Here is a 41475-nt window from a genome sequence, read left to right as displayed (position 1 = left end):
ACGGCGACCGAGACTCGTTCCCCTTCACCGTGACGCCCGGCCGACACGGTGCCGACCGGCGTGTCGACGCGACCGCCGCGAACCTGCGCATTGAACACATTGATTTCCGAGAAGAAACCAGCCGCGAAGAGGTTTTTCGGGTGGCGGTAGAGTTCGTCTGCCGTCCCCACTTGGACAAGCCGCCCATCCTGCAGAAGCGCAATTCGGTCGGCCATGCGCATCGCTTCTTCAGCATCGTGGGTAACGACGATCGCCGTTGCCCGGGTCTCCCGGAGGATGGCGAGCGTATCGGCGCGGATCGAATCCTTTAGGCGCGAGTCGAGGCCCGAAAACGGTTCATCCATCAAAAGTACGGCGGGTCGCGGTGCAAGGGCGCGCGCAAGTGCCACACGCTGCTGCTCGCCGCCGGAGAGCACATGCGGGTACAGATCAGCGTAATGGGAGAGGCCCACCCGCTCGAGCGCCGCGTCCGCCTGGTTCAACGCTTCCTTCTTTGGCAGCGCCGTCAGACCGAAGCGGACGTTGTCGCGAATGGACATATGCGGGAACAGCGCGAAATCCTGAAACATCAGGCCGACGCCGCGTTTTTCGGGCGGCAGGAAGACAGACGGGCCAGAGATTTCCTGACCGTTGAGCAGTAGGCGTCCCGCGCTCTGCTTCTCGATCCCTGCGGCGATACGCAGCAGGGTGGTCTTTCCGGACCCGGACGGACCGAGCAGGCAAAGAACCTCGCCGGCTTTCGCCGCCAGGCTGACGCCCTTGATCGTTTCCTTGGCGTGGTAGCTATGATGAATATCTTCGAAGCTCAGGCTCGCCGCGAAGGATACACCCGCTGTCCGTCGCGTTGTCATGACGGGAGCGTCCTGCGGATCTGAAACCATGCTTGCATTCCTTGACACCAGTCGCACCCGCTGAAACTGCCGGCGCCTAGGGAAAGCCGATATCCCCATTCAGGTTTTAATCGGCTTCTTCGCCCTTCGGTGTCAAGAGCCCCAGTTCTTCAAGGTCGAGCTGGGTGATTGGGTCTTCGTTCTCGGCAAGCTCATCTTCGCCCACGGGAACGGGAATATTGAGGTTCGACGGCACGCGGCCGGAAAGCAGCCCTGCCCCCTTCAGCTCCTCGATACCCGGCAGGTCGCGCAGTTCCTCGAGACCGAAGTGATCGAGAAAATCGCGGGTGGTGCCGAAGGTAACGGGACGGCCCGGCGTGCGCCGACGCCCGCGGAAGCGAACCCAGCCGGCCTCCATCAGCACGTCAAGCGTACCCTTCGACGTCTGCACGCCGCGAATATCCTCGATCTCCGCCCTGGTCACCGGCTGATGGTACGCAATGATGGCAAGCACTTCGAGCGCAGCGCGCGAGAGCTTGCGGACTTCTTGCTCATCGGTCTGCACGACGAAAGAGAGATCGGCGGCCGTGCGGAAAGCCCAATGGTCGGCGACCTGAACAAGATTGACTCCCCGCGTCGCGTAGAGCGCCTTCAGGCGCATCATGATCCGGGCGACATCGGCGCCACGCGGCAAGCGGCTTTCGATGTAAGCCTCCGACACTGGCTGCGCCGACGCGAAGACCAGGGCTTCGGCAATCCGCTCGGCCTCCTGCTCCAACCGAGGGTCAAGCGATGACGTCGCGTCGATCTCATCGTCCTCGTCGGGAGCTTCCGGCATGTATTTTTGGGCTTCAGCCACGGGCTGCCTCCATTTCGGCAAGCGTCTCCGCATCGATCGGGTTCGGTCCACGCCGGAGATAGATCGGCGCAAACGCCTCTTCCTGACGGATCTCCAACCGGCCCTCGCGGACCATTTCGAGCGAGGCGGCAAAGGAACTGGCGATCGCGGTTGCCCGTTCCTTCGGCGTCGTCATGTAGCGGATCAGAAAATGGTCGAGCGCGGTCCAATCGTCGAGACCGCCGATCATGCGTGCCAGGATCAGGCGCGCATCGGCAAGAGACCACACGTGGCGCTTCTCGATCGTCACCTGCGTGATTGCCTGACGCTGGCGCAAGCTCGCATAGGCGCTCAACAGATCGTAGAGCGAAGCGTCGAAACCTGACTTCTTTTCGGTGACGATATGCTCCGGCGCACCACGAACGAACACATCCCGGCCGAGCCGGTTCCTGTTGATCAGCCGCGTTGCCGCCTCACGCATCGCCTCCAGGCGCTTCAGCCGGAAGGCCAGAGCCGAGGCCATTTCCTCACCCGTCGGGCCATCGTCCTTGGCCTGTTGCGGGATCAGCAGGCGCGACTTCAGGTAAGCAAGCCAAGCCGCCATGACGAGATAGTCGGCGGCAAGCTCGATGCGGATGCTGCGCGCCCGCTCGACGAAAGCGATGTACTGTTCTGCCAGCGCAAGCACAGAGATGCGCGAAAGATCGACGCGTTGGCTACGGGCGAGATGCAGCAGGAGATCGAGTGGGCCTTCGAACCCGGCAAGATCCACCACCAGCGCTTCTTCATGCAAGCCGCGCTCTTCGCTCTCTTCCTGCCACAGGGGCTCCATCGGCGCCTTCGACGCAGGCTTGCCTTGTCTTTCGCCCGCATTGCTCACTGACAGCCCGATCCTTCCTGCTGGCTACGTCTGTCCTACACCGTCGCGAACAGGCCGTTGAACTCGGTCCGCAAATCGCTTTCGTTCGCATCGTCAGGCGCCCGGAAAGCCGCCTCGGCCACCTTTACGCGCCGCAGGCTTTCGCCAGCGAGAACCGGCACGACGTCAGCGACGGCCTTCATTTCTTCCATTATGCCATGACAATGCAAGACGAGATCAAGCCCTGCGGCAATGATGTTGCGCGCGCGCGTCGACATATCGCCCGCAAGCGCGTTCATCGAGACGTCGTCAGACATCAAGAGGCCATCGAAACCGATGTGACCGCGGATGACCTCGCGGACGACCTTCGCGGAGGTCGTCGCAGGATTATCCGGATCGATGGTCGTGAAGACCATGTGCGCCGACATAGCCATAACCTCGTCCTTCATCGCGACGAAGGGCAGGAAATCACTGGCGGCGAGTTCATCGAAAATGGCGCTGACCACGGGCAGATTGTGATGCGAGTCGACAAAGGTGCGGCCGTGGCCGGGCATGTGCTTCATGACCGGCAGCATGCCGCCAGCCTTCAGTCCCTCGCCCATCGCCCGACCGATCGCCGTCACGCTCTCTGGATCATGGCCGTAGGCACGGTTGCCGATGACATCGTGGCTGCCGGGAACCGGCACGTCCAGCACCGGCAGGCAATCAACGGTGATCCCGAAGCGCATCAGGTCGAACGCATGTAGGCGTCCCATGAGCCAGGCTGCGCGCAGGCCGAGCTCACGGTCCCGGCGGTAGATTTCGCCGATCGCCGCGCCATTCGGGTATTGCTGGACGAGCGGTGGTCGAATGCGCTGCACGCGCCCACCTTCCTGATCGATGAGCACAGGCGCATTCGGATTGCCAATGCTGTCGCGAAGCGCCGCCACCAGATCGGAGATCTGCTGCTCCTCCCCGATGTTGCGCCCGAACAGGATGAAGCCCCATGGCCGCTCGCCGGCAAAGAACTGGCGTTCGTCTTCGTTGAGAGACAGGCCCTTGCAGCCCGAGATAAATGCTTTTGATTCGCTCATTGAAAGAGCATAGAGCGGGTACCGCCCGACGCGAAGCCACAAAGACGAGGGGCTGTCGCTCATGCACAGGGCCATGTGGAGGTCAAAGTCCTGAAAATACGAAGGGCGCGACCCATGAGCCGCGCCCTCCTCAACTCTATCCGTTTGCCCGGCTTACTTGGTGACCAGGCAGCTTCCGCCAGCACCCTTGTACTTGGAGCACAGGGCGTTTGCCTCTTCCTTGGAGCCGGCCGGGATGCGGACGCGATAGTAAGTACCCTTGCCGGCGATCTCCGCCTTGCGGATATCGACCCCGCGGCCACCAATGACGTTGCCGAACTTGCTGGAAAGGCTGTTGTAGGATTTCTGCGCCTCAGCTTCGGACGGCAGGGACGCGACCTGGATGAAGTACCCGCCAGCCGGAACCGATGCCGTTGCAACCTGCTGCGCTGGCTGCGCTTCTGCCGCCGCAGCAACCGCCTGCTCGTCGACCGGACGAACATTGTCGCGATCTGCGGGCGCCGCGGCCGCGTTGGCCTGCTCGGCCGGACGCGTCTGTGGCTTCGGCGCCTTGTCGCCGGTTGCCGTCGTCGTCACGTTGCGGACCGGAACCTGTTCTATGTTGGCATTGCCCGTTGCGGCGAGCGCCACCTGGTCGACACTAGCCGATGCCTGACCGGCCGCGGTCACATCAGCCGACGCGACTTCCTTCGACGGCGCATCCGGCAGTGGCTGCGCCGTGCCCGCGACATCGGTCGCCGGTGCGGCAACAGGCTCTTCACGAGCAACCAGCGTACCATCCGGCTTGACGATCATGGTGCGCACCTTGCGCGGTGCGACGGCCGGTGCCTTGTCTTCTTCCTGAGCGGCAGTCTGGGCGCCACCGTCCGGCAGCAGACGAGCGCCATCCTCGTCGTCAGCCGGCAGGTTTGCCTGCAGGCCATCCGAGTCGTCGCTGCCCTCGAGCGGTAGCGTTTCCGGCGTCAGCGTCTTCTGAACGACGTCCATCGGCTCTTCAGTCGAAGAAACCAATGCATCCTGCTGCGGCGCACCGGCCTGTGCGCCAGCGACGCGATCGTAAACCGCCTTGTCCTGGTTCGGCACGGTCTTGCCGCCCTTTTCTTCCGGCACGACCTTTACCGGTCCCTTGTCGGCGAGAATGATCTTGGGGCCTTCAGCAGTGGTTGCCGCATCGCTGCCGCCCATCCAGGCGTAAACAGCCGCGCCGCCGAGAATGATGACGCCGGCAACACTTGCTGCAAGCAGAATCGTACGCTGCGACCGCCGACCTGAGCCATAGTCGCGATAGTCGCCTGCATCTTCCTCGCGCTGCCCTGCGGAAACCCGCTCGGCATCACGCACCGGGGACTGGCGCTCGGTCATGGAGCGACGGAAATCCTCCTCCATCGCTTTTTCAAAAGCGTCGAAATCGTCGAGACCGCCGGTGCCAAATGAAGGATTTGCGCTTGCCGCCGGAGCCGGACGAGCTGCCTCGACCTTTTCAGCCGCAACCGGGCGGACATCCTTGGCAGCCGGAGCAGGCGTACCGAACAGCTGCGCCATCTCCGCGTCGATATCGAGATCGTAATCTGCCGGATAGACGACCGGCTTTTCCGTTTCGATGACCGGCAATTGCGGCACGTCCATATCGGCGATCGGCGCCACTCCGTTCTCTGCTTCTGCGATCATCGAGGGATCGAAGGGCAGCGTGCTTTCCGGCTGTGCGTCCTGTTGCTCCACCGGGGCCTCAGCCACGAAGGTTTCGACAGAACGTTCCGGTTCGCGCTGCGGAGCGACCGCCTCCATGACGGGCGCCTCAATGACCGGCTGCGCGACCGCTTGCGGCACGACGGCAGGCGCGACGGCAACCGGTTCGGTCGGGCCGAGGTCGGCAAGATCGAGCTTCAGCGCGGCGTCGGAGAGCTCCATTTCGAAGTTCTCGATGTCGAAGCCCGGCTCATTTTCCGGTTCCGCAACGACCTGGGCCGCTTGAACCGGCTGGGCAGCCTCGACCACCGGCGTAGCGGCCGGTGTGACGACTGCTGCGATGACAGGTGCGGCGACCGGAGCGGCCTGCGACACAAGCGGACCGGCAAAGGCGCGCTGTTGGCTGGCGCCCGTAGCCGACGCAACGGGTGTCGCCCGGCTGAAGGTCGGCGTAAAGGGATAGGGGCTTTTCTTCAGCGGCGCCGCAACCGTATTGACCGGGGCGGCGGCGGGAGCAACGACGAGCTGTTCCGTCGCATGAAGCGCCGGATGCGACTGTACGGCAGCGGCAACTACGGCAGCCACCGGCGGAACCGGGAACCGCTCGACATCCGCTAGAAGATCGTCGCCAGCGGCCTCATGTTCAGCACCGCCTTCCGCGACTGTCTCGTTCGCATATGCTGCATCATCCGCACGCTCTTCGGGAGCAACGTCGAAGACCGGCTCGGCATAGTCTGGCGTGGGCTCGACGTAAACCGGGGCCGGTTCGACGTGAACCACCGGAGCCGGTTCGGCGTAGACCGGGGTCGGCTCGACAACAGGAGCAGGCTCGGCCCAAGCCGTAATCGGCTCTTCCACCGGGGCCCGCCAGTCCTCGACGACCTCTTCTCTTACCTCGGATGCCGGCTCGTCTTCGAACGGCAGCAGATCGGCTTCGCCGAGCGACAGTTCGAGCTCGCGTTCCAGATCGAATGCCGGCTCATCGGCGGCGAATTCGGTGCTATCAGTCTCTACAAGCTGAGGAGCGGGCGTGAACGACTGCACCTCAACGACCGGTTCCGACTCGTCTTCGACGACGGCGGCCGGCGCTGCGACCGGCTCAGGCTGACGGAAGATCGGAGCTTCATACTCTTCCGCGAGCTCTGCTACCGGCTCGATCCGAGCCTCTTCGGCCGGCTGCGGCGCAGAAACCGGCTCGACCGCAGGCTGCTCCGCCGCGCGGGGCGCATCGTAGCTATCGAAAGCGCGAAGGAGTTCGTCTTCGAGATCGAAGGCGGGATCCTGACGGACCGCCTCCTGATGTCGTTGCAACTCTTGCAATTGCTGTACGGCCGGCCGGGCATCGTAACCGACGATCCGGGCGAGTTCGGCCAACGGATCATCGTCTGCCAATACATCGAATTCAGCCGGCCCGCTTCGTGCGAATTGTTTGTCTGCCATGCTCTCCACTCACAATTGCCTGTATTTATGTGCCAGTGCATTGTGGGAAAATGGTGACAATACTTATCGCATTTCCTCCGGTGCGGAGGTGCCTGTAATAGACAGGCCGGACTTCAATACCGAAGCGACAGCATGCACCAGCCCGAGTCTGGCAGTACTTAATTCTCTATTTTTATCGTTAACAAAACGTAATTCCGGATTCTCTTTACCTTTGTTCCAATGTCCGTGGAAGGCAGCGGCAAGATCATACAGGTAAAACGCGATGCGATGCGGCTCTTGAGCCAGTGCCGCAGCCTCGATCACACGCGGATATTCTGCGAGCTTGGCGACCAGCTGAAGCTCTGTCGGATCGACGATCTGCCCCTGAATGGCACCGGCGAAATCAAGCGATTCGATGTCCAGGTCGGGGAAAGCTTCTGCCGCCTGACGGAACACCGACCGGCAACGTGCATGGGCATATTGCACGTAAAAGACCGGATTATCCTTGGACTGTTCTGTAACCTTGGCAAAGTCGAAGTCGAGCGGTTCGGAATTCTTCCGATAGATCATCATGAAACGAACCGGATCGCGGCCGACTTCGTCGACGACGTCGCGCAGCGTCACGAAATCGCCGGAGCGTTTCGACATCTTGACCGGTTCGCCGTCACGGAAGAGCTTGACCAACTGGCACAACAGAACTGTAAGCTTCGACGAACCGCCGGATACGGCGCGCGCCAGAGCCTCGAGCCGCTTGACGTAACCGCCATGGTCGGCACCCAGCACATATATCATCTCGTCGAAGCCGCGGTCGAACTTGTCCTTGAAGTAGGCAACGTCGGCGGCGAAATAGGTGTAGCTTCCGTCCGACTTGATCAGCGGACGGTCGATATCGTCACCGACCTCCGTCGAGCGGAACAGCGTCTGCTCGCGATCTTCCCAATCCTCCGGAAGCTGCCCCTTCGGCGGCGGCAACGTGCCCTTGTAGACGTGCCCCTTGAAGGTCAGGTCGTTGATGGCGGTACGAATCGCCGCTGCACCGTTGGCGTGAAGCGTGCGTTCGGAGAAGAAGACATCATGGTTGACGTTCAACGCCGCGAGATCTTCGCGGATCATCACCATCATCGCATCGATCGTCCGATCCTTGACGAGCGGCATCCACTTGTCTTCAGGCATCAGGCGCAGGCTCGTGCCGAATTCGTCAGCAAGCGCCTCGCCAACCGGAACGAGGTAATCACCCGGATAGAGACCCGCCGGGATTTCGCCGATCTCTTCACCCAGCGCCTGGCGATAGCGCAGGAAGGCGGAGCGCGCGAGAACGTCGATCTGCGACCCTGCATCGTTGATGTAGTATTCCTTGGTCACCTGATAACCGGCAAAAGCCAGCAGGTTGGCAAGCGCGTCGCCGACAACGGCGCCGCGGCAATGACCGACGTGCATCGGTCCGGTCGGGTTGGCCGAGACATACTCGACGTTGACCTTGCGGCCAGAACCGACGGTGCTGCGGCCATAGTCGAGGCCGGAGCGCACCATGTTCGACAGCAGCTTTTGCCAATAGGATACCGAAAGCCGGACGTTGATGAAGCCCGGGCCGGCAACAGTCACTTCGGTGACTTCCGGATCCTGCTTCAGTTTTTCAACGATAAGTTCGGCAAGCGCCCGCGGGTTCATGCCAAGCGGCTTCGCCAGCACCATGGCGGCGTTGGTCGCGACATCGCCGTGGCTCGGATCGCGCGGCGGTTCGACATTGACACGGCCGAAGTCAAGTTCGGATCGCTTTTCTCGAACGCTATCAAGCGTTTCGAGAATGTCCTTAATTCTTGATTCGAAGTCCGTGAAGAGATTCATCTGATCCGTCCGCTTTTCCCGACCAACATGTGGTCGGCGCAAAACTCAAAAAGGAGGCCCGGTTCGATTGAACCGCAAGCCTCCGGGCGGGGCGTCCCTACCGCAAATCCGGCGTATGGTCAAACAAGCGCTTGTGCACGCTGATCGCGAAGGTATCGGTCATGCCGGCGAGGTAATCGCCGACGTGACGGGCCCGTGCCGGTTCGGCCATGCCGGCAATCTGGTCGATCCAATAGTGCTCCCGCATCAACTGCGGGTCATCCATGAAGGCGTGATAGAGATCGCAGACGATCGATGCTGCCCCCTCCCGCACCCGCATCACTTCAGGATGACGGTAGATGCGAGTCATCAGCAGACGCTTGATCTGCTTGTCGGTCTCGCTCATTTCCTCGGAGAACGTCGCCATGACCGTACCCGCCTGGCGTACGTCGGCCGCGCTCTCAGGGCGAATGTCCGCGATACATTGCTGGGCGACGCCGATGACGTCCTCGACCATCGCCGTGATCTGACGGCGCATGATTTCGTGCGTGAAGCGGCTGCTTTCAAGACCGGGATAGCGGTCGTGAACTTCGCGCATCAGACGGGCAAGGAACGGCACGTCCTCCAGCATCTCGAATGTCAGATAGCCAGCCCGCAGACCATCGTCGATATCGTGTGTGTTGTAGGCGATGTCGTCCGCGATGGCGGCGACCTGCGCTTCCATGCTCGCGAAAGTCGCCAGTTCCAGATCATGAACGGCACAATAGTCCAGGATTGGCTGCGGCACCGGTCCACGCGTGCCCTTTCCATCAGGCGTCAGCAGCGGCCCATTGTGCTTGACCAACCCCTCCAGGCTCTCCCAGGTCAGGTTGAGCCCGTCGAACTCGGCGTAGCGCCGCTCGAGCTTGGTGACGATGCGCAGCGACTGGGCATTATGATCGAAGCCCCCATACGGCTTCAACATTTCGTGCAGGGCGTCCTCGCCCGTGTGCCCGAATGGCGTGTGGCCGAAATCGTGAACCAGCGCGACCCCTTCTGCGAGATCCTCGTCGAGCTTGAGGGCGCGCGCCAGCGCGCGGGCGATCTGCGCCACCTCGATCGTGTGCGTCAGCCGCGTCCGGTAGTGATCGCCGTCGGCGGCGATGAAGACCTGCGTCTTGTGTTTCAGCCGGCGAAAGGCAGTCGTGTGGACGATACGGTCGCGGTCGCGCTGGAAATCCGAACGTGTTGCGCTCGAAGCTTCCAGATAGAGCCTGCCACGCGTGGCCCAGGGATTCGACGCGAACGGAGCGTGTTCACCAGCACCGAAGCCCAGCGCATTTTTGTCGAATGTCATTTTCCACCCAAATCGTCATCCCATTGACGGGACATTGAAGCCTTCATACCTATAGTGAAAGCCACGGAAACGCATCGCGCAAGCATCGACCGATTCCGCAAGCGAAAGCAACGGCTTGGCCAGGGAGGCTAAAACGGCCTTCGACGTTGGCCGAGACGATGCTGCAACAACAACCAAATCTCTCCGGTTCTTGACCCCGGCAGGAGGCAGATATGACGCAAGAAACCGTGACCCTTTCGGACGCCGCTGCAAAGCGGATCGCCACGATCCTTCGTTCGGACAGTCACAACAATGCGATGCGGGTGTCCGTCGAAGGCGGCGGCTGCTCGGGATTCTCCTATAAGTTCGACTTGGTCGACAGTGCCAATGACGACGATCTGGTACTGGAGAAGAACGAGGCCAAGGTTTTGATCGACAGCCTGTCGCTCGTCTACATGGGTGGCTCGGAGATCGACTTCGTCGACAACCTGCTCGGCCAGTCGTTTCAGATCAAGAATCCGAATGCGGTCGCAAGCTGCGGATGTGGAACGAGTTTTTCCATCTGACACGGCCAGAAGGCCCGACCCAGGTCGCCGTCAAAGATACGGCGACCCCAGCCAGAGCACACGGTTCGCCAGCCGGTCGAAGAGCGGCTTGGCACGCAGGGCCTCGAGCGTGACCGGTTCGGCCGAGGCCAGGACATCCGATATCATGCCGCTGATCGTATGGGCGAAACCATCGTCCAGCACTTCGAGGTCGAACTCGAAATTGAGCCGCAAGGAGCGCGGATCGAGGTTGGTCGATCCGACATAGGCCCAGCGCTCGTCCACGACCAGAAGCTTCGAGTGGTTGAACGCACCCTCCGCACGCCAGACCCGACAATGCCCCTTCAACACCTGATCGAACTGCGCGGTCATTGCGCGATCGACCAGAAGCAGGTTGTTGACCGCGGGCACGATGATGTCGACCTCGACGCCCCGGCGCGCTGCCGTCACCAACGCGCTGATCAACTCACGGTCCGGAAGGAAATAGGGCGACATCACGCGGATGTTCTTGCGCGCCACCGAAAACGCGCCCATCAGCATCTTGTGATTGGTTTCGTTCGTCGCGTCCGGCCCTGAGGGTATTGCGCGCATCAGCACGGACGGCATTTCTGCCGGCAGCGTCATTTCTTCGAGCGCCCAGGCGGCGCCCACCAGCATCTCACCGCTGGAAAACTGCCAGTCTTCGGCCGCGACCTGAAAGATGTCGGCGACAACCGGCCCTGTTACCCGAAAGTGGGTGTCGAGGGACGGCTCCTCGCCGGGGATTTCACTCGTAAAGCCGGCGCGGATATTCATGCCGCCTGCGAAGGCGACGCTGCCATCGACCACGAGGATCTTCCGGTGCGTGCGGAGATTGGCATAGGGCAACCTCAACCCCATGATGATATTGCCGTTGAAGACCGCCGTCGGAATGCCGGCCGTTTTCAGGTGACCGACAATGCTGGGGACGGAATAGCGTGCCCCGACTGCGTCAATCAGCACGCGCACTTCGACGCCCCGTGCGACCGCGGCAATCAGGGCATCCGCGAAACGCAGGCCGATCACGTCGCGATCGAAGATATAGCTCTCGATCAGGATGCTGCGCTGCGCTGCGGCGATGGCGGCCAGCATGGCCGCATAGGCAGCGTCCCCGCCTGCCAGTACATCGATGCTGTTGCCAGAGCACATGCGATGCCTGGAAACGCGGTCCCCGAGTATCTTCATCGCGGCGAAACGATTGCCGAAACGTCCGCTGATGTCCGTTTCGGAGATATCGAATCGGCCGAACTGATCGGGGCCGTGCCCGCGCAGCAGCGCGCGCTGCGAGCCGATTGAGGAGCGGCGGATACGGTTGATGCCGGCAACGGCATACAGCAGCGCCCCGACGATCGGCGAGAGCAGAACAACACCGACCCAGCCGGCGGCAGCGCGTACGTCGTCTTTGGTCATGGCTGCGTGAATGGCGGCCGGGATACCGAGCACGAAGGACAGCAGCGCCAGGATATGCGGCCAGTAGTTCTGCAAGAGATCGATCATGCGCCGGACTATAGCCGGCCATGGACCGGAATCAATTCGAGCGTCCGCACCTATACCGTATAAACCGCGCGCGGCGCCGCACGCCGTCGTTGCAGTTCAGCCATAAGGCCGATTGCCCGCAGGTATCAGATTTGTCAAAAGAATCTGGAGCAGCTAGAAGAGTCCGGCCGCAAGGACTCACCTGTATGGAAGGGCGTTTCGAGCCATGAAGATTGCCACCTGGAACATCAATGGCGTCAAGGCGCGAATCGACAGCCTCCTGGCATGGCTCAGGGAAGCCAATCCGGACATCGTCTGCCTCCAGGAGATCAAGTCCGTCGACGACGGATTTCCGCGTCTCGAGATCGAGGCGCTCGGCTATCATGTCGAGACCCACGGCCAGAAGGGCTTCAACGGCGTCGCCCTCCTCTCCAAGCTGCGCCCGGACGAAGTCAACCGTGGCCTGCCCGGAGACGATTCGGACGAACAGTCGCGCTTCATCGAAGGCGTGTTCTCTGTTGCCGGTGGCGTAATCCGCGTCTGCTCGCTCTACTTGCCGAACGGCAATCCCGTCGATAGCGAGAAGTACCCCTACAAGCTCGCCTGGATGCGCCGGCTTACCGCCTACGCCGAGCAGCGCCTTCTGCTCGAAGAGCCCTTCATCCTGGCCGGCGACTACAACGTCATCCCGGAGGAGCACGACTGCTGGGACATCAAGGTCTGGCAGAACGACGCTCTCTTCCTGCCGGAGACCCGCGCCGCATTTCGGCGCCTGCGCAATCTCGGCTTCATCGATGCTGTCCGGGCGACCTCGGACGCGGTCCCGCTCTATACGTTCTGGGATTATCAGGCCGGCTGCTGGCCCAAGAATTTCGGCATTCGCATCGATCATCTGATGCTTTCGCCGGAAGCGGCCGATCGTCTGGTTTCGACGTCGATCGACAAGCATGTCCGCGCCTGGGAAAAGCCCTCGGACCACGTTCCTGTTATCGGTGAATTTGCCTTCGCCGCGGCCTGAGGCGCGGAACTGCAGCTTGTCGCTTGTCCTGGCCGCGTTGGCTTAAGGCTTATCGCGCGCAGGTCTCAGTCGTCATCGCCTTGCATGTGCAGATTTTGCGACAGAGCGATTGCCGTGCGCCGGTCGTCCTCGCTCGCCAGCGAGAATGCCTGCTCCTGCATCGACTGCATCCAGGGCCGATCCTTCGGCGAACACTGGTCGAGAGCGGCCGTCATAAAGGCGAGACCGCGAATGGTCTGGCCTTCCTGGAAAATTACGTTGCCGAAGACACCCATGGCGCCGGCATGTCCGCTTTTGCGGGCTCGGTTCAACCACTTCTTTGCCTGCTGAACGTTGACACTGCCGCCCTCGCCCGAGAGCAGCATGCGCGCGAGCTGGAACTGCGCCTCAGCAACGCCAAAGGTCGACGCCGCCTGGAAATAGAGTTGCCGCGCCTGGGCCATATCCGACTTGATCGGGCTGTCGGGAATGCCTCGCCGGTAGTAGCCGGCAAGAGAAATCAACGCGTTGACGAAATAGCCGGTATCTTCGGAGCCCGGCTCCACACCCTGCTGGGCGATCTCGCTGTAGATCTTGAAGGCTTCGAGGTCGTTTTCGGCGACTCCGTCGCCATAGGCATACATATTGGCCAGAGCCCAGCGGGAGCCGGTATGCCCCTTCTCCGCTGCGTATTTGTAGGCTTCAATGGCCTCGTCCTTGCGGCCGTTCTTGTAGGCCGAGAAGCCGAATTTGAAGAGCGCAAAAGGACCGGATTCTTTCGAGACGCCCGCCCCCGGATCAAAGGCATGGGCCGGCATGGCGATGGTCCCGCAGACCGCCAGCGACACGCCGAGTATCGCAACCTTCAGTGACTTTAGTTCACCCGCAAGCATCACAGTCTAATTCTTCCGTTCCAGCCGGCCACGCCGAACTCATCACCGCTGCAAACACAACCGCCCGGACGACCCGCCGTCGTCCAAAACTTCACCAATTCCGCCGACGACATCGACGCACCCATTCCAAAACGAAACTTCGACAACTGCGCCGAAAAGACCATTTCATTCGACCACTTGCACAAGGGTGCCGGAGGCCACATCTGACACGGACATCGACAGTCCAAGTTTCACTTCACACCAAACACCGCAGGTTTCGTTTTCACGGTTGCAGGTCTGTCCCTACTATCGCTGCTCCCTGTTTGTGGCGGGAAATGGACATAGCCGGGACGAGTCCGATGCTAGCAAACTCTAGCATTAAATGTGTTGCTGAATCGTCACATTGGCGAACGGTGCAGGCGCTTGGTTAAATGGCTCCACACCAAAAGAAAGGCCCGGCTGAAACCGGGCCCCTTTACAGTCGGATCAACGAAGGATCAGAACTTAACCTTGAGCGAAGTCGAGATCGCTCCGACAAAATCGTCACCGAAATCGTAGGAGACGTCGTCGCCAATGACGTCACCTTGAAAATTAACTGCGCCCGAACTGCCGCCTGTCAGAATGCCAACGGCGCCAGCAAGACGGAACTCGACATGCTCGGTCGGTGTGTAGGATACGCCGGTGCCCAGCATCCATGTGTCGGTTTGCGTTCCGTAACCGTGACTAGTACCGCGATCCCAGGTCAGGCTGACGGCACCGCTCCATTGATCATTGAATTTGTGACCGATACCGCCGCTGATGGTCCAGCCATCGCGATAGAGCAGATCAAGACTTGTGCACGGTGTGGTGCGCGATACAGTTGCCGGGCAGAACTTCAAAACCTGAAGCTGGCTCCAGTCCGTCCACTTGATCGAGCCGAATGCCGCCCAGTCCGGAGCGATGCCGCTCTGGAGCTTGAGTTCCAGCGAATCCGGCATCGAGGCCGAACCATTTACATCGTACTTCGTGCCGGTCACAACGCCTACGCCTGGAACGACGAAGCCCAACTGACGGAGGTCGATAAAACCGGAAAGGTTGTCGAGGTCTACGGAGCTGTTGTAAACGAGGCTGGCCCGAACGGCATACTCAGGAATTTCGTAGGCAGCACCCGCGCGCCAACCCCAGCCATTTCCTTCGAGCTCAAGCCTGCCGATACCTGAAAATACGCCCGCAAACGGGGTACCCGTATAATCTTGTACCAGCCGCTCCTTGAAACCGCTGACCTCCTGGTAGAAAACACCACCGATAATGCGGAACTGGCCCGGACCCATGTCCCATTTGTAGGAGCAAGTAGCAGCGTAGTTGTCGCTATCCACCTTCGTTTCGATGTTGTTGTTAGCGCCGGCCCAGTTCTGGCCGGGATTAGTATGCGCGCCCCACGGCTGAGAATAGTCCGCCATACAGTCAAAGGCGTCGCCGAGCGATGCCTTGATACCGACGCGAGGCACCCAATAGCCCTCCGTGTCGTCGGCCGAGTTCGGACGGTAATTCAAGTTGCCGCCGCCAAACGTTCCGCCAATGATGTCGGTGTTTGCGGTGTCTGTATCGCGGACGTTCTTCAACTCTCGCTGCGGATTGACATAGGTTGCCGAAGCTTCACCAGCATAGTCCGACGGGTCGAACAGCAGGTCGATGTTGTAACCACCGCGCTCAAGACCGCCGGCGTGGGCCGCTGACGCAAGCAGCAAACCAGCCGCCACGGTCAGGACACCACGCTTAAAATTCATGTGAGCCATTAAGCTCCTCCCCTGCACTGCAATCTGCGGCATTCCACCTCATGCCGCGTGTGGCGAAAGTATTCTCACGAACATGTGAAATCGCAAATGCCAGGGGCAGAGGTGGTGCGGCACTATGCGTCACTTAATTTACGTAAGATTCTCATGATTTAGACACATTCGCACATTTCCGAAATGATATTTCGGCAAATAGGTAAATAAGCCAATAAAATAGGATAAACTTCCAACACTCGCGAAAGCTGTGTCGCGGAGACAACAATATTGGTTTTTGCTGGAGATCAACAAAAATGGCCGTTGAAACTCCGCTTGCGCATGCCAAGCGATTTCATGAGTGGCCAACAGTATCCAGCGCAGCGATTCGATCACCAGGTTCGCGCACGCAAGTATATCCAATAATTCTAAAATATAAAATCCGCGACATTGCTGTCGCGGATTTTTGATTTCCTTGGCCGTTCAAGCCCTGCGCGGTTGCACCCTTAGCGTGCTTCCTAGCCCGCTTCCGCCACGCGGGTAAGAGCAACGCCGAGCGATTCTTTCTGAAGATCGAGTTCCACCAGGCGCTCGCGCTCGGCTTCCACCAGCTCCGGCTTGGCGTTCGCGACAAACTTTTCATTGGCCAGCTTGCCAAGAATACGCTCGCGCTCCGCATCCACCTTGGCGATCGCCTTCTCCAGGCGCGACTTCTCGGCGGAGAGGTCGATCAGGTTGCCAAGCGGCAGGCAGGCGGTCGCCTCGCCCACGACGATCTGGGCGCTGCCGCGCGGAGCGACAGTCGAATAGTCGATGTGTTCGACACGGGCCAGGCGCGCGATTGCCGGAGCATGCTGCTGCAGGCGTTCGCGTGTCAGGTTGTTCGCCCCGACGACGATCAGCGGCGCGGTCGCGGCCGGCGGAACGTTCATCTCGGAACGAACGGAGCGGATGCCCGACACGAGATCGATCAGCCAGTTGATCTCGTCTGCCGCCGCGTCATCGGCATAGGAAGCCGCCGGCCATTCGGCGTGGCATAACAGCGTGTCACGCTCGCGGCCCTCGCCGGCTGTCTGCGCCCAGAGCTCTTCGGTCATGAACGGCATGAACGGATGCAACAGCTTGTAGATCTCATCGAGAACATAGGCGACACAGGCCTGCGACTCGCGCTTGGCCGCCTCGTCCTCGCCGCTAAAGACCGGCTTCAGCAGCTCAAGGTACCAGTCGCAGAACTGATTCCAGACGAAGCGGTAGAGGCTGCCGGCCGCCTCGTTGAAACGGTAGGCCTCGATCGCCTCGGTGACGTCACGGATGGTGCGCGAGAGTTCCGTCAGGATCCAGCGATTGATGGTGAGCGAAGCGGCCTCCGGGATGAAGCCTTCGCTGTCGACCACGCCGTTCATCTGGGCAAAACGCGTCGCGTTCCAGAGCTTCGTGCCGAAGTTGCGGTAGCCGGCGATACGAGCGGGGTCGAGCTTCACGTCGCGGCCCTGGGCAGCCATGATCGCCAGCGTGAAGCGCAGCGCGTCAGCTCCATACTCGTCGATGAGTTCGAGCGGGTCGATGACGTTGCCCTTCGACTTCGACATCTTCTGGCCGTTCTTGTCGCGAACGAGCGCGTGGACGTAGACCGTATGGAACGGCTCGACCGGGGTGCCGTCGGCATCCTTCATGAAGTGCAGGCCCATCATCATCATGCGGGCGACCCAAAAGAAGATGATGTCGAAGCCGGTCACCAGAACGTCGGTCTGATAGTACTTCTCCAGCTCCGGCGTCTCGTTCGGCCAGCCGAGCGTGGAGAACGGCCAGAGTGCCGACGAGAACCAGGTGTCGAGCACGTCTTCGTCGCGCGTCAGGATTTCGCCCGGCTTGAAGTTCTCAAGCAGGTCCTCGACATAGGCCTTCATCGGGCCTTCATGGGCGATATAGTGTTGGATCGCCGCGTGCAGCGCCTCTTCCTCGGTCTTCTCGACGAAGACCTGACCGTCCGGGCCGTACCAGGCCGGGATCTGGTGCCCCCACCAGAGCTGACGCGAGACGCACCAGGGCTGGATGTTTTCCATCCATTCGAAGTAGGTCTTCTCCCAGTTCTTCGGAACGAAGTTCGTGCGGCCTTCCTTGACCGCGGCAATCGCGGGCTTCGCGAGCGTCTTGGCGTCGACGTACCATTGTTCCGTCAGGCGCGGCTCGATCGGCACGCCGCCACGGTCCCCATGCGGGACCATGTGCCTGTGCGGCTCGATCTTGTCCAGCAGGCCAGCCTCTTCGAAGATCCTGACAATGATCTTGCGCGCCTCGAACCGGTCCTTGCCGTCGAGCTCGTCCCACGCACCATGGAGAGCAGCGGGGTCGGAAAGCCCTTCAAGGAATTCCTCGTTGTCCTTGATGGTGACGCGTCCGTCGATCGTCATGATGTTGATCGCGCGCAGGCCTGCACGCTTGCCAACCTCGAAGTCGTTGAAGTCGTGTGCAGGCGTGATCTTGACCGCACCGGTGCCGGCCGTCGGATCCGCATAGCTGTCGGCGACAACGGGTATGCGCCGGCCAACGATCGGCAGGATGATATGCTTGCCGACGAGCGGCTTGTAGCGCTCGTCGTCCGGGTTGACGGCAATACCACTGTCTCCGAGCATCGTTTCCGGACGGGTGGTCGCGACGACCAGATAGTCGCGCTTCTCCCATTCGGTCGCCTTGCCTTCCTCATCGAAGGCGACCGGATGTTCATAGGTAACACCCGGCTCGAGCGGATAGCGCAGATACCAGAGATTGCCGTTGATCTCGTGCTGCTCGACCTCGAGGTCGGAGATCGCCGTCAAGAGCTTCGGGTCCCAGTTGACCAGGCGCTTGTCCTTGTAGATCAGCCCTTCCTTGTAGAGCGAGACAAAGACCTCCAGGACGGCTTCCGAAAGGCCGTCGTCCATGGTGAAGCGCTCACGCGACCAGTCGCAGGATGCGCCAAGCCGCTTCAACTGGTTGAAGATCAGACCGCCGGATTCGGCCTTCCACTCCCAGACCTTCTCAATGAAGGCCTCGCGACCCATCTGCCGACGGTGCTGCTGGGTTTCCATCAGCCTGCGCTCGACGACCATCTGGGTCGCGATACCGGCATGGTCCATGCCCGGCTGCCACAGCACGTCCTTGCCGCGCATGCGTTCGAAGCGAACCATGACGTCCTGAAGCGTGTTGTTGAGCGCGTGGCCCATGTGCAGCGAACCGGTCACGTTCGGCGGCGGGATCACGATGCAGAAGCTATCGGCGCCGGGCTTGGCACCCGCGCCTGCACGAAACGCGTTTTCTTCGTCCCACTTCTTGGCGATACGTGGGTCGACGGATGCGGAATCGTAGGTCTTATCAAGCATTTTGGAGCCAATTTTGGAGAGTGATGTCTGTGTCTTGTAAACCGGAACGGCCGGTGCAAGTCAACACGAACGCAAAAAGCCGCGACGTTCGCCGCGGCCTCCTGCATCAAAAGACCAGAATTTCAGCGACGCGGCCCGCGGGCAACGCGCTCGATTTCCTCGCGAACCAGCCGTTCGACGAGTGTCGGCAGATTGTCGTCCAGCCATTCCTGCAACATCGGCCGCAACATTTCCTGAGCAATTTCGTCAAACGAACGCCTCGCACCCTGATCGACCGCGACAGCGAGATTGTCGAAGGACTGCGCGACCTTCCGGCCGACTTCCGGAGAAACGATGGCGGCGATCGCCTTCTCGGGCACCACCGTTTCGATCACCGGTACCGCGGCCGGCGCGGGCGATTCGACGCTGTCGCGGATCTCCACCGGCTCGGGGGCAGCGGCGGCTTCCACCGCCTCGTGTACTTCGGCGGCCAGGACGGGCTGCGCGGCCGGAGCCTTGGGCGCAGAGACGGCGGCCATGCGCGATGTGACAACCGGACTGTCCTGAATCGCAGGCGCCGGTGTAACCGGCTGGCCCTCACGCGGGGCAAAGCCCGTGGAGTGCCGCTCCGAAGCCGCGCGAACGCGTGCTGCGACATCGGCAAGCGAAAGCGGCGGCTGCGCCGCCACCGTGCTCGTCTCGGATGAAACGATGGAAAGTTCTACGGCCGGCGCCGCCGGAGTAGGCCTCGATGTTTCGATCGGCTCTTCGCGCTGGGCGAAGGCGAGTGTCTCGATCTCGCTGTCGATCGTCAGCTCGATCTCGTCTCCCGATTCGTCCTCGAAATGCTCCTGCGGCGATAGCCCGGCCTGGCCAGGCTCATTGCTCTCGATGATCTTGCGAATGGATGCCAGGATCTCATCCATCGAAGGTTCACGCGCGACATTGAGCTGTGCCATTTCTATCCCCGTTTGACGCGGCCGGCATGTGTTTCAAAACAGGACATGCGCCGATTTCCGAGAAACCTTATGTGAGTTCGCGGACGAAACATACGCCACGAATCAGCCACTCAGATTCTTGCACAGATTTGTTTTCAGGGCCAAAAATAGAAAAGCCCCGGGGAGACCGGGGCGTTTTCTTTAGCGACCGTCGACGGTTCGAAGGCCGAACCATTTGTCCTTGACCGCATCGTAGTGTTCCTCGGCGCGGTATTCCGCAACCTGCAAGCCCTGGCTCTTCACCGTAAGGTTCGCGGCGGCCGCAAGCAGCGTGTAGCTGGCGACGACGGCGTCGCGCTGAGCAAGAGCGAGCAGTTCCTGCGCCTGAAGCACGTCCTGCTGCGAATCGAGAACGTCGAGGGTCGTGCGCTGGCCAACCTTGCGCTCTTCGATAACGCCATCCAAGGCCAGCTTGGCGGCGGAGATCTGTGCCTTGTTCGCCGAAATGCGCGCAATCGCGGCTTCGAGCTGCGCATAGGCCGAAACGATGGTCTGCTGGACGGCTGCGCGTGCCGAGTCGACCAGGATGCGCTGCTGTCCCAGACGTTCCTTCGCCTGGCGGATCTGGCCGTACTCGGCGCCGCCCTGATAGATCGGAACTTCCAGGCGCGCCGTTATGCTCGAGGTGTTGTTGTCGAGGCCGTTGGTGCTGGCGTTACCGGTTGTGCGGCTGACCTCGCCCTGAAGCCTTACGCCAGGCAGCATGGTGCCTTCCGCGGACTTCACCTGGAAACCTGCCGAATCGACCGAGTACTGCGCCGCCAGAATTGTCGGATGCTCACGCAGGCCCGTTGCGACAGCCTGATCGAGTGTGCGCGGCAGACCCTTCGAGGCCGGAGAGGCCTGCTTGATGCCCTTGGGGGCGTCGCCGACGATCTGCACATAGGTCGCTTCGCTCTGCTTCAGCTGGGCGACAGCGACGATGAGCTGCGACTGTGCGTTGGCGAGCGATGCTTCGGCCAGGCTCACGTCCGTGCGCGTACCTTCACCCACGTCCAGGCGCGCCTTGGCGGCGTTCACTTGCTCCTGCAGGAAGGTGATGTTCTGCTTACGGATGGCCACCAGCTGCTGGTCGCGGGCGATGTTGGAATAGATGGTCGCGGCCGATAGCAGGATCTGCATTTCGTTGGCGCGCAGCGATTCGCGAGTCGCGAAGACGTTCGATTCGGCCGCGCGAACATTGTTCAGCGTCTGAAAGCCGTCGAAGACCATCTGCGTTACGGAGACACCGACCTGCCCCTGATGAAAGTCCTGTGACCTGGTCTTCTCTCGTTCGACAGACGTAAGCGTTCCCGATGCGAAAGCAGCGACTTGGGGGCGAAAGCCAGACTTGGCGATCGGCACGCTCTCGTCGGTTGCGCGCAGGCCCGCACGTGCAGCGTTCAGATCCGGGTTGTTTGCGTAGGCTTTGGCCATTGCACCGAAGATCGTCTCGGCCAGTACTGCGTGCGGGGCAACCAGTACACTCGTCGAAACGGCGGCCCACAGGGCAGCTTTGCGGACAATCGACACCATTACTTCTCTCTCCGATCGGGGCGGCAGAGCCTGCCCTCTATTTCCCGCAGCGCTGTCCTCGTTACAAAACGGCGCTGCCTAGACACGGCGATGAAGCGCTCACACCGCCCACAGGTGAGCAAATCACTACCACAGCACTCTTTGAAACCCGGATTCCAGATTCCGACAACTGCGCAACCCCACTCTGCGCAGGCATTTCAAAAAGAAACAAGTACCCCGTTGCGAATTGGCAACATTGTTATTTTAGCAGTGCATTTAAATGTTGATATCCCTCAATAAGCGGGACCTCAAAAAACAAATTCCTGCTCGCGGCGGAAACCGGGAAGCGGTTTCACCGCGGTGTTGAAGTCGGCACGCTCGGAGGTTTTTCCGTGCTCGTGCACATAGAGTTTAGCGCGAGAAGCGTTGCCAAATCCTTCGACCACGACGAGACGGCCTCCGTCGCGCAATTGCTGGAAAAGACCCGCAGGCAAGACCTCCACTGCACCATGAATGAAGATGACGTCGTAAGGCGCTTCGGCGGCGTAACCCTTCTCGAGTTCGCCGGTGACAACCGCGATATTGTCATAGCCGAGACGCGCCAGCGTTTCGGTCGCGGTGGCGGCAAGACCCTCGTCGCTGTCGAGCGCGACGACCGAGCCGGCGACCAGCGACAGGATCGCCGAGGCGTAACCGGTGCCGCAGCCGATCTCGAGCACGACGTCGGACTTGGCGATCTCGGCCAGCTGCAGCAGCTTGGCGAGCGGCGACGGTTCCATCAGGAAGCGCGGCGATCCGCCGTTCGCGCCGTCAAGCGCGATGTCGGTGTCGATATAGGCGAGATCCTTCATCTTCGCGGGCACGAATTCCTCGCGCGGCACGGTGAGGAAGGCGGACAAGACCGAGTGGGACGTCACATCCGTCGTCCGGATCTGGTTGTCCACCATCTTGGTGCGCGCTGCTTCGAAATTCATGCTAGTGCCCTCGTATCCGGATAGGCGCGGCGCCGCTTTTCGGAGAAGCCCGCGCGATCGTCTTGTGGCTCTCAACGGAAAGCCTTTGACGTAAGCTCTTAAATCGCCGCCCCGCGGGATTCAAGCGACAGCGGCAAATTGCGCCGGAAAAACGGGGAAGAAGAGCCTTGATCGATCAGGGCGGCCGCGCGGGGTCCCGGCGCGACGCATTGTGGAGACATGGACCGCGGGCGACGTCAGCGCGCGGGCGCGCCTTCCAGGCCCACGAGGGCGATCTTGGTGTAGCCGGCATTCTGGATGAGGTTCATGACCGTCATCAGCTCGCCGTAGTCCACGGCCTTGTCGGCCCGAAGCAGAACGCGCGTCTCGGTGGCGCCCTCGGTCAAGCGCTTCAGTTCGTCAGCGAAGGCCTCCCGGGCCGTTTCTTCATTGCCGATCGCCAGTGCGAGGTCGGCCTTCAAGGTCACGAAGACCGGCTTGTCGTCGCGCGGTGCAGGTTTTGCCGCCGATTGCGGCAGGTCCACTTTCATATCCACCGTGGCGAGCGGCGCCGCCACCATGAAGATGATCAGCAGTACGAGCATGACGTCGATGAAGGGTGTGACGTTGATTTCACTGTTCTCGTCGAGATCGCCGCCGCCTTGGCTGACTTTTCCGGCCATGGGTCACCCGATCCTTGCGATGGTCGTTTCCGCATGGACGAAGCCTTCCTGTCGGCGGGGCTGCGCCTTGCGGACCAGACGATGGTCGAGGTCACGGCTGACGAGCCGTTCCACGGCGGCGGCAGCGTCGGCGAGGACCACCTTGTAGCCACCCACGGCGCGGGCAAAGTAGTTGTAGATGATGACCGCAGGAATGGCCGCCACGAGGCCGATGGCGGTTGCCAGCAGCGCTTCGGCAATACCGGGCGCGACGATCGCGAGATTCGTCGTCTGCGCCTTGCTGATGCCGATGAAGGAATTCATGATCCCCCATACCGTGCCGAACAGGCCCACGAACGGACCGACCGAACCGATCGAGGCCAGAATGCCGGTGCCACCAGTCATGCGCTTTCCGGCGCGGACCTCGATACGGGTCAGCAGCGAAGAGACGCGTTCCTTGATGCCGCTTGCAGGCGCATGGTCGACGACGGCCTCCGAACGTACCATTTCGTCGATCGCCGCAGCCACCATCTCCGGTGCCGGGCCCGACTTCCCGTCGAATGCGTTCTTGACGTCAGCAAGACCGTTGGCAGCGGACAGAAGGCGAACCGCCCGCGTGAGGCGCGCCTTGGCACCAAGGAGTTCTAGCGCCTTCACCAGGAAGATCGCCCAGGTGGCAATGGACGCCAATGCAAGGCCAACCATCACGCTTTTGACCACCAGGTCGGCCGCCATGAACATGCCGATCGGCGACAGTTCGTGCGGCAGCACCGGGTTCGCCGTACCGTCGGTCGCAACGGAAGCGCCGTCGACAGAAACGGGGGTGGCCACAGGAGAGGCTGTCTGTGTTGCGGGCTGCACCTGCGTGATCGGGGGCTCCTGGTTTACCGGTGCGCTGCCGGCCGTCTGGCCTTCTGCGACCGGCGCCGGCGATCCTGTGAACGTACTCTGAGTGCCACTCGTGACAGGGGCTGACGACGCGCCTTCACTCGCGGACTGAGCGAACGCAACCGCAGGCAATGCAGCCGATGACAGGCCCAGCATTGCAGCGGCCAGCAGATTGATCGTCGATCGGGCTCGGTTCGGCATCGTCTTCCTCACGTACTGGTCCGTTTCGTCAATTCAGAGCGAAGGGATTTGTCGTCACCCACCACATCCCTTGCGTGCTTTTTCGGCTGTTTACGCAAAGGGGAGCGCAATGACAAGGAATTGTGGAGTTTATCAATCAAGAATTATTTCGCAACCGTCTACGCCGGGGAAGACGCGCCGCGACCGCGTCAAAGGGCTGGCTGACCTTCGGCGAAACTACCGGTCCGCCAGTCATAGGTGCGGTGGCGTTCCCAAGGACGGGAAAGCGCGGTGAATGAGGTGCGAAATTGCATTCCAGCCGACGTTTGCCCCGCACCCGGCTGCGCTCGAACTTCGATTGCACCGGTGCGACGCAACGTCTGCGCGTTCACGATACGGGCGCGAGCGGTCGGGCATTTCGCGCTGTCGACCCGGGCTGCGGTCACCACGAGATCGGCCTGGTCACACAAGGCCGGAAAAAGGCGCGGGTTCTCGAGCGCAACGATCGTCCAGCCGTAAGCATTACGCGCCGCACACCATTGTTTTTCCCGGCAGATGAAGATCCCCGCAGCGGTCGCCTCGATCGCCGAGGACAGATCCGCACGGATCGCAGTCACTTTTTCCTGGTCGAGCGGCGGAGCACTCTTCCCGGCCCGCTCCGTAGCCGGATAAGGGTCACCTGCCTCCGGCAGCGGAAGCATCGCCGGCTTGAGGTGGTTTTCCAACGCGAGAGCCCGCTGCCATTGCGAGAACAAAAAGTCCGACGGGCGCACCCTGTTGGTCGCGATCGCGTCGTTCACGACGAGACCGATGAGGCGGCCATCCTCCGAAATCACAACGTCGGGCAGACGGTCGCGCTCCAGCGGGAGGCTGACGAGGCCTACGAAGATCAGGACGGCGCCCGACAGGGCCAGCCAACTCCGCAATACACAGATGAGGACACCACCTGCGGCAATCAGCACGAAGCCAATATGCCCGATACGACCCGTGACAATCTCGCCATCGAGAGTGACCACGAAACGGGCGATGTCGAGCATCCGGTCGAGGCCCCACGCCATGGCCAACAACGGATAATGTTCAAGCCCGAAGGGCATCAGGAGCATTGCGAACAGGCCGAACGGCATGATCACGATGCTGATCACCGGCATGGTGAGAACGTTGGCGAGCAGACCGTAAGCCGGCAACCGGTGGAAATAGGCGATCGAATAGACCGACGTCGCCAAACCACCGATCAGCGAGGTGATGACGACGCCGGCGATCACGCCGGTGACCAGGCCCCTTCCCTTGCGCTGCCTCTCCGCCGCCGGCATCGCTGTCTCCCGTCGTTCGCGCCAGCGCGCATAGCCGGCAACGAGCGCAAGGGTCGCCGCGAACGACATCTGGAAACCCGGCCCGGCAACAGCAGACGGTGTTGTGGCGACGATGACGATCGCCGCCAGTGCGACGTTGCGCAAGCTGATCGACATACGATCGAAAAGCATGGCCATGAGCATGATGGAAATCATGATCCAGGCGCGCAATGCCGACACGGCTCCACCGGAGATAAGAATGTACGTGCAGACCATCAGCAGCGCGCCGGTCGCCGCGACCTTCTTGATCGCCACACGATGCGCCAGGCCAGGGATCATACTGAGCACAGTGCGCGCGCCGATCAGGAAGGTTCCGGCGGCAAGCGCCATGTTGAGGCCGGAGATCGCCAGCACATGCGCCAGCCCGGACTGCCGCAATACCTCGACGGTCTCACGGCTGATGGCTCGCTCTTCCGCGGTGACCAGCGCAGCTGCAAGCGCTCCGGTGTCGCCGCCGATCGCGGCACGGATGCGCTCTCCGACGGCCTCGCGCATCGCGGCGATCCTGGTTGCCAAGGATGAGGGAGAACTCGCCTCCGTCTTCCCTGTCGCGAGGGCTTCCCCGCCCCTCGGCGCGCCGTAGAAGAACCCGACTGCACCGATACCTTTGAAGTAGCTGTCAAACGCGAAGTCATTCAAACCCGGTAGCGCCGGACCGGACGGCGGCGACAGCCGCGCCCGGCCCTCAATAGTCGAGCCTATCGGCAGCGGATCTTCGCGCCCCCGCGCCACCAGCGTGACCTTCGTCGGCTGCCGGCGCAAGCGCGGCTCGGTCGTCTGTTGAACGTCAACCCCGTAGCGCCATTGACCTTTCTCGTCCTGTTCGCGCGAGAACACCACGCCGCGCACGTTTGTCGTCACCGGTGCATCAAGAACGACCGTGTCGGTGCGGGCAGTGTCTACCGCGATCAGCAGCATTCCTGCGACAAACAGTGCCGCCGCGATCAACGGCGCCCGTAGCCGTGCAAATTTTCCGATACATAGCACTGCCGCTATGCTGAAAATGCAAAGCAGCAGTGCAAGTTTGACAATTCCGACATCAAATGGGAGCGACAGCCAGGTAAGGACCCCGAAGATCAGCAGCACCGGGATCAACACAAATCCGTGACCATATGCGCGTTCTTCTTCGATTGCCGAGGCGACCGATGCCTTGATGGCGCGCGGGCTGAGATGCGCCGAGAGCCTGAAGACACCGCGGCGCACCTGTGTCGAAATCAGGCGGCGCGGCACATTGGGAGCAAAGACCGCAACGGCGGTGGCGGCATCGGAGCCCGGCAACATGAAGCTGCCGCGCTCCGCGTCGTGCGAAGCCTGCCGCGTATCAGTCTCGCTCATTGCGTCAGCGCTCTTTCCCCTGAATACGCGCTCGATCATGCAACCAAAGGCACATTACCGCAACCGAGGCGCTATCTGCTGAAAAAAGCGGCAATCCTATATAGAATGGTACCGCACCATCATCCGACGAGATTGTTGATCTCCTTGGACTTATTGCCGTAACATGCCATTGTTGCGTCGCCATATGCACATTTTCGCATCGCACAATTTGCCTTTCGTACAGCTTGGCAGTCGAAAATAAATCATATAGCAAATTCGCAACGTTCATTTTCGTGGCACGTTTCGGTGCCACGTTGCCATAAGACGGAGGGTCCGATGACTGAAAAAACCGCGGTTGTAACACTCGATGGAAAGTCTGCGGATCTTCCGGTGCGATCGGGGTCCATCGGCCCTGACGTTGTGGACATCGGCTCGCTGTACAAGCAGACGAAGATGTTCACCTACGACCCGGGCTTCACGTCCACGGCGTCGTGCGAATCCAAGATCACCTATATCGACGGCGACGAAGGCGTGCTGCTCCACCGCGGCTATCCGATCGAACAGCTCGCCGAGCACGGCGACTTCCTCGAAGTCTGCTATCTGCTGCTCTACGGCGAACTGCCGACGAAGGCACAGAAGGCCGACTTCGACTATCGCGTCACGCACCACACCATGGTGCACGAGCAGATGTCGCGCTTCTTCACCGGCTTCCGTCGGGACGCGCACCCGATGGCCGTCATGTGCGGCTGCGTCGGCGCGCTTTCGGCCTTCTACCACGACTCGACCGACATCACCGATCCGCACCAGCGCATGGTTGCCTCGCTGCGCATGATCGCCAAGATGCCGACGATCGCGGCGATGGCCTACAAGTACCACATCGGCCAGCCCTTCGTTTACCCTAAGAACGACCTCGACTACGCGTCGAACTTCCTGCGCATGTGCTTCGCCGTTCCTTGCGAAGAATATGTCGTCAACCCGGTTCTGTCGCGCGCCATGGACCGTATCTTCATCCTACACGCCGACCACGAGCAGAACGCGTCGACCTCGACGGTTCGCCTCGCCGGCTCCTCGGGCGCCAACCCGTTCGCCTGCATCGCGGCCGGCATCGCCTGCCTCTGGGGCCCGGCGCACGGTGGCGCAAACGAAGCGGCGCTCAACATGCTCGCCGAAATCGGCACGGCTGATCGCATCCCGGAATTCATCGCCCGCGCAAAGGACAAGAACGATCCGTTCCGCCTGATGGGCTTCGGTCACCGCGTCTACAAGAACTACGACCCGCGCGCCAAGATCATGCAGAAGACCACGCATGAAGTGCTTGCGGAACTCGGCCACAAGGACGATCCGCTCCTCGAAGTGGCGATGGAACTCGAGCGTATCGCGCTCACCGACGAGTACTTCATCGAGAAGAAGCTCTACCCGAACATCGACTTCTACTCCGGCATCACGCTGAAGGCTCTCGGCTTCCCCACCACCATGTTCACCGTTCTCTTCGCGCTCGCCCGCACCGTCGGCTGGATCGCCCAGTGGAACGAGATGATCGAAGATCCGGAACAGCGCATCGGCCGGCCGCGCCAGCTCTATGTCGGCGCCCCGCAGCGCGACTACGTACCGGTCTCCAAGCGCTGATCGGTATTAACGGAAACAAATAAGCCCGGTCAGAAATGGCCGGGCTTTTTTCGTAGCAAAGGCAGATCGATCGTGATGTTGCGTGGTCAAGCGGGCGCATTCGCGCGGTGCAAAGTCTCCACGCGCATCGCGGCGACATCAGAGATTGAAGGATAGCGTGACCGCTCGGTGGCGGGCCTTACGCCTTCTTGTTTTCGAGATAGCCAAGGACGATCTCGGCTGCCATGTCGCCTGGCGGACGGCTTGTCGCCATGCGCTGTTGCACCAGCGTGTAGCCATCGAGCATCGATGCGCGCTGCGCCGTCGCAGCCGATAGGCGCTCCACCCAGCGCGTAAGCGCGCCGGGGCGAATTGATTCGCCGAAGTATTCGGGAACGATCGGAAAATCTGCGATCAGGTTCGGCAGCGCGCCGCTCCAGATGCGAATGCGTTTATGCAGAAGCTTGACCAGGAAGTCTGGATCATAGGTCGAAACGACGGGAACGCCCGCCAAGGCGAGTTCCAATATCACAGTACCCGAAGCGGCGATCGCTGCGTCGGCGCGGTCGAAAGCCGCCCACTTCTCAGCGGTTCCCACGGTAATCTCCGGCTGGACGCGCCAAGATGCGGTGATCTCCCGCACCAACTTCTCCTGCCGCGGGACTGTCGGTAGCAGGAAGCGGATGCCCGGGTGACGGCTTGAAAGTTCCTCAACCATCGCCGCGAAAATCGGCAACAGCCGGCCAACCTCGCTCGATCGGGAACCCGGCAGAAGGAGGCATGTCGATACCCGGCCATCCGTCGTTCCGGCAAGGCGCTGCTGTCGGCTCGCATGAACCGCCAGCAGATTCGCATCGCTTGCAAGGCGGTGGCCGACATAGGTCGTCGGAGGGCCCTGCAGTCGCTCCATCGCCTGTGGTTCGAACGGCAAGACGGCAAGCACGTGATCGACGTAGCCGCGCATGCGCGGCGCACGCTCCGGCTTCCAGGCCCAAACGCTCGGGCAGACGTAGTTGATCACAGGCACATCCGGCAGCGCCGCACGGACCTTCCGCGCCACACGGTGGGTAAAGTCCGGGCTGTCGATGATCAGAAGCGCATCGGGGCGCGCGGCGATGATCGCCTTTGCAGTCTGGCGAATGCGCATGATCAGTTTCGGAAGGCGCGCCAGCACCTGGGTGAACCCCATGATCGATAGCTCGGAATAATCGAACAACGACCGGAGACCCTCGGCCTCCAGCGCTTCGCCGCCGACGCCGACGAGCTCGATCGTGCTGCCGCTTTGCGCCCGAAGCGCCCGGACGAGATCGGCGCCCAGAAGATCGCCGGAAACTTCGCCTGCAATGACTGCGAGCTTGTAGCTCGGCGCGCTCATCGTTCGGCTCCCTTGGCCGAGCGCTCCACCCCGGCAACAAACAGCCCGGCGCGATTGGCGACCTCGATCACGTCGGCACGCTCCAGGACCAAGGCCCTGCCCGCCTCGACCGCGACTCCGGCCAGGCCGGCCCTTTCTGCAAGCGCGACGGTCGACGGCCCGATCGACGGCAGGTCGGCGCGAAGATCCTGACCGGGTTTGCACAGCTTGACGAGAACGCCCCGCCGGCGAGATGAGACGCGCCCTTCCGCCTTCAACGCGACGACACGCTCCAGCATCGCGTCGGTGCCTTCGGCACCCTCCAGCGCCACGACACGTCCGCCGACGGCTACGGCACCCTGCCCCACATCCAGCGCGCCGAGCGCGTTGGCGGCGGCGATACCCGCCTCGATGTCGCGGCGGTCGTCTGCATCGGGCGCGACCGCGCCAATCGGCCCTGGATCCGCCAGGAGATTGGGTACCACTTCATGGACGCCAATCACGTGGGCGCCGCTTGCTTCGATCAGGGCCATGGCCATGCGCAGCACGGCGTCGTCTCCACCGGATACCAGCGTCTTCAGAACAGCCGGGATCTTTGCGAGCGTTCTCAACGTCGGGCGAATGTCACGCCATTCCGGCCGGCGGCGAACCCAGCCCGACAGAACGACGCGGTCAATCCCCTCTTCTTTGAAGGTACGGCTGATACTGGCGAAATCGCCGATCCCGAGGACGGAATGATCGAAGCCGACCCAATCGGCTTCTTCCGCCTCTCGGGACAATGCGATGATGAAAGGATCTTCGCCGCGCGCCCTGACGGCTTCGGCCACGTGATGCGGCAGCGCGCCACCGCCAGCAATGATTGCGAGCCGGCCGCCGGTCGCTGCGTGGCCCGCAGCAGCCGACATCACGCTCACGCCTTGCCGCGAGACGGCGACGATAGTGCCCGGTCGCTTTCGGCCGCGATGAAATCGAGGATTTCCACGACCGGTGCGCAGTCGGCATATTCTTCGCGAATCGCCGCCGCATTGGCACGAATCGACTCCGGCCCTTCAAAGATCTGCTTGTAGGCGCGGCGAACGACGTGGATCGTTGCGCGGTCGATCCCGGCTCTCGTCATGCCGACGACGTTCAGGCCACTAAGGATGCCTGGATTGCCGTTGAGCATGCCGTACGGGATGACATCGTAGCTGACGGCCGACAGGCCGCCGACGAACGCCTGACGGCCGACACGGGTAAACTGATGCACGGCGCAGCCGCCGCCGAGAATGGCGCGGTCCTCAACCGTGACATGGCCCGCCAGCATCACGTTGTTTGACAGGATGATGTGATCGCCGAGGCGGCAATCGTGCGCCACATGCGAATAGGCCAGGAAGAGATTGTTGTTGCCGACGACCGTCTGCCCGCCATGCTCGACGGTGCCCGTGTTCATCGTCACGCCTTCGCGGATCGTGCAGTTCGTGCCGATCAGCAGTTCGGTGTCGACGGCGCTGTGATGAACGCTCTGCGAATCGGCGCCGATGACGGCCTGCGGGAAGATCTTGGTTCCCTTGCCGATCGTCGTGCGGCCGGTGACCACGACATGACTGTGAAGCTCGATATCATCCCCGAGAACGACTTTCGGCCCTACGTGGCAAAAGGGGCCGATCTTGACGTTTTCGCCGATCACAGCGCCGTCTTCGATGACCGAGGACGGGTGAATCTTCGCTGTTGCTGCAATCATGTTCAGGCGTCTTCCTTGCTGACGATCATCGCGCCGATATCAGCTTCTGCGACCAGTTGCCCGTCAACTTTTGCATCACAGTGAAATTTCCAGATATTGCCGCGCTGCTTCTGCTTCACGACATGGAATTCGACGCGATCGCCGGGCACGACCGGCTTGCGGAAGCGCGCATTGTCGATGGTCATGAAATAGACGAGGTTCGTTCCGGTACCCACCTTGCGGGCACAGATCGCACCGGCCGTCTGAGCCATACCTTCAACCAGCAGCACGCCCGGCATGATCGGCTGCTCCGGGAAGTGGCCGGTGAAATGCGGCTCGTTCGCCGAAACGTTCTTGATGCCGATCGCCGAATTGTCGCCGTCGATCTCAATGATGCGATCGACGAGCAGAAATGGGTAGCGATGGGGCAGCAGTTTCAGGATTTCCTGAATATCAGCCGTACCGAGAACCGTTGCTGCTTCACTCATTCGCGCCACCCTTCTTCTTTTTCTGTCTTTCCTCTGCCCGCATGGCCATTTCCGCGACGTCCCGCAGGAAATCACGCATCGGGCGCGCCGGAATACCACCGTAGCGTTCGCCGGCGGGAACATCGGCCGCCACGCCGCTCATGGCGGCGATCTGGACGCCATCACCGACCGTGATGTGGCCGTTGACGCCGCTGCCGCCGCCAATCATGACGCCATCGCCGATCTTCGTGCTACCGGCAATGCCGACCCCACTGACAATGCCGCAATAACGACCGACACGGACGTTGTGACCGATCTGAACGAGATTGTCGATCTTGGTGCCCTCGCCGATCACAGTGTCGTCCATGGTGCCACGATCGATCGTCGTATTCGCGCCGATCTCGACGTGATCCTGAATGATCACACGTCCGACCTGAACGATCTTGATCATCCCGCCCTTGGGCCCGGGTGCGTAGCCGAAGCCGTCCTGCCCGATACGGGCGCCGGGGTGAATGATCACGCTGTTACCGACGAGAGCGCAGAGCACGCTCGCGCCCGCGGCAATCGTGCAGCCGCGGCCGATGCGCACACCCGGCCCGATAACGGCGCCAGCGGCGATGCGGGTACCGCTTCCGATTTCCGCACCGGCTCCCACGACCGCCATCGGCTCGACTTCGACATCGTCTTCAAGACGTGCGGTCGGATCCACGAAGGCACCAGGCGACACGCCGCTAAGGCTGGTGTTGCGCGCAGGTCGCATCGCGATCTCGTGCAACAACGTGCCGGCAAGTGCAAAGGCAGTGTGCGGCCGAGCTGTCAACAGCACGGGGATATGCGCAGGCACCAGGCTGGAAATCGTCTTGTCGCAGATGATCGCGGACGCCTGACACGTATCAAGCTCCGCACGGCTCTTGCGAGACAGCATGTAGCAAACGTCGCCAGGCTTGGCCCGATAGACCGGCGCTACAGATTTGATGGCACGATCGGCGACCGCACCATCATTCAACTCCGCCCCAATATGATCCGCCAGGTCACCCAGGCGAATCCCATCATGGGGCGGAAAAAACCAGTTCTGTTCCATGGACACTCCAGAACGATCTTTTCTGGCAGTTCTGGACTGCTTCTTATCAGAACGACGAGGAAATACCGAACTTCAGGTTCTGTACCCGGTCGAAATCTTCCTTGGCAACCGGCCAGGCGTAGTCGACACGCAGCGGACCGAACGGCGAAGCCCAGATCAAGCCAACACCGACCGAGGCGCGCAGAGACGAGTCGTTGCCCTGTACCGTTTCGCCCGGAGCCATCGTCACCTTGCTGCTGTAGAGCGTACCGGCATCGGCGAAGACCGCACCACGGAAGCCGCTGTCACGCGGAATGCCCGGAAGCGGGAACGTCGCTTCAGCCGAAGCCGTGAAGTAGGTCGTGCCGCCGAGCGCATCGCCCGTAGCCTTGTCGCGCGGGCCGATACCGTTACGTTCGAAGCCACGGATATCGTTGGAACCAAGCTGGAACTGGTCGAAGACCTGCAGATCACTACCGGTTTCGAAGACATGACCGGCGCTACCACCGAGCGACGCGATGATGTCCGCCTCGTCGTTGACCGTGTAGTACCACTTGGCCTTACCGGTCATCTTGTAGAAGTCGGAGTCGCCACCAAGGCCTGCAAACTCGTGCGTGAAGGTCGCCAGGATGCCGTCATGCGGCAGCTGGGCATCGTCGAGCGTGTTGTAGGTGATCGACTGCGAGACCGACGAACGGACCCAGTTGCCACCCTCAACCGCGCGAACGTAAGGTGACGACAGCTTCGCGACGTTACCGCTATAGTCGAACTGCGTGAAGTTGTAACGCAGCGTGGTCGACAGGTTTTCGGTGATCGGCGCCGTTACGCGCAGGCTGAAGCCCTGATCTTCGTAGCTGTAGTTGTCGTCGTCGAAGTCGTTCTCGTTCTTGAAGACGTCAAAGCCGGCGGCCAGACGATAGCCAAGGAAGTACGGCTCGGTGAACGAGACGTTGTAGGTCCGGCTCTCGTCACCCCGACCGGCGGCAACGCGGATATACTGGCCACGACCCAGGAAGTTCTTTTCTTCGATCGAAGCTTCGACGAGGAAGCCGCCGCCGCTACCGGCCGAGTAACCAGCACCGATACCGAACGAACCGGTCGACTGATCCTGCACGTCGACGATGACGACGACGCGGTCGGCAGCACTGCCCGGCGCAGTCGAGATATTGACGGCGGAGAAGTAGCCGAGAGCTTCGAGGCGACGCTTGGCACGGGCGACCATTTCCTGGTTGAAGGCGTCGCCTTCACCCATGTCGAATTCGCGACGGATAACGTAGTCACGCGTGCGGGTGTTGCCGCGAATCTCGATGCGCTCGACGTAGGCACGCTCGCCCTGGTCGACGAGGTAGTCGACCGCGATCGTGTGATTGGCGAGGTCGCGGTTACCGCGCGGCGTTACGCGCGCAAAGGGATAACCGGCCGAAGCGACACGCTTCGAAATCTCGCTCATCGTCGCCTGAACGTCCTTGGCCTTATAGACCGAACCCTCGCGGCTCAGCACGAGCCCCTTCAGCTCTTCGGCATTAACGCCCTCGACCGTCGATTCGACATTGACCGAACCGAAGTCATAACGTGGACCTTCTTCGACGGTGATCGTCACCGTATACTCATTGGTCGCCTCGTTGAGCGTCGCGTCCGAAGAAACGACCTGGAAGTCCGCATAACCTCGGTTGTAGTAGAACTGGCGCAACAGCTCTTCATCGGCGCGAAGCTTGTCCGGGTTGTAGACGTCCTTGCGCGTAATGAACGAGAAGATGCCCGATTCCTTCGTCGCGATGACCGACTGAAGGCGACCGTCGCTATAGGCCTCGTTGCCAACGAAGTTGATCTGCGAAATCTTGGTGCGCTCACCTTCATTGATCACGAAGGCAAGGTTGACACGCCCTTCGGCAACCGGGACGACCTGGGTCGTCACCGTGATGTCGCTACGACCGATGGCGGCATAGGCGTCCTTGATGGACTGAATATCGGATTCGACCGTTGCTTCGGTGTACGGACCGAGCGGCTGCGTGCGAACGACGCCCTGCAGCTTGTCGTCCTTGATCTTGCGGTTGCCGTTGAAGACGACCTGGTTGACCAGCTGGTTCTCGCTCACGCTTACGACGAGCGTACCGCCAGCGATATTGATGCTGACGTCTGAGAAGTAGCCGGTAGCATAGAGGCGCTTCACGGAAGCGTCGATGTCGCTGTTGCTGAAGGCCTTGCCCGGAACGATCGTGATGTTCGCGCGAACCGTCTCAGCGCTGACGCGCGTTGCCCCGCGCACTTCGACACGATTGATGACCGCAGCTTCTGCGACAGACGTGCCTGCGAGCAACCCAACACCAGCGCCGGAAACAACAATACTTGTTGACAGCGCAGCCGCCGACACCGCGTTCAAAAACCTTGAACCAGCTTTCATGTTCAAATCTTACCTTTTCCAAACGTCGCGCGGCAGTTTCGTGCCGACTCCGGTCACGGTTGCCGTTTTAACCGCTTTTCCCATACAAGCAAGCCAGCTCGTTAATTTCTGTTTACTTCAATTCGAACCGTGGCTTAACGGCCACTACAGCCTCGAGTTATCGTAAACAAAACCTTTCTTCGCAAGCCGTTGAAAACCAATCGTTCACAGTATCCGCCGAATTCCCCTCGCCGTTTCCCCGACCGAACGCTAGCCGAAGAACATCGATATGTCGTTCCAGGTGGCAAAGACCATGAGCATCAGCACCATGGCAAAGCCGATCCGATAGGCGACATCCTGCGCGGCAGGGCCGACCGGCTTCCCGCGCAACGCCTCAACCGCATAGAACATCAGATGGCCGCCATCAAGCACCGGTACGGGCATGAGGTTAAGCAATCCTATGGAAACTGACAGGATCGCGGCGATATTCAGCAGGAATGGAATTCCGAGCGCAGCCATCTGCCCCGAGACCTTCGCGACGCGGATCGGCCCGCCGATCTGGTCCGCCTTCATCCGCCCGGTCAACACGTTGCCAAGATAATCGAACGTGCCCGTGATCACGTGCCAGCTCTGCAATACGCCCTGCCCCACGGCCTCGACCGGACCATAGGTGACCGTGCGGAAATTGCCGGCTTCCTGGTCTGTCAGGATGCCGATGACGCCGATCTCCATTTTGTTGCCGAACTGATCGGTGAGCTCCGTCCGCTGCGGCACCATCGGCAAATCAAGGATCGCGCCGCCACGTTCGAGCCGAATCGTGATTTTCAGCTCAGGCCGCACGCTGACATAGCGGCGAACGTCGTCGAAGGTTGTCACCGGCTCGCCATCGATCGAGATCAGACGGTCGCCCGGAACAACGCCTGCCTGTGCGGCCGCGCTGTTTTCGTTCACGCGTGCAACCACCGGATCGGCGACCTGACGTCCGTAGACCGAGAACAGAACCGCGAAGATGGCAACGGCAAGGATAAAGTTGGCGATCGGCCCGGCAGCAACCGTAGCCGCCCGCTTCCAGAGCTTGGCGCCGAGGAAGGTTTTGCCGCGCTCTTCCGGCGCGATTGCCTCCAGACGCTTGTAGTCTGGCACGCTCGCCGCATCTTCGTCGCCAAAGAACTTGACGTAGCCGCCAAGCGGGATCGCCGACAGTTTCCAGCGAGTACCGTGCCGATCGGTCCAGCCGCAAAGCTCGGGACCGAAACCGATCGAAAAGGCCAGGATACGTATTCCCGACCAACGACCGACGAGGTAGTGCCCCATCTCGTGCACAAAGACCAGCAAGGTCAGCACGACGAGGAAAGGAATGATGTAGCCGGTCAGAAGCTGAAAGGCATCAAGGAGATATGTCATGAACGTTCCTCAAGTCCCTGCGGACGGCATCAAGGGCCAAGCAGGACCGAACCGAAGGCGATCTGGCGCCCATCGCTGACGAAATACTGAATCATGACCAGAATCAACGCCGCGACACAGGCGAATATCAAACCGTCGACCCGATCCATGACACCGCCGTGCCCCGGAATGAGACGGCTCGAATCCTTTACGCCAAAGCGCCGCTTGATGAAGGACTCGAACAAGTCCCCAACCTGGCTGGCCACCGAAAGCACCAGGGCAATGATCGGGATCCGAAGATCTTGCAGCGAGAAATAAGCCATAAAAACGGCAACACCGGCGAGGATTCCGCAAATCGTCCCCCCGATGGCCCCGGACCAGGTTTTGCCGGGCGATATACGCGGCGCAAGCTTGGGGCCACCGATCGCGCGGCCGGTGAAGTAGGCGAAGATGTCGGTTGCCCAGACCACTGCAAAGACGAACAGCGTCGCGATCAGCCCAAGATCATCGGCACCCCGAAGCGCTGCCAGCGATATGCCGGTGAGGCCCGCATAGGCAATGCCGCCCGGCAGCCACCAGCTTGTCTTTTGAACAAAAACCCACAGCATCGCCGCACCGACGCCGAACGCCAGGAACGGTAGGCTGTAGCCGATGTAGCCGGAAACGACGAGAGCCGCGATCACCGCCATCGAGAGCCAACCGAAGGCATTGCCCTGGAAATCGCGCTCAACTAGGCCGGTGATCGTCGACCATTCGTAGTAGACGAGAAGCGCGATCAGGACCGAAAGAAACTGGAAAGCGAGGCCGCCGAACCAGGTCGCAGCGAGAGCAACCGCTGCGAGCACCACTCCCGAAGCGATGCGAAGCTTAAGTTCAGTCTGCATCAGGAACCAACCGCCCGCGTCGGCTCAGCCAGGCCGCCAAAGCGACGCTCCCGGCACGCATACTTCTCGAGCGCCGCCAGGAACGTCTCGCGCGTGAAATCCGGCCACAGCTCGGGAACGAAGATCAGTTCGGAATAGGCGCCCTGCCAGAGCAGGAAATTCGACAGACGCTCTTCGCCGCTCGTACGGATGATCAAATCCGGATCGGGGATGTCTGACGTATCGAGCGTCGCCGCAATACGTTCCTGATTGATGTCCTCGGGGCGCAAACGTCCTTCTGCGACATCGACTGCAAGGCGACGCATCGCCCGGCTCAGCTCGTCGCGCGCGCCATAGTTGAATGCGATCACAAGGGTAATTCCGGTGTTCGCCCGTGTCGTTTCCTCGGCCTCGATCAGCAACGGCAGAACGTCGCCACGCAGATTCGACCGATCGCCGATGACGCGGATGCGGACGTTTTCGCGATGCAGGTCGGCGAGATCCCGGCGGATGAAGGTCTTGAGCAACCCCATGAGGTCGCTCACCTCCGGCTCCGGCCGGCTCCAGTTTTCAGAAGAGAACGCAAAGAGCGTGAGATAGCGAATACCCAGCTGGGCGGCCGTCTTGACGGTGTCGCGAACGGTCTCGACGCCTTTTCGATGCCCCATGGTACGCGGTAGACCACGCGCGTTCGCCCAACGTCCGTTGCCATCCATGATGATGGCAACATGCTCAGGAACGGTCGTGGAGATGAGGTTTTGCATAAGGCGTCCGCGAAAGGAGACTCAGATCACGAGCAGATCAGACCTGCATGATTTCCTTTTCCTTCTCGACGAGCAAGCGGTCGATCTCGGAAATCGTTTCGTCGGTCATCTTTTGCACGCGCTCGGACTGAGAACGGCTGATATCCTGACCGATGTCGCCATCCTTTTCGGCTTTTTTCAGGTCATCCATACCGTCACGGCGCACGTGGCGCACTGCAACCTTGGCTTTTTCCGCATAGTCGTGGGCGACCTTGACCAGCGACTTGCGGCGCTCTTCGTTGAGCTCGGGCAGCGGAATGCGCAGGTTCTGACCGTCGATGATCGGATTGAGGCCGAGGTTCGATTCGCGGATGCCGCGATCGACGGCGCCAACCATTTGCTTGTCCCATACGGAAACGGACAGCATGCGCGGCTCGGGAACCGTGATGTTGGCGACCTGGTTGAGAGGCACACGCGAGCCATAGGCTTCAACGGTCACCGGATCGAGAACGTTCGCGGACGCCCGGCCGGTACGAAGCGACGCGATATCGCTCTTGAATGCGGAAATGGCGCCGTCCATGCGACGCTTCAGTTCCTTCAGTTCAACACCTTCACTCATGGTCGAAACTCCCGTTCTATCATTCGCCGGCCCAAGGGCCGTTCTGCAGCGTTCTTAGTTGTCTGTGACGATGGTAGCCCGACCACCGCCAGTCAATATCTCTGTGAAGCCGCCCTTTTCGTGGATCGAGAAGACGACGATCGGAATGGCATTTTCGCGTGCAAGCGCAACGGCAGCAACATCCATGACGGCCAGGCCCTTTTCAAGAACCTCGCTGTGGGTCAGGCGATCGAAGCGGGTTGCTGTCGGATCCTTCTTCGGATCGGCAGAATAGATCCCGTCGACCTGCGTGCCCTTGAAGATCGCCTGTGCGCTCATTTCGGCGGCACGCAAAGCGGCTGCGGAATCGGTCGTGAAGAACGGGTTGCCGGTGCCGCCGGCAAAGATCACCACGCGGCCGATCGACAGGTGATGGAGCGTCGCGCGCTGCGAAAAGCTTTCGCAGATCTCAGGCATCGCGATTGCCGAAAGCACGACCGTATCGATGTCGAGCTTGCGCAACGAGGTGGCAAGCGCCAGCGCGTTGATGACGGTCGCCAGCATGCCCATGTGGTCGCCGGTGACCCGATCTCCGCCCTTTGAGGCCACCGCGACGCCGCGGAAGATGTTACCGCCGCCGACGACGACACCGACTTCGACGCCCATGGCGCGCGCTTCGGCAATGTCGGCTGCGATGCGGTCGGCGACCGCTACGTCGATACCGAAGCCCTGGCTTCCCATCAGGGCTTCACCAGAGGCTTTGAGGAGAACGCGTTTGTAGAGTGGTTCGGCCGGCATCATCGCTCCTGATCAGATCGGTTGCGCGTGCGCACAACGACGGCGCACAGCGCATAAGGACATATTGCGCTACCCGGTTTCAACCGCTGCGAAGTAGATTCCAGCGGGTCCGGCGCATTGACGAAGCCCGATACACGAAGGGCACCGCGTTGTCACGCGATGCCCTGAGGTTTTCCCAATATGGGTGAAGAAATCAGCCCTTGGCGACGGCCGCAACTTCTGCGGCGAAGTCGGACTCTTCCTTCTCGACGCCTTCGCCGAGCAGCAGGCGAGCCATGCCGGTCACTTCGATCGGGGCGCCAGCGAGCTTTTCAGCATCCTTGACAGCCTGACCGACAGTGATTTCCGGGTTCATGACGAAGGCCTGCGACAGCAGGGCGACTTCTTCGAAGAACTTGCGCATGCGGCCTTCAACCATCTTTTCGATGATGTTGTCCGGCTTGCCCGAGGCGCGCGACTGTTCGATGAAGACGTTGCGTTCGCGCTCGGCGACAGCTGCGTCAACTTCGTCAGCGCGAATGGCGAGCGGGTTGGTGGCAGCGATGTGCATGGCGATCTGGCGACCGACCGAGAACAGAACTTCCTTATCGCCAACCGACTTCAGCGCGACGAGAACGCCGAGCTTGCCGATGCCGTCGCCGGCAGCGTTGTGGATGTAGGTGGCAACGACGCCGTCTTCGACCTTGAGCAGAGCTGCGCGGCGCAGCGTCATGTTCTCGCCGATGGTAGCAATCGCGTCCTTGATCGTCTCGTCGACCGACTTGCCGGTTGCCGGGTAGTTGGCGTTGGCAATGGCTTCGACAGAACCGTCGGTGCCGAGCGCAACGTTGGCAACGCCGCGAACGAGCTCCTGGAAGGCTTCGTTACGGGCAACGAAGTCAGTCTCGGAGTTGATTTCGACGACAACAGCCTTGACGCCACCGCTGACAATACCGATGAGGCCTTCAGCAGCCGTGCGGCCCGACTTCTTGTCGGCCTTGGCGATGCCCTTGGCGCGCAGCCAGTCGATCGCAGCTTCCATGTCGCCGTTGGTTTCGGCGAGCGCCTTCTTGCAATCCATCATGCCTGCGCCGGTCTTTTCGCGCAGTTCCTTCACCATTGCTGCAGTTACACTCATCTTATTGCCTCTTTGTGTGTTTGGCTGGCGCGCTGCCCGTTGGAGGCGCAGTACCAGGAGGTGTGGCAGGGAATGGCTTTTCAATGTGACACCGTGATGACTGCATCACGCTGATGTTGCTCAGATCCAACGATCCGAACGGATGGACACCATCCCTGGCTGAAAAGAACAAGGCCGTTCAGACTTCCATCACAAACGGCCTCGTCCCGACATTTCATTGGGGGCGGCAGGCTTACCTGCCGCCAAGCCCGATCAGGCTTCGGAGGCTTCGTCGAGCGCCGGCTCGACCATAGCTTCAGCCGATGCGCCGAGATCACGGCCCGATGCGCCTTGCTGACGGGCGATGCCGTCAATGGCTGCACGAGCGATCAGATCGCAGTAGAGAGCGATCGCACGCGAGGCGTCGTCGTTGCCCGGGATCGGGTAGTCGATCTGGTCCGGATCGCAGTTGGAGTCGATAACGGCAACAACCGGGATGCCAAGGCGCTTGGCTTCGTCGATCGCGATCGATTCCTTGTTGGTGTCGATGATGAACATCAGGTCCGGTGTGCCGCCCATATCGCGGATACCGCCGAGAGCGCGGTTGAGCTTTTCGCGTTCGCGCTCGAGGTTCAGGCGTTCCTTCTTCGTGAAGCCCGAAGCTTCCGAAGCGAGAATTTCGTCGAGCTTGCGCAGACGCTGGATCGAGTTCGAAATCGTCTTCCAGTTGGTCATCATGCCGCCGAGCCAGCGAGC

The 41475-nt window shown here is 61.2% G+C and carries 33 protein-coding genes; 3 read left to right on the top strand and 30 right to left on the bottom strand.

Features of this window, described 5'->3' with window-relative positions; genetic code table 11:
• From I8N66_RS14335 to I8N66_RS14305, 7 genes are all read right to left on the bottom strand, one after another.
• Positions 1-881, bottom strand: an 881-nt coding sequence (locus tag I8N66_RS14335) for an ABC transporter ATP-binding protein (RefSeq protein WP_291154625.1), incomplete at its 3' end; no start/stop codon positions are given.
• Between the two features lie 76 nt (positions 882-957).
• Positions 958-1689: an SMC-Scp complex subunit ScpB gene (gene scpB, locus I8N66_RS14330; RefSeq protein ID WP_291154623.1), complete on the bottom strand. Its 732-nt coding sequence runs from the start codon at positions 1687-1689 to the stop codon at positions 958-960.
• Positions 1682-2500, bottom strand: a complete 819-nt coding sequence (locus I8N66_RS14325) for a ScpA family protein (protein WP_291154628.1) — start codon at positions 2498-2500, stop codon at positions 1682-1684. Before I8N66_RS14325 ends, scpB begins: the two co-directional genes overlap by 8 nt.
• 83 nt (positions 2501-2583) lie before the next feature.
• Entirely contained in the window at positions 2584-3600 is a 1017-nt protein-coding gene (gene nagZ, locus I8N66_RS14320) for a beta-N-acetylhexosaminidase (RefSeq protein WP_291154621.1), read from the bottom strand.
• A gap of 153 nt (positions 3601-3753) precedes the next feature.
• The gene (locus tag I8N66_RS14315; protein WP_291154619.1) at positions 3754-6726 is read right to left on the bottom strand and encodes an SPOR domain-containing protein; all 2973 of its coding nucleotides are present in this window, start codon (positions 6724-6726) and stop codon (positions 3754-3756) included.
• A gap of 63 nt (positions 6727-6789) precedes the next feature.
• Positions 6790-8550, bottom strand: a complete 1761-nt coding sequence (gene argS, locus I8N66_RS14310; RefSeq protein WP_291154617.1) for an arginine--tRNA ligase — start codon at positions 8548-8550, stop codon at positions 6790-6792.
• 97 nt (positions 8551-8647) lie between these two features.
• The gene (locus tag I8N66_RS14305) at positions 8648-9865 is read right to left on the bottom strand and encodes a deoxyguanosinetriphosphate triphosphohydrolase (protein WP_291154615.1); all 1218 of its coding nucleotides are present in this window, start codon (positions 9863-9865) and stop codon (positions 8648-8650) included.
• Positions 9866-10077: 212 nt separating this feature from the next.
• Between I8N66_RS14305 and erpA the strand changes: the two genes are divergently transcribed.
• Positions 10078-10410 carry an iron-sulfur cluster insertion protein ErpA gene (erpA, locus tag I8N66_RS14300; protein ID WP_113537630.1) on the top strand — a complete coding sequence of 111 codons (333 nt, stop codon included), beginning with the start codon at positions 10078-10080 and terminating at the stop codon, positions 10408-10410.
• A 30-nt stretch (positions 10411-10440) separates the two neighbouring features.
• On the opposite strand, the gene I8N66_RS14295 is transcribed toward erpA, so the two are convergent.
• The gene (locus tag I8N66_RS14295) at positions 10441-11904 is read right to left on the bottom strand and encodes a phospholipase D-like domain-containing protein (RefSeq protein ID WP_291154613.1); all 1464 of its coding nucleotides are present in this window, start codon (positions 11902-11904) and stop codon (positions 10441-10443) included.
• Positions 11905-12109: 205 nt separating this feature from the next.
• Here I8N66_RS14295 and xth point away from each other — a divergent pair, with 205 nt between their 5' ends.
• Complete coding sequence (gene xth / locus I8N66_RS14290; protein ID WP_291154611.1) at positions 12110-12901, top strand: exodeoxyribonuclease III; 792 nt, start codon at positions 12110-12112, stop codon at positions 12899-12901.
• A gap of 65 nt (positions 12902-12966) precedes the next feature.
• On the opposite strand, the gene exoR is transcribed toward xth, so the two are convergent.
• The 9 genes from exoR to I8N66_RS14245 all read right to left on the bottom strand — a co-directional run bounded on the left by exoR (position 12967) and on the right by I8N66_RS14245 (position 26694).
• Positions 12967-13773 (bottom strand): exopolysaccharide production regulator ExoR, encoded by an 807-nt coding sequence (exoR, locus tag I8N66_RS14285; protein WP_113537633.1) that lies wholly within the window; start codon positions 13771-13773, stop codon positions 12967-12969.
• A gap of 476 nt (positions 13774-14249) precedes the next feature.
• The gene (locus tag I8N66_RS14280) at positions 14250-15527 is read right to left on the bottom strand and encodes an OmpP1/FadL family transporter (RefSeq protein WP_113537634.1); all 1278 of its coding nucleotides are present in this window, start codon (positions 15525-15527) and stop codon (positions 14250-14252) included.
• Positions 15528-16015: 488 nt separating this feature from the next.
• Positions 16016-18856 carry a valine--tRNA ligase gene (locus I8N66_RS14275; RefSeq protein ID WP_291154608.1) on the bottom strand — a complete coding sequence of 947 codons (2841 nt, stop codon included), beginning with the start codon at positions 18854-18856 and terminating at the stop codon, positions 16016-16018.
• A 122-nt stretch (positions 18857-18978) separates the two neighbouring features.
• Positions 18979-19794 carry a PopZ family protein gene (locus tag I8N66_RS14270; RefSeq protein WP_291154606.1) on the bottom strand — a complete coding sequence of 272 codons (816 nt, stop codon included), beginning with the start codon at positions 19792-19794 and terminating at the stop codon, positions 18979-18981.
• Positions 19795-19974: 180 nt separating this feature from the next.
• Positions 19975-21348, bottom strand: coding sequence for a TolC family outer membrane protein (locus tag I8N66_RS14265; protein ID WP_291154604.1), 1374 nt, complete (start codon positions 21346-21348; stop codon positions 19975-19977).
• 287 nt (positions 21349-21635) lie between these two features.
• Entirely contained in the window at positions 21636-22301 is a 666-nt protein-coding gene (locus tag I8N66_RS14260) for a protein-L-isoaspartate O-methyltransferase (protein ID WP_291154602.1), read from the bottom strand.
• A 236-nt stretch (positions 22302-22537) separates the two neighbouring features.
• Positions 22538-22963 carry a TonB system transport protein ExbD gene (gene exbD, locus I8N66_RS14255; protein ID WP_291154600.1) on the bottom strand — a complete coding sequence of 142 codons (426 nt, stop codon included), beginning with the start codon at positions 22961-22963 and terminating at the stop codon, positions 22538-22540.
• A gap of 3 nt (positions 22964-22966) precedes the next feature.
• Positions 22967-24031: a tonB-system energizer ExbB gene (gene exbB / locus I8N66_RS14250; protein ID WP_291154598.1), complete on the bottom strand. Its 1065-nt coding sequence runs from the start codon at positions 24029-24031 to the stop codon at positions 22967-22969.
• Between the two features lie 188 nt (positions 24032-24219).
• Positions 24220-26694, bottom strand: a complete 2475-nt coding sequence (locus I8N66_RS14245) for a ComEC/Rec2 family competence protein (protein WP_291154596.1) — start codon at positions 26692-26694, stop codon at positions 24220-24222.
• 315 nt (positions 26695-27009) lie between these two features.
• On the opposite strand from I8N66_RS14245, the gene gltA reads away from it, so the two are divergent.
• Positions 27010-28299 (top strand): citrate synthase, encoded by a 1290-nt coding sequence (gltA, locus tag I8N66_RS14240; protein WP_057255779.1) that lies wholly within the window; start codon positions 27010-27012, stop codon positions 28297-28299.
• Positions 28300-28477: 178 nt separating this feature from the next.
• On the opposite strand, the gene lpxB is transcribed toward gltA, so the two are convergent.
• The 13 genes from lpxB to rpsB all read right to left on the bottom strand — a co-directional run.
• Entirely contained in the window at positions 28478-29653 is a 1176-nt protein-coding gene (gene lpxB / locus I8N66_RS14235; protein WP_291154593.1) for a lipid-A-disaccharide synthase, read from the bottom strand.
• Entirely contained in the window at positions 29650-30537 is an 888-nt protein-coding gene (locus tag I8N66_RS14230; RefSeq protein WP_291154591.1) for an LpxI family protein, read from the bottom strand. Before I8N66_RS14230 ends, lpxB begins: the two co-directional genes overlap by 4 nt.
• 5 nt (positions 30538-30542) lie before the next feature.
• Entirely contained in the window at positions 30543-31358 is an 816-nt protein-coding gene (gene lpxA / locus I8N66_RS14225) for an acyl-ACP--UDP-N-acetylglucosamine O-acyltransferase (RefSeq protein WP_162768746.1), read from the bottom strand.
• On the bottom strand, positions 31355-31819 hold the full coding sequence (fabZ, locus tag I8N66_RS14220) for a 3-hydroxyacyl-ACP dehydratase FabZ (protein WP_034796695.1): 465 nt from the start codon (positions 31817-31819) through the stop codon (positions 31355-31357). The genes lpxA and fabZ overlap by 4 nt, the downstream gene beginning before the upstream one ends.
• Entirely contained in the window at positions 31812-32879 is a 1068-nt protein-coding gene (gene lpxD, locus I8N66_RS14215) for a UDP-3-O-(3-hydroxymyristoyl)glucosamine N-acyltransferase (protein WP_291154586.1), read from the bottom strand. Before lpxD ends, fabZ begins: the two co-directional genes overlap by 8 nt.
• A 46-nt stretch (positions 32880-32925) precedes the next feature.
• Positions 32926-35259, bottom strand: coding sequence for an outer membrane protein assembly factor BamA (gene bamA, locus I8N66_RS14210; protein WP_291154584.1), 2334 nt, complete (start codon positions 35257-35259; stop codon positions 32926-32928).
• Between the two features lie 249 nt (positions 35260-35508).
• Positions 35509-36642, bottom strand: coding sequence for an RIP metalloprotease RseP (gene rseP, locus I8N66_RS14205; RefSeq protein WP_113537645.1), 1134 nt, complete (start codon positions 36640-36642; stop codon positions 35509-35511).
• Positions 36643-36671: 29 nt separating this feature from the next.
• Positions 36672-37505, bottom strand: a complete 834-nt coding sequence (locus I8N66_RS14200) for a phosphatidate cytidylyltransferase (RefSeq protein WP_223727134.1) — start codon at positions 37503-37505, stop codon at positions 36672-36674.
• Positions 37505-38248 carry an isoprenyl transferase gene (locus I8N66_RS14195; protein WP_113537647.1) on the bottom strand — a complete coding sequence of 248 codons (744 nt, stop codon included), beginning with the start codon at positions 38246-38248 and terminating at the stop codon, positions 37505-37507. The genes I8N66_RS14200 and I8N66_RS14195 overlap by 1 nt, the downstream gene beginning before the upstream one ends.
• 37 nt (positions 38249-38285) lie before the next feature.
• Positions 38286-38846 (bottom strand): ribosome recycling factor, encoded by a 561-nt coding sequence (frr, locus tag I8N66_RS14190; protein ID WP_113537648.1) that lies wholly within the window; start codon positions 38844-38846, stop codon positions 38286-38288.
• Positions 38847-38900: 54 nt separating this feature from the next.
• Positions 38901-39623: a UMP kinase gene (gene pyrH / locus I8N66_RS14185; RefSeq protein WP_291154579.1), complete on the bottom strand. Its 723-nt coding sequence runs from the start codon at positions 39621-39623 to the stop codon at positions 38901-38903.
• 193 nt (positions 39624-39816) lie between these two features.
• Complete coding sequence (tsf, locus tag I8N66_RS14180) at positions 39817-40740, bottom strand: translation elongation factor Ts (RefSeq protein WP_113537649.1); 924 nt, start codon at positions 40738-40740, stop codon at positions 39817-39819.
• A gap of 252 nt (positions 40741-40992) precedes the next feature.
• Positions 40993-41475 (bottom strand): 30S ribosomal protein S2 (gene rpsB / locus I8N66_RS14175; RefSeq protein WP_291154577.1); only part of this gene is annotated, 483 nt, incomplete at its 5' end.

Source organism: Ensifer sp. SSB1, from assembly GCF_016652895.1.
Classification (GTDB): domain Bacteria; phylum Pseudomonadota; class Alphaproteobacteria; order Rhizobiales; family Rhizobiaceae; genus Ensifer.
Note: the sequence above shows the minus strand (reverse complement) of the source record. Positions and strands in the feature narration are given on the sequence as shown.

What these genes read in the sequence shown, in the direction of transcription:
- I8N66_RS14270 (WP_291154606.1), bottom strand. Translation starts at nt 19,794, where the DNA reads ATGGCACAGCTCAATGTCGCGCGTGAACCTTCGATGGATGAGATCCTG.
- exbD (WP_291154600.1), bottom strand. Translation starts at nt 22,963, where the DNA reads ATGGCCGGAAAAGTCAGCCAAGGCGGCGGCGATCTCGACGAGAACAGT.
- I8N66_RS14245 (WP_291154596.1), bottom strand. Translation starts at nt 26,694, where the DNA reads ATGAGCGAGACTGATACGCGGCAGGCTTCGCACGACGCGGAGCGCGGC.
- nagZ (WP_291154621.1), bottom strand. Translation starts at nt 3,600, where the DNA reads ATGAGCGAATCAAAAGCATTTATCTCGGGCTGCAAGGGCCTGTCTCTC.
- frr (WP_113537648.1), bottom strand. Translation starts at nt 38,846, where the DNA reads ATGAGTGAAGGTGTTGAACTGAAGGAACTGAAGCGTCGCATGGACGGC.
- I8N66_RS14230 (WP_291154591.1), bottom strand. Translation starts at nt 30,537, where the DNA reads ATGTCGGCTGCTGCGGGCCACGCAGCGACCGGCGGCCGGCTCGCAATC.
- exbB (WP_291154598.1), bottom strand. Translation starts at nt 24,031, where the DNA reads ATGCCGAACCGAGCCCGATCGACGATCAATCTGCTGGCCGCTGCAATG.
- lpxD (WP_291154586.1), bottom strand. Translation starts at nt 32,879, where the DNA reads ATGGAACAGAACTGGTTTTTTCCGCCCCATGATGGGATTCGCCTGGGT.
- I8N66_RS14200 (WP_223727134.1), bottom strand. Translation starts at nt 37,505, where the DNA reads ATGCAGACTGAACTTAAGCTTCGCATCGCTTCGGGAGTGGTGCTCGCA.
- gltA (WP_057255779.1), top strand. Translation starts at nt 27,010, where the DNA reads ATGACTGAAAAAACCGCGGTTGTAACACTCGATGGAAAGTCTGCGGAT.
- argS (WP_291154617.1), bottom strand. Translation starts at nt 8,550, where the DNA reads ATGAATCTCTTCACGGACTTCGAATCAAGAATTAAGGACATTCTCGAA.
- I8N66_RS14265 (WP_291154604.1), bottom strand. Translation starts at nt 21,348, where the DNA reads ATGGTGTCGATTGTCCGCAAAGCTGCCCTGTGGGCCGCCGTTTCGACG.
- exoR (WP_113537633.1), bottom strand. Translation starts at nt 13,773, where the DNA reads ATGCTTGCGGGTGAACTAAAGTCACTGAAGGTTGCGATACTCGGCGTG.
- rseP (WP_113537645.1), bottom strand. Translation starts at nt 36,642, where the DNA reads ATGACATATCTCCTTGATGCCTTTCAGCTTCTGACCGGCTACATCATT.
- I8N66_RS14280 (WP_113537634.1), bottom strand. Translation starts at nt 15,527, where the DNA reads ATGGCTCACATGAATTTTAAGCGTGGTGTCCTGACCGTGGCGGCTGGT.
- I8N66_RS14260 (WP_291154602.1), bottom strand. Translation starts at nt 22,301, where the DNA reads ATGAATTTCGAAGCAGCGCGCACCAAGATGGTGGACAACCAGATCCGG.
- I8N66_RS14315 (WP_291154619.1), bottom strand. Translation starts at nt 6,726, where the DNA reads ATGGCAGACAAACAATTCGCACGAAGCGGGCCGGCTGAATTCGATGTA.
- I8N66_RS14305 (WP_291154615.1), bottom strand. Translation starts at nt 9,865, where the DNA reads ATGACATTCGACAAAAATGCGCTGGGCTTCGGTGCTGGTGAACACGCT.
- xth (WP_291154611.1), top strand. Translation starts at nt 12,110, where the DNA reads ATGAAGATTGCCACCTGGAACATCAATGGCGTCAAGGCGCGAATCGAC.
- I8N66_RS14275 (WP_291154608.1), bottom strand. Translation starts at nt 18,856, where the DNA reads ATGCTTGATAAGACCTACGATTCCGCATCCGTCGACCCACGTATCGCC.
- pyrH (WP_291154579.1), bottom strand. Translation starts at nt 39,623, where the DNA reads ATGCCGGCCGAACCACTCTACAAACGCGTTCTCCTCAAAGCCTCTGGT.
- bamA (WP_291154584.1), bottom strand. Translation starts at nt 35,259, where the DNA reads ATGAAAGCTGGTTCAAGGTTTTTGAACGCGGTGTCGGCGGCTGCGCTG.
- erpA (WP_113537630.1), top strand. Translation starts at nt 10,078, where the DNA reads ATGACGCAAGAAACCGTGACCCTTTCGGACGCCGCTGCAAAGCGGATC.
- I8N66_RS14325 (WP_291154628.1), bottom strand. Translation starts at nt 2,500, where the DNA reads ATGGAGCCCCTGTGGCAGGAAGAGAGCGAAGAGCGCGGCTTGCATGAA.
- I8N66_RS14195 (WP_113537647.1), bottom strand. Translation starts at nt 38,248, where the DNA reads ATGCAAAACCTCATCTCCACGACCGTTCCTGAGCATGTTGCCATCATC.
- fabZ (WP_034796695.1), bottom strand. Translation starts at nt 31,819, where the DNA reads ATGAGTGAAGCAGCAACGGTTCTCGGTACGGCTGATATTCAGGAAATC.
- lpxB (WP_291154593.1), bottom strand. Translation starts at nt 29,653, where the DNA reads ATGAGCGCGCCGAGCTACAAGCTCGCAGTCATTGCAGGCGAAGTTTCC.
- I8N66_RS14295 (WP_291154613.1), bottom strand. Translation starts at nt 11,904, where the DNA reads ATGATCGATCTCTTGCAGAACTACTGGCCGCATATCCTGGCGCTGCTG.
- tsf (WP_113537649.1), bottom strand. Translation starts at nt 40,740, where the DNA reads ATGAGTGTAACTGCAGCAATGGTGAAGGAACTGCGCGAAAAGACCGGC.